This is a genomic window from Flavobacterium sp. LC2016-01, assembly GCF_009711135.1.
Classification (GTDB): Bacteria; Bacteroidota; Bacteroidia; order Flavobacteriales; family Flavobacteriaceae; genus Flavobacterium.
In genome coordinates, this window is the sequence record NZ_WMIC01000011.1 from 57,672 (window position 1) to 115,342 (window position 57,671).

61 protein-coding genes (2 of these 61 cut by a window edge) are annotated in these 57,671 nt (G+C 33.4%); 37 read left to right on the forward strand and 24 right to left on the reverse strand.

Going from position 1 to position 57,671, the window contains the following annotated elements; all coding sequences use genetic code 11:
• From GKZ88_RS19590 to dusB, 32 genes are all read left to right on the forward strand, one after another.
• Positions 1 to 670 carry the 3' portion of a beta-ketoacyl-[acyl-carrier-protein] synthase family protein gene (locus tag GKZ88_RS19590; RefSeq protein WP_155104009.1) on the forward strand. It extends 566 nt beyond the left edge of the window, so only the last 670 of its 1,236 coding nucleotides appear in the window; its start codon lies off the left edge, out of view; its stop codon occupies positions 668 to 670.
• Entirely contained in the window at positions 663 to 917 is a 255-nt protein-coding gene (locus tag GKZ88_RS19595) for a phosphopantetheine-binding protein (RefSeq protein ID WP_155104010.1), read from the forward strand. The genes GKZ88_RS19590 and GKZ88_RS19595 overlap by 8 nt, the downstream gene beginning before the upstream one ends.
• Positions 917 to 1,795, forward strand: a complete 879-nt coding sequence (locus tag GKZ88_RS19600; RefSeq protein ID WP_155104011.1) for a lipid A biosynthesis acyltransferase — start codon at positions 917 to 919, stop codon at positions 1,793 to 1,795. The genes GKZ88_RS19595 and GKZ88_RS19600 overlap by 1 nt, the downstream gene beginning before the upstream one ends.
• A 211-nt stretch (positions 1,796 to 2,006) precedes the next feature.
• The gene (locus GKZ88_RS19605) at positions 2,007 to 2,909 is read left to right on the forward strand and encodes a dialkylrecorsinol condensing enzyme DarA (protein ID WP_155104012.1); all 903 of its coding nucleotides are present in this window, start codon (positions 2,007 to 2,009) and stop codon (positions 2,907 to 2,909) included.
• 19 nt (positions 2,910 to 2,928) lie between these two features.
• Complete coding sequence (locus GKZ88_RS19610; RefSeq protein WP_155104013.1) at positions 2,929 to 4,062, forward strand: beta-ketoacyl-ACP synthase III; 1,134 nt, start codon at positions 2,929 to 2,931, stop codon at positions 4,060 to 4,062.
• A complete protein-coding gene (locus GKZ88_RS19615) occupies positions 4,063 to 4,494 on the forward strand; it encodes a hypothetical protein (protein WP_155104014.1) in 432 nt (143 codons plus the stop codon).
• Positions 4,495 to 4,501: 7 nt separating this feature from the next.
• On the forward strand, positions 4,502 to 4,966 hold the full coding sequence (locus tag GKZ88_RS19620; RefSeq protein ID WP_155104119.1) for an ABC transporter permease: 465 nt from the start codon (positions 4,502 to 4,504) through the stop codon (positions 4,964 to 4,966).
• Between the two features lie 24 nt (positions 4,967 to 4,990).
• Complete coding sequence (locus GKZ88_RS19625) at positions 4,991 to 5,395, forward strand: hypothetical protein (protein ID WP_155104015.1); 405 nt, start codon at positions 4,991 to 4,993, stop codon at positions 5,393 to 5,395.
• Positions 5,395 to 6,393 carry a BtrH N-terminal domain-containing protein gene (locus GKZ88_RS19630; protein WP_155104016.1) on the forward strand — a complete coding sequence of 333 codons (999 nt, stop codon included), beginning with the start codon at positions 5,395 to 5,397 and terminating at the stop codon, positions 6,391 to 6,393. The genes GKZ88_RS19625 and GKZ88_RS19630 overlap by 1 nt, the downstream gene beginning before the upstream one ends.
• A 7-nt stretch (positions 6,394 to 6,400) precedes the next feature.
• Positions 6,401 to 7,153 (forward strand): ABC transporter ATP-binding protein, encoded by a 753-nt coding sequence (locus GKZ88_RS19635; protein WP_155104017.1) that lies wholly within the window; start codon positions 6,401 to 6,403, stop codon positions 7,151 to 7,153.
• The gene (locus GKZ88_RS19640) at positions 7,143 to 8,426 is read left to right on the forward strand and encodes an ABC transporter permease (protein ID WP_196216502.1); all 1,284 of its coding nucleotides are present in this window, start codon (positions 7,143 to 7,145) and stop codon (positions 8,424 to 8,426) included. Before GKZ88_RS19635 ends, GKZ88_RS19640 begins: the two co-directional genes overlap by 11 nt.
• Positions 8,401 to 8,850, forward strand: a complete 450-nt coding sequence (locus tag GKZ88_RS19645; RefSeq protein ID WP_155104019.1) for an acyl-CoA thioesterase — start codon at positions 8,401 to 8,403, stop codon at positions 8,848 to 8,850. The genes GKZ88_RS19640 and GKZ88_RS19645 overlap by 26 nt, the downstream gene beginning before the upstream one ends.
• Complete coding sequence (locus GKZ88_RS19650) at positions 8,820 to 9,392, forward strand: hypothetical protein (protein ID WP_155104020.1); 573 nt, start codon at positions 8,820 to 8,822, stop codon at positions 9,390 to 9,392. Before GKZ88_RS19645 ends, GKZ88_RS19650 begins: the two co-directional genes overlap by 31 nt.
• Positions 9,393 to 9,458: 66 nt before the next feature.
• Positions 9,459 to 10,598 (forward strand): beta-ketoacyl synthase N-terminal-like domain-containing protein, encoded by a 1,140-nt coding sequence (locus GKZ88_RS19655; RefSeq protein ID WP_155104021.1) that lies wholly within the window; start codon positions 9,459 to 9,461, stop codon positions 10,596 to 10,598.
• An 89-nt stretch (positions 10,599 to 10,687) separates the two neighbouring features.
• The gene (locus GKZ88_RS19660) at positions 10,688 to 11,152 is read left to right on the forward strand and encodes a hypothetical protein (protein ID WP_155104022.1); all 465 of its coding nucleotides are present in this window, start codon (positions 10,688 to 10,690) and stop codon (positions 11,150 to 11,152) included.
• Between the two features lie 43 nt (positions 11,153 to 11,195).
• Positions 11,196 to 11,807: a 3-oxoacyl-ACP synthase gene (locus tag GKZ88_RS19665; protein ID WP_196216504.1), complete on the forward strand. Its 612-nt coding sequence runs from the start codon at positions 11,196 to 11,198 to the stop codon at positions 11,805 to 11,807.
• A 2-nt stretch (positions 11,808 to 11,809) separates the two neighbouring features.
• Entirely contained in the window at positions 11,810 to 12,067 is a 258-nt protein-coding gene (locus GKZ88_RS19670; RefSeq protein ID WP_155104024.1) for a phosphopantetheine-binding protein, read from the forward strand.
• 112 nt (positions 12,068 to 12,179) lie between these two features.
• Positions 12,180 to 13,376 (forward strand): beta-ketoacyl-[acyl-carrier-protein] synthase family protein, encoded by a 1,197-nt coding sequence (locus tag GKZ88_RS19675; protein WP_155104025.1) that lies wholly within the window; start codon positions 12,180 to 12,182, stop codon positions 13,374 to 13,376.
• The gene (locus GKZ88_RS19680) at positions 13,376 to 14,440 is read left to right on the forward strand and encodes a beta-ketoacyl synthase N-terminal-like domain-containing protein (protein ID WP_155104026.1); all 1,065 of its coding nucleotides are present in this window, start codon (positions 13,376 to 13,378) and stop codon (positions 14,438 to 14,440) included. Before GKZ88_RS19675 ends, GKZ88_RS19680 begins: the two co-directional genes overlap by 1 nt.
• 56 nt (positions 14,441 to 14,496) lie before the next feature.
• A complete protein-coding gene (locus GKZ88_RS19685; protein ID WP_230392565.1) occupies positions 14,497 to 15,222 on the forward strand; it encodes a polysaccharide deacetylase family protein in 726 nt (241 codons plus the stop codon).
• 121 nt (positions 15,223 to 15,343) lie between these two features.
• Positions 15,344 to 15,970: an outer membrane lipoprotein carrier protein LolA gene (locus GKZ88_RS19690; RefSeq protein WP_155104028.1), complete on the forward strand. Its 627-nt coding sequence runs from the start codon at positions 15,344 to 15,346 to the stop codon at positions 15,968 to 15,970.
• Positions 15,936 to 16,571 carry a hypothetical protein gene (locus tag GKZ88_RS19695; protein ID WP_155104029.1) on the forward strand — a complete coding sequence of 212 codons (636 nt, stop codon included), beginning with the start codon at positions 15,936 to 15,938 and terminating at the stop codon, positions 16,569 to 16,571. The genes GKZ88_RS19690 and GKZ88_RS19695 overlap by 35 nt, the downstream gene beginning before the upstream one ends.
• Before the next feature lie 20 nt (positions 16,572 to 16,591).
• Positions 16,592 to 17,185, forward strand: a complete 594-nt coding sequence (locus tag GKZ88_RS19700; RefSeq protein ID WP_155104030.1) for a porin family protein — start codon at positions 16,592 to 16,594, stop codon at positions 17,183 to 17,185.
• Positions 17,185 to 17,793, forward strand: a complete 609-nt coding sequence (locus tag GKZ88_RS19705; protein ID WP_155104031.1) for an outer membrane beta-barrel protein — start codon at positions 17,185 to 17,187, stop codon at positions 17,791 to 17,793. The genes GKZ88_RS19700 and GKZ88_RS19705 overlap by 1 nt, the downstream gene beginning before the upstream one ends.
• 4 nt (positions 17,794 to 17,797) lie before the next feature.
• The gene (locus GKZ88_RS19710; RefSeq protein ID WP_155104032.1) at positions 17,798 to 18,169 is read left to right on the forward strand and encodes a 3-hydroxyacyl-ACP dehydratase; all 372 of its coding nucleotides are present in this window, start codon (positions 17,798 to 17,800) and stop codon (positions 18,167 to 18,169) included.
• 2 nt (positions 18,170 to 18,171) lie between these two features.
• The gene (locus GKZ88_RS19715; protein ID WP_155104033.1) at positions 18,172 to 18,657 is read left to right on the forward strand and encodes a hypothetical protein; all 486 of its coding nucleotides are present in this window, start codon (positions 18,172 to 18,174) and stop codon (positions 18,655 to 18,657) included.
• Between the two features lie 18 nt (positions 18,658 to 18,675).
• Positions 18,676 to 19,854, forward strand: coding sequence for a DUF2062 domain-containing protein (locus GKZ88_RS19720; protein ID WP_155104034.1), 1,179 nt, complete (start codon positions 18,676 to 18,678; stop codon positions 19,852 to 19,854).
• 82 nt (positions 19,855 to 19,936) lie between these two features.
• Positions 19,937 to 23,617, forward strand: a complete 3,681-nt coding sequence (locus GKZ88_RS19725) for a 1-acyl-sn-glycerol-3-phosphate acyltransferase (protein WP_155104035.1) — start codon at positions 19,937 to 19,939, stop codon at positions 23,615 to 23,617.
• A 1-nt stretch (position 23,618) separates the two neighbouring features.
• Positions 23,619 to 25,136 (forward strand): NAD(P)/FAD-dependent oxidoreductase, encoded by a 1,518-nt coding sequence (locus tag GKZ88_RS19730; RefSeq protein WP_155104036.1) that lies wholly within the window; start codon positions 23,619 to 23,621, stop codon positions 25,134 to 25,136.
• Positions 25,137 to 25,144: 8 nt separating this feature from the next.
• Positions 25,145 to 26,812: a C45 family peptidase gene (locus GKZ88_RS19735; protein WP_155104037.1), complete on the forward strand. Its 1,668-nt coding sequence runs from the start codon at positions 25,145 to 25,147 to the stop codon at positions 26,810 to 26,812.
• A complete protein-coding gene (locus GKZ88_RS19740) occupies positions 26,809 to 28,107 on the forward strand; it encodes a phenylacetate--CoA ligase (protein WP_155104038.1) in 1,299 nt (432 codons plus the stop codon). The genes GKZ88_RS19735 and GKZ88_RS19740 overlap by 4 nt, the downstream gene beginning before the upstream one ends.
• 165 nt (positions 28,108 to 28,272) lie before the next feature.
• Positions 28,273 to 29,265, forward strand: coding sequence for a tRNA dihydrouridine synthase DusB (gene dusB, locus GKZ88_RS19745; protein WP_155104120.1), 993 nt, complete (start codon positions 28,273 to 28,275; stop codon positions 29,263 to 29,265).
• Between the two features lie 43 nt (positions 29,266 to 29,308).
• Here the strand turns inward: dusB and GKZ88_RS19750 are convergent, their stop codons facing one another.
• The 3 genes from GKZ88_RS19750 to rbfA all read right to left on the reverse strand — a co-directional run bounded on the left by GKZ88_RS19750 (position 29,309) and on the right by rbfA (position 32,499).
• Positions 29,309 to 30,736, reverse strand: coding sequence for an MATE family efflux transporter (locus tag GKZ88_RS19750; RefSeq protein WP_155104039.1), 1,428 nt, complete (start codon positions 30,734 to 30,736; stop codon positions 29,309 to 29,311).
• A gap of 169 nt (positions 30,737 to 30,905) precedes the next feature.
• Positions 30,906 to 32,105 (reverse strand): FtsX-like permease family protein, encoded by a 1,200-nt coding sequence (locus tag GKZ88_RS19755; protein WP_155104040.1) that lies wholly within the window; start codon positions 32,103 to 32,105, stop codon positions 30,906 to 30,908.
• Between the two features lies 1 nt (position 32,106).
• Positions 32,107 to 32,499 carry a 30S ribosome-binding factor RbfA gene (gene rbfA / locus GKZ88_RS19760; protein ID WP_155104041.1) on the reverse strand — a complete coding sequence of 131 codons (393 nt, stop codon included), beginning with the start codon at positions 32,497 to 32,499 and terminating at the stop codon, positions 32,107 to 32,109.
• 229 nt (positions 32,500 to 32,728) lie between these two features.
• Between rbfA and GKZ88_RS19765 the strand changes: the two genes are divergently transcribed.
• Positions 32,729 to 33,148 (forward strand): CBS domain-containing protein, encoded by a 420-nt coding sequence (locus GKZ88_RS19765; protein ID WP_155104042.1) that lies wholly within the window; start codon positions 32,729 to 32,731, stop codon positions 33,146 to 33,148.
• A gap of 48 nt (positions 33,149 to 33,196) precedes the next feature.
• On the opposite strand, the gene GKZ88_RS19770 is transcribed toward GKZ88_RS19765, so the two are convergent.
• From GKZ88_RS19770 to GKZ88_RS19855, 18 genes are all read right to left on the reverse strand, one after another.
• Positions 33,197 to 34,468 carry a peptidoglycan DD-metalloendopeptidase family protein gene (locus GKZ88_RS19770; protein WP_155104043.1) on the reverse strand — a complete coding sequence of 424 codons (1,272 nt, stop codon included), beginning with the start codon at positions 34,466 to 34,468 and terminating at the stop codon, positions 33,197 to 33,199.
• Positions 34,469 to 34,491: 23 nt separating this feature from the next.
• Complete coding sequence (locus GKZ88_RS19775; RefSeq protein WP_155104044.1) at positions 34,492 to 35,274, reverse strand: DUF4292 domain-containing protein; 783 nt, start codon at positions 35,272 to 35,274, stop codon at positions 34,492 to 34,494.
• Positions 35,275 to 35,280: 6 nt separating this feature from the next.
• Complete coding sequence (locus tag GKZ88_RS19780) at positions 35,281 to 36,630, reverse strand: tetratricopeptide repeat protein (RefSeq protein WP_155104045.1); 1,350 nt, start codon at positions 36,628 to 36,630, stop codon at positions 35,281 to 35,283.
• Between the two features lie 51 nt (positions 36,631 to 36,681).
• Positions 36,682 to 37,698, reverse strand: coding sequence for a sugar phosphate nucleotidyltransferase (locus GKZ88_RS19785; protein ID WP_155104046.1), 1,017 nt, complete (start codon positions 37,696 to 37,698; stop codon positions 36,682 to 36,684).
• 173 nt (positions 37,699 to 37,871) lie between these two features.
• Positions 37,872 to 38,306 carry a dUTP diphosphatase gene (gene dut, locus GKZ88_RS19790; protein ID WP_026982444.1) on the reverse strand — a complete coding sequence of 145 codons (435 nt, stop codon included), beginning with the start codon at positions 38,304 to 38,306 and terminating at the stop codon, positions 37,872 to 37,874.
• Between the two features lie 25 nt (positions 38,307 to 38,331).
• Positions 38,332 to 39,792, reverse strand: a complete 1,461-nt coding sequence (locus GKZ88_RS19795) for an oligosaccharide flippase family protein (RefSeq protein ID WP_155104047.1) — start codon at positions 39,790 to 39,792, stop codon at positions 38,332 to 38,334.
• 95 nt (positions 39,793 to 39,887) lie between these two features.
• The gene (locus tag GKZ88_RS19800) at positions 39,888 to 40,334 is read right to left on the reverse strand and encodes a GNAT family N-acetyltransferase (protein WP_155104048.1); all 447 of its coding nucleotides are present in this window, start codon (positions 40,332 to 40,334) and stop codon (positions 39,888 to 39,890) included.
• 536 nt (positions 40,335 to 40,870) lie between these two features.
• Positions 40,871 to 41,731: an ATP synthase F1 subunit gamma gene (atpG, locus tag GKZ88_RS19805; protein WP_155104049.1), complete on the reverse strand. Its 861-nt coding sequence runs from the start codon at positions 41,729 to 41,731 to the stop codon at positions 40,871 to 40,873.
• A gap of 83 nt (positions 41,732 to 41,814) precedes the next feature.
• Positions 41,815 to 43,392 (reverse strand): F0F1 ATP synthase subunit alpha, encoded by a 1,578-nt coding sequence (gene atpA, locus GKZ88_RS19810; RefSeq protein ID WP_155104050.1) that lies wholly within the window; start codon positions 43,390 to 43,392, stop codon positions 41,815 to 41,817.
• A 38-nt stretch (positions 43,393 to 43,430) separates the two neighbouring features.
• Positions 43,431 to 43,964: an ATP synthase F1 subunit delta gene (gene atpH, locus GKZ88_RS19815; RefSeq protein WP_155104051.1), complete on the reverse strand. Its 534-nt coding sequence runs from the start codon at positions 43,962 to 43,964 to the stop codon at positions 43,431 to 43,433.
• A gap of 3 nt (positions 43,965 to 43,967) precedes the next feature.
• A complete protein-coding gene (locus tag GKZ88_RS19820; RefSeq protein WP_155104052.1) occupies positions 43,968 to 44,468 on the reverse strand; it encodes a F0F1 ATP synthase subunit B in 501 nt (166 codons plus the stop codon).
• A 127-nt stretch (positions 44,469 to 44,595) separates the two neighbouring features.
• Positions 44,596 to 44,787, reverse strand: coding sequence for an ATP synthase F0 subunit C (gene atpE, locus GKZ88_RS19825; protein WP_053472986.1), 192 nt, complete (start codon positions 44,785 to 44,787; stop codon positions 44,596 to 44,598).
• A gap of 101 nt (positions 44,788 to 44,888) precedes the next feature.
• A complete protein-coding gene (gene atpB / locus GKZ88_RS19830; RefSeq protein WP_155104053.1) occupies positions 44,889 to 46,040 on the reverse strand; it encodes a F0F1 ATP synthase subunit A in 1,152 nt (383 codons plus the stop codon).
• Between the two features lie 568 nt (positions 46,041 to 46,608).
• Entirely contained in the window at positions 46,609 to 46,845 is a 237-nt protein-coding gene (locus GKZ88_RS19835) for an AtpZ/AtpI family protein (RefSeq protein WP_155104054.1), read from the reverse strand.
• Complete coding sequence (locus GKZ88_RS19840) at positions 46,826 to 47,221, reverse strand: polymer-forming cytoskeletal protein (RefSeq protein ID WP_155104055.1); 396 nt, start codon at positions 47,219 to 47,221, stop codon at positions 46,826 to 46,828. The genes GKZ88_RS19835 and GKZ88_RS19840 overlap by 20 nt, the downstream gene beginning before the upstream one ends.
• A 4-nt stretch (positions 47,222 to 47,225) precedes the next feature.
• Positions 47,226 to 49,835, reverse strand: a complete 2,610-nt coding sequence (locus tag GKZ88_RS19845; RefSeq protein ID WP_155104056.1) for a tetratricopeptide repeat protein — start codon at positions 49,833 to 49,835, stop codon at positions 47,226 to 47,228.
• A gap of 88 nt (positions 49,836 to 49,923) precedes the next feature.
• Positions 49,924 to 50,619, reverse strand: coding sequence for an ABC transporter ATP-binding protein (locus GKZ88_RS19850; RefSeq protein WP_155104057.1), 696 nt, complete (start codon positions 50,617 to 50,619; stop codon positions 49,924 to 49,926).
• Positions 50,620 to 50,719: 100 nt separating this feature from the next.
• Positions 50,720 to 52,180, reverse strand: coding sequence for a DUF5687 family protein (locus GKZ88_RS19855; RefSeq protein WP_155104058.1), 1,461 nt, complete (start codon positions 52,178 to 52,180; stop codon positions 50,720 to 50,722).
• A gap of 125 nt (positions 52,181 to 52,305) precedes the next feature.
• Between GKZ88_RS19855 and GKZ88_RS19860 the strand changes: the two genes are divergently transcribed.
• Both GKZ88_RS19860 and GKZ88_RS19865 read left to right on the forward strand, forming a co-directional pair.
• Complete coding sequence (locus GKZ88_RS19860; RefSeq protein ID WP_155104059.1) at positions 52,306 to 53,358, forward strand: ferredoxin--NADP reductase; 1,053 nt, start codon at positions 52,306 to 52,308, stop codon at positions 53,356 to 53,358.
• A gap of 291 nt (positions 53,359 to 53,649) precedes the next feature.
• Positions 53,650 to 54,045 (forward strand): hypothetical protein, encoded by a 396-nt coding sequence (locus GKZ88_RS19865; RefSeq protein ID WP_155104060.1) that lies wholly within the window; start codon positions 53,650 to 53,652, stop codon positions 54,043 to 54,045.
• An 83-nt stretch (positions 54,046 to 54,128) separates the two neighbouring features.
• Here GKZ88_RS19865 and GKZ88_RS19870 read toward each other — a convergent pair whose 3' ends face one another.
• Positions 54,129 to 55,136 carry a glycosyltransferase family 9 protein gene (locus GKZ88_RS19870; protein WP_155104061.1) on the reverse strand — a complete coding sequence of 336 codons (1,008 nt, stop codon included), beginning with the start codon at positions 55,134 to 55,136 and terminating at the stop codon, positions 54,129 to 54,131.
• 40 nt (positions 55,137 to 55,176) lie between these two features.
• Positions 55,177 to 55,782, reverse strand: coding sequence for a DUF4254 domain-containing protein (locus GKZ88_RS19875; RefSeq protein WP_155104062.1), 606 nt, complete (start codon positions 55,780 to 55,782; stop codon positions 55,177 to 55,179).
• Between the two features lie 110 nt (positions 55,783 to 55,892).
• Between GKZ88_RS19875 and upp the strand changes: the two genes are divergently transcribed.
• Complete coding sequence (gene upp, locus GKZ88_RS19880) at positions 55,893 to 56,546, forward strand: uracil phosphoribosyltransferase (protein ID WP_155104063.1); 654 nt, start codon at positions 55,893 to 55,895, stop codon at positions 56,544 to 56,546.
• Here the strand turns inward: upp and GKZ88_RS19885 are convergent.
• Positions 56,541 to 57,470, reverse strand: coding sequence for a DUF6427 family protein (locus GKZ88_RS19885; protein ID WP_155104064.1), 930 nt, complete (start codon positions 57,468 to 57,470; stop codon positions 56,541 to 56,543). The genes upp and GKZ88_RS19885 overlap by 6 nt on opposite strands.
• A 133-nt stretch (positions 57,471 to 57,603) precedes the next feature.
• Here GKZ88_RS19885 and GKZ88_RS19890 point away from each other — a divergent pair, with 133 nt between their 5' ends.
• Positions 57,604 to 57,671: the start of a uracil phosphoribosyltransferase gene (locus tag GKZ88_RS19890; protein WP_155104065.1), read on the forward strand. It continues 163 nt past the right edge of the window; only the first 68 of its 231 coding nucleotides appear in the window; it begins with the start codon at positions 57,604 to 57,606; the stop codon falls past the right edge of the window.

The window sequence follows — 57,671 nt, forward strand, 5'->3', positions numbered from 1 at the left end:
TGCTCAGGAAATCAACAAATATGCTATGAGCAGTTTTGACGGTTTAGGTGTTTTTTCTAACAGAGAAAGCGATCCTGAAAAAGCGTCAAGACCTTTTGACAAAGACCGCGACGGATTAATTCCGAGCGGTGGCGGCGCAACTTTAATTTTAGAAAGTTACGAATCTGCAATTGCAAGAGGCGCGAATATTATTGCTGAAGTTTCGGGTTACGGATTTTCATCAAATGGCGGACATATTTCAACTCCAAATGTCGAAGGACCAGCCACAGCCATGCAGCGCGCACTGGAAGATGCAAAATTAAAGGCATCAGATATTGAATATATAAATGCCCACGCAACCTCAACTCCTGTTGGTGATGCAAACGAAGCCAAGGCAATCTTTGAAGTTTTTGGCGAAAAAAATCCGCCGGTAAGTTCTACAAAATCAATGACAGGCCACGAATGCTGGATGGCCGGAGCAAGTGAAATCATCTATTCTATCATAATGATGCAGAATGATTTCATCGCACCAAACATCAATTTAGAAAATCCAGATGAAGATGCGGTTAAATTAAATTTGATCAAAACTACTTTAAACAAAAAATTTGACATATTTTTGTCCAATTCTTTCGGTTTCGGAGGAACCAACTCTGCGTTGGTGGTTAAAAAGTTTAAATTGAACAATGAATAAAGAAGAGATTATAACGAAAATTAATGGTTTTTTGGTTGATGAGTTTGAAGTAGATAATGATGAAATTGAACCAGATGCTAATTTAAAAGATACACTTGGGTTAGACAGTTTAGATTATGTTGATTTAGTAGTTTCTATTGAAGCTAACTTTGGTGTAAAACTGGTTGAAGCTGATTTCGTTGGTATCGCAACTTTTCAGAACTTCTATGACCTTATTGAAACCAAACTAAAAGCTAAAGCTGCTTAATGAGTCAATGGGATGGCAAATCAAAAGGTACAGTTTTAGGCTATAGAATATTCGTTTTTTTAATACAAAAAGCGGGTGTCAAGTCTGCTTATGTCTTACTTTATTTTGTTGCTTCTTATTATTTTCTGTTTCTAAAGAAAAGCAATAAGGCTATTTCTTACTATTTCAGAGAAAGACTTCGATATTCTTATTTTCAGTCAAAAAAAATGGTCTTCAAAAGTTATTATACTTTTGGACAGACTATTATTGATAAAATTTCTATTTCTGCTGGACTGCGAAATAAATTCACCTATGAATTTGACGGAATTGAAATTCTGAAAAAACTTTTGGCTGAAAAAAAAGGCGGTGTCTTAATAAGCGCGCACGTTGGAAATTTTGAAATCGCCGAACACTTTTTTGGTGACATTGATCTTGATTTTCAAATCAATCTTGTAACAACCGATTTGGAACATTCGGCAATTAAGCATTATCTGGAAAGTGTTACGCAAAAATCTGCCGTAAAATTTATCATCATCAAAGACGATTTGTCTCATATTTTCGAAATCAATGCGGCTTTGGCCAATAATGAATTGGTTTGTTTTACCGGCGACCGCTATTTTGAAGGAACCAAATCACTTTCTGAAGAAATTCTTGGCAAAGAAGCCAACTTTCCTGCGGGCCCATTTTTAATAGCTTCCCGATTAAAAGTTCCTGTTGTTTTTGTATACGTAATGAAAGAACCAAATCTTCATTATCATTTATACGCCAGAGAAGCGACCGTAAAACACCGCGACGAAAAAGGTTTATTGAAAGAATATGTGAAAAGTGTTGAAAGTATTCTGCAGAAATATCCGTTGCAGTGGTTCAATTATTTTGATTTTTGGAATCAGCTTAAATAAATGGCACACAGATTTTACAGATTAAACAGATTTACACTTAATTAAATTCTTTCTGCTTTCTTTTTTTAAACCTTCTGTTTCAAACAAAAAGAAAATCTGCGCAGACCAGTTTTATCCGTAAAATCAGCGGGCCAAAACATTCCATTAAACAAGAAAATTCTTTTAAAATAATTTACTTATTTTTGTTCGCAACCAAAGTAAGTAAACCCAAATGAAAAATGTTCTCGTTATTTATTATTCCCAATCTGGACAATTGGAATCGATTGCTCGCAACATTGCAAAACCGTTTCTAAATTCAGAAGAAATCAATGTCGTTTTTCATGAAATACAATTAGAAAAACCGTTTCCTTTTCCTTGGAATAAAACTACTTTTTTTGACGCTTTTCCCGAATCTTTTCTACAAATTCCAACTGTCTTAAAACCCGTTCCGGATGATATTCTAAACACAAAATTTGATCTTGTTTTACTGCATTATCAGGTTTGGTATTTAACGCCTTCAATTCCGATGAACTCTTTTCTAAAAAGTGCTGACGGTAAAAATATTCTAAACAATACTCCCGTTATTACTATAAATGGTTCGCGAAATATGTGGATCATGGCACAGGAAAAAGTAAAAGTTTTATTAAAAGAAGCCAATGCAAAACTGGTTGGAAATGTAGCTTTAGTAGACCGCGTTGGAAATTTAATCAGCGTAATTACGATTGTAAACTGGATGTTTTCTGGAGTAAAGAAAAGATATTTAGGATTTTTCCCGTTACCTGGCGTTTCTGAAAAAGACATTCAGGAATCTGATCAGTTTGGAGAAGTGATGCTTACACAATTCAAACAAAACAAATTAGAAGATTTACAGCCAAAATTAGCTGAAATTGGAGCCGTAAAAATCAGTCCGTATTTAGTGACCGTTGACAAAACCGCTAACAAAATCTTTGATAAATGGTCTAATTTCATTCATAAAAACCAAAAAAAGAGAAAACTGCTTCTTAAATTATTTTATGTTTATTTATTCCTTGCTATATGGTTAATCTCGCCAATAGTATATATATTGCACGTTATTAGCTACCCATTTAAGATTAAAACTATAAAAAAAGAAACTCAATATTATCAGGGAGTTTAGAAGAGGAGAAAATTATATTATGTTTGACGTATATATTACCAAAGCCGCAAAATATTTGCCAAATGAAGCTGTTTCAAATGATGAAATGGAGAATTATTTAGGGCTCATAAACGACACTGCCTCAAAAGCAAGACGTATTATTTTGCGCAATAATAAAATTACAAGCCGATATTATGCCGTAGACAAAAATGGCATAAGCACGCATACTAATGCCGAACTGACAAAAAATGCAGTTTCGCAGCTGTTTGATGGCAACTTTTCGGCTCAAGATATGGAAGTTCTTTCCTGCGGAACGTCATCGCCTGATGTTTTTGCGCCTTCGCATGCCGCAATGGTTCATGGTTTATTAAAAAATAAATCGGTTGAATTGAACTCTTCTTCTGGAATTTGTTGTTCTGGAATGAATGCTTTGAAGTATGGTTATCTTTCTGTAAAATCTGGAAATTCACAAAATGCTGTCTGTACAGGATCTGAAAAAGTTTCAACCTGGCTTTCGGCACAACAATACAATCGAGAAATTATCAACTTAAAAAATCTGGAAGAACAGCCCATTATTGCTTTCAAAAAAGATTTTTTACGTTGGATGTTATCTGACGGTGCCGGAGCTTTTTTATTAGAAAATAAACCTTCTGGTGCTATTTCTCTAAAAATCGAATGGATGGAAGCGTATTCGTATGCATTCGAATTAGAAACCTGCATGTATGCCGGTGGAGACAAACTAGAAAACGGAGAAATAAAACCATGGAGTGATTACAAGCCTGAACAATTACTAAACGAATCTATTCTAGCTGTAAAACAGGATGTAAAATTATTGGACGAATTTATTTTGCCAAAAGGTGTACAAAGTATGAGCGATGCCATGGCAAAACACAATGTTACGGCCGATGATATTGACTATTTTTTACCACACGTTTCTTCTCACTTTTTTGTTGATGGACTTAATAAAGGTTTAATAGAAAAAGGGATTGATATTGCCGATGAAAAATGGTTTATGAATCTTTTGAGAGTTGGAAATGTTGGATCGGCTTCGATTTATATTGCCGTTGAAGAATTAATAAATTCTGGAAAATTAAAAAAAGGCGATCGCATTTTATTATCTGTTCCGGAAAGTGGAAGATTTTCATTTGCTTACGCTTATTTAACTGTCTGCTAAATGAATGCTTCAATCCTTTTAGAAAAAGAAGCTGTAGAAAATCTGCTTCCGCAAAAGTTCCCTTTTGTAATGGTAGACCGTATGTTTTCTTATTCTGAAACCGAATTGACCTCGGGTTTAAACATTCAAAAAGAGAATATTTTTTTAGAAGAAAATACTTTTTTAGAAGCCGGCTTAATCGAACATATGGCACAGTCTGTTGCTTTGCATACTGGTTATCAGTTTTTTTTGAAAAATGAAATTGCACCAACCGGATATATTGGTTCAATTAAAGAAATTGAAATTAAAAAACTCCCAAAAATCAACGATACGATTCAATCGAATGTTACGATTTTACAGGAATTTGCCGGCGTAACTTTAGTCGATATTGTGACTTTTTTAAATGATGAAGAAATTGCAAGCGGACAAATGAAAACCGTTTTAGCAAAATAATAGGATGATGAAAGTTGGAATCGACATACAAAATTATTTACCGCACCGCGCTCCAATGCTAATGGTCGATTTGATTTTGGAAATTGATGCCACTTCTGTTGAAACCGAATTTTTAATTAAAGAAGACAATATTTTTGTTGATAAAGGCATTTTAATTGAAGCTGGTTTAATTGAAAATACAGCACAAACCTGTTCGTCAATTGTTGGAAAAAAATACTTTTTTGAGGAAGACGGAACGGAAAACGAAAACGTAAATGTTATTGGTTTTATCAGCGCCTTAAAGAATTTAAAAATACATGAACTGCCAAAAGTTGGCAATACTATTACAACCAAAGCAACTTTGGTTTCAAAATTTGTTGGCGACGATTATACTTTGTGTACAATGAATTGCGCAAGTTTATTCGAGGGCAAAATACTATTAGAATGCGAAATTAATTTGTTTATTCAAAAGACGATTTCGGCAACAACATAATCCTACTCGAAAATAAATCCCGTCATGGAAAAAGAAAATGTACCTCAGCACGATGGAAATTTAAGCAAAAAAAATCTCAAAGAATTGGTTTATGCTACCGATGAAAACGGCAATTATACAACCGCTTTAAGTACGGGCTGGGAACCAAAAGCGATTGCACTTTCGAACGCCATCGACGATATAAAAGAACGTGCGGAAGAAGCAAAACTAAAAGTTCAGATTGGAGAATTAAGCCCGATTTGTTATTTTATGGAACTCAATAAAATGGATTTAACGATTCTTGCCGGTTATGTCGAAATGTGGAAATGGCGCGTAAAAAGACATTTTAAACCTTCCGTTTTTGCCAAACTAAACGACAAAACTTTACAAAAATATGCCGACGCTTTTGACATTTCAATCGCCGAATTAAAAAACTTTAAAACAGATTAATGCAAGTTACTTTTACACATCATCAATCTGCTCATTGTGAAAACGGAGTAGCTTCAAACCTCTTAAAAAACAGCGGACTCAATATCAGCGAACCGATGGTTTTCGGAATTGGTTCGGGACTTTTTTTCGTGTATTTGCCATTTTTAAAAGTAAATCATGCGCCAGCAATTAGTTATAGAACTTTGCCTGGACATATTTTTAATAAAGTCGCCAATCGTTTAAATCTAAAAATAAAAAGACAAAAATTTTCTTCTGTTGCCAATGCAAATAAAGCTTTAGAAGAAAATCTAAAAAATAATATTCCGACCGGACTTCAAGTTGGCGTGTATCATTTAAGTTATTTTCCTGATGAATATCGCTTTCATTTCAACGCGCACAATTTAGTCGTTTACGGCAAAACCGAAACTGATTATTTGATCAGTGATCCGGTGATGGAAACCGTTACGACTTTGACACATGAGGAAATGGATAAAGTGCGTTTTGCCAAAGGTGCGTTTGCTCCGCGAGGCCAAATGTATTATCCAATTCAGATTCCGTCAACTGTTGATTTAAAAAGTGCCATTATAAAAGGAATCAAAAATACCTGTCGCGATATGCTAGCGCCAATGCCAATTGTAGGCGTTCGCGGAATCAAAATGGTTTCACGTCAAATTCGAAAATGGCCTAAAAAACACGGTGTCAGAAAAGCCAATCATTATCTGGCGCAAATGGTTAGAATGCAGGAAGAAATTGGAACCGGAGGAGGAGGTTTCCGATTTATTTACGCCGCATTTTTACAAGAAGCTTCGATTGTTTTAGGGAATGAAGAACTAAAAAATCTTTCAAAAGAAATGACTCAGATTGGAGATTCATGGCGCGATTTTGCCGTTGAAGCTTCCCGAATTTATAAAAACAGAAGTGCCAAAGAAGACGCTTACAACGCGATTGCAGATGAACTTTTGGACATTGCGAATCGCGAAGAAATCTTTTTCAAAAAACTAAAAAAAGCAATCAGCTAATTATATTTTGAATCCCATTATAAAAATAGAATCCCTTTCGAAAAAGTACAAAGATGCCGATCAGTTTTCTTTGAACGATGTTTCGTTGGAGATAAACGAAGGCCAAATTTTCGGATTATTAGGTCCGAATGGTGCCGGAAAAACCACCTTAATTTCAATGCTCTGCGGATTGATCAAACCAACTTCAGGACATTTTTCAATTGATGATTTAGACTATCACAATCATTCATCCAAAATCAAAAAAATCATTGGCGTTGTTCCTCAGGAATATGCTTTGTATCCAACGTTGACAGCACGAGAAAATCTGCATTATTTTGGAAGCATGTACGGTTTGAAAGGTTCGGATTTGAAAGATAAAGTAATCGAAACTTTAGATCTTTTGGGTTTATTGAAATTCGCCGATAAACAAATTCATACTTTTTCTGGCGGAATGAAACGCCGAGTCAATTTAATTGCCGGAATTCTGCACAACCCTAAAGTTTTGTTTTTGGATGAACCGACTGTTGGCGTTGACGTTCAGTCGAAAAACGCCATTTTGGATTATCTAAAAATCTTAAATCAAAACGGAACTACGATTATTTATACTTCACATCACTTGGCTGAAGCCGAAGATTTCTGCACGAATATTGCCATTTTGGACCGAGGCAAAATTTATGCAAAAGGAACGCCTTCAACCTTAATTGAAACGACAGAAAATGCCAGAAATCTCGAAGATGTTTTTATTTCATTAACCGGTAAAGACTTGCGAGATGCTATATAAAATTTGGATGTCGATAGTAAAAGAATTTCTTTTATTAAAAAGAGATTTAGGCGGTTTGATTATTTTATTTATCATGCCGTTGGTTTTGGTTATCACCGTTACCGTAATTCAGGACAGCACTTTTAAAACGGTAAGCGACACTAAAATTCCCATTTTATTGGTTGATTATGACAGAGGTTCTGTTTCGAAAACGGTCTTTGATAATTTAGAAAAAAACCAATTATTTACCGTTATAACTCAAATTGACAACAAACCGATTACCGAAGAAGTTGCCCGAGAAAATGTATACAAAGGAAAATTTCAGTTGGCCATCGTAATTCCGAAAAACCTAAGCGATGATTTGCAAGCCAAAGTCGATCAGAATGTCGAAAACATTGTGAGCAAAATGGGTTTTACAGACAGCGTTGCAAAACCGGAAAAACCAAAAGTTATCACGCAAAAAGAAGTAAAATTATATTTTGATCCGGCGGTGCAGCTGAGTTTCAAAAATTCGGTCATGAATGCGATTGACAAAATGATTTCGCAAATCGAAACCAAATCGATTTACACGACTTTTCAAAATCAGTTAGGCGAAGAAAACACCAAATTCGACCAAACGAGTTTTATTACGTTCAAAGAAATAATTCCGAAAATAAACAATAAAGAAGTTTTGCCAAATTCGGTACAGCACAATGTTCCGGCCTGGACGCTTTTTGCCATATTTTTTATTGTGATTCCGCTTTCCATCAACATTGTAAAAGAAAAATCGCAGGGGACTTTTGTGCGTTTATTGACTAATCCAACTTCTAATTTAATTGTCATTATTGGCAAAACCATTACGTATTCTGTCATTTGCATGATTCAGTTTTATATGATGGTTGCCGTTGCGATTTTCCTGTTTCCGCATATTGGTTTACCTCCGCTAAATATCGAAGGCCATTTATTTTTGATGAGTGTTGTCGCTTTATTTTCAGGTTTTGCCGCCATCGGATTCGGAATTTTATTAGGAACTGTTGCGAATACTCAGGAACAATCTGCTCCGTTTGGTGCGACAAGTGTTATTATTTTAGCCGCTATTGGAGGCGTTTGGGTCCCTGTTTTTGTGATGCCAAAAATGATGCAGATCATTGCAAAATCTTCACCTATGAATTGGGGTTTAGAAGCATTTTATGATGTTTTACTGCGCAATGTTTCTTTCGTCGAAATCATTCCAAAAATAAGTTTGTTATTTTTGTTCTTTATAATCACCACTTCCATTGCCTTATTTTATGACAAAAAGAAAAGAACAGTATAACGAAGCCTCAGACTTAACCGTTTCACACGAAATCAGAATTCGTTTTAACGAAACTGATCCGCTGGGAATTGTTTGGCACGGCCATTATATTACCTATTTTGAAGACGGTCGCGAAGCCTTTGGACGCCAACACGGACTTACGTATTTGGACATTGCAAAAACGGGTTACACGACTCCAATTGTAAAATCAAAATGCGAACATAAATTGTCTTTGCGCTACGGCGATGTTGTAACAATCGAAACCACAGTTGTCGAAACTCCGGCTGCGAAAATTATTTACCGTTTTAAAATTATCGATGCTCAGGGCGAAATTGCCTGTACGGGAGAAACTGTTCAAGTTTTTTTAGACAAAGAAGGGAATTTAATGCTGACAAATCCTCCTTTTTATGAGGAATGGAAAAGGAAAGTTGGGTTATTAAAATAATCAAAATTATACAAATTAATATCCCAAAAATTTTAGATATTTTGAATACTAAAAAAGAAATAATAGCAAAAGGATATGTATTAAATTCCGTTTTAGCAATAGTAGTTTTTACTGCTATTCCATTTTTTATTTTTTATAATTTTTCTAGTGAACTACTTCATTGGGAGAAATTTAATTCGAATGTGTTATCAACTATTATCTTTTTTATATCCATTTTTATCGCTTTTTTAACTTGGATTAACCTTTTTGACAATGGCGCATCATTAAAAATCAACAATAAAGGTATTTGGATAAGAAAATCAATCTTGCCATTTTCTCCTTTGAAATTTTTGGATTGGAATCAGATTAAATTTGTTGAATTAAGTACAATAAAGGGAAATAAAGGAGGAAAAACAACGGTTTTAGTCATTCATAGAAATGACTCAAAAACAAAAACAATAGATTTAGATAGTTTGGATTATCCAACGGAAGAAATAATAGCAATAGTTCGGGAGTTTTCTAATTTTCTAAACTATAGAGACAGAATGGAAGTTAGACAATAAGAATAATAAATCTGCCTAAATCTATAAAATCTGCGTGCCATAAACCGCACAGAAATAAATCATAAAATGTCAAAAGAAATATACATCACAGAAACGAATTGTATCACGCCTTTAGGTTTTGATGTTGAAACGAACATCGAAGCGATTTTGCGAGGTGATTCAGGAATTCAGCTTCACAATGATATTTCTTTGATGCCCAATTCATTTTATGCTGCGATTATTTCTGATGAAAAAATAAACAGCGCTTTTGCAAAAATCAGCGCTGAAACAAAATATTCCCGTTTAGAGAAAATGATGATTTTGGCTTTAGAGCCGATTGTCAAAAAATCTGGAATTGAATTCAATTCAAAAACTGCTTTTATACTTTCGACAACAAAAGGAAATGTGACGGCTTTAAAAGAGCATTCAGAAGAAAATTTTAATAATGCACATTTAGATGTTTTAGCCAAAAACGTTGCCAATTTCTTCGGATTTACAACGCAGCCAATTGTAGTTTCAAATGCCTGCGTTTCCGGAATTTTAGCTGTTTCTGTTGCCAAAAGAATGATTCAATCGGAACTTTATGACAATGTTTTTGTCGTGGCTGGCGATGAAATTTCAGAATTTGTTTTGTCTGGATTTAATGCTTTTCAGGCGATGAGCGAATTGCCTTGTAAACCCTATTCTAAAAACAGAACCGGAGTAAGTTTGGGCGAAGCAACCGCTGCAGTTTTAGTTTCGGCGGAAGCCAAAAACGCAAAAATAAAAGTAATCGGTGACAGCTCTATAAACGACGCCAATCATATTTCCGGACCTTCAAGAACAGGCGAAGGTTTGTTCAGAAGTATTCAAAATGCTTTAAAAGAAGCAAAAATTGAAGCCCATAAATTAGATTATATTTCAGCCCACGGAACCGCAACTCCATTCAACGACGAAATGGAAGCGATTGCTTTAAACCGATTGGATTTACAAAATGTTCCCATCAATAGTTTGAAAGGCTTTTATGGTCATACTTTAGGTGCTTCGGGATTATTGGAAACAGTAATTGCGATTGAATCGGCGAATCGAAATATGCTTTTTGAATCGAAAGGTTTTGATGAAATTGGAGTTAGTGAAGCTGTAAATGTTATTGAAAAAAATGAACAGAGAAATATTGAGTTTTTCTTGAAAACAGCTTCTGGATTTGGAGGTTGTAATACGGCTATTGTTTTTGAAACGATAAAATAAACTTGAACTATTAGAAATTTTCGAACAGTTCAAAATCCAACTTGTAAAGAAAATTCACAAGTTTAAAATGATCAAAATTTATAGAATTTATGAGTGATCAAATTGCAAGTTTAAAAAAATATATTGAAAGTAATCTTGATGAAAGCGGAGATTTTTGGGAATATATAATACGACATGATGTTATAGATTTCATTAGTAATTTAGATCAAAAAGACAGCGAAAATTTCTCCATCGAAATCTTAAATTGGAATGAGAATATTCTTTATCGATTAGCTGATGAAATTCTTTTTAGCAAAAATGAATATATAGATAAGGATTATCTTTATTGTTTTATATTTTTAAAAACTTATGACACGGAATATCTAGATTATTTATCACAGAATTTATTTTCTTGTTTTAATGATTTAAATTTAGAAAAAATCCCTTTAGACTTCTTCTTACAGATGAAAGAGAAAATAGAGCGTTTTTACATTATAAAAAATGGAAAAGAAAATGTCAATGATTTCACTAGATCATTAAATGATATTATTAATCAAAAAATGAAAAAGATTTAAAATCACTTATTCAGTATAGATTTTTATACTAATTAAAGTAATGATGGACAAAACCTACATACAATCCTACATCACCATCCAAAACAACGAAATTGTTTTGAACGGAACTTCTGTATTCAAAATTGAACCAACCGATTTTGCTGATTTCTCCAAACAAGCATTGCGTAATTTTGAAATCCAATATCCAAAGTTTTTCAAAATGGATGCTTTGAGCAAATTGGCTTTTTTAGGATCAGAATTGCTTTTGAGTCCGATTATTTCATCTGAAGAAGAAAATAATATCGCTTTGGTTTTGGCGAATAAATCGTCGAGTTTAGATACCGATGTAAAATATCAGGAATCGATTTCTGATAAAGAAAATTATTATCCAAGTCCGGCGGTTTTTGTTTATACGTTGCCAAATATTTGTTTGGGCGAAATAAGTATCCGTCATCAGCTGAAAAGTGAGAATTCTTTCTTTATATTTGATGCTTTCAACGCCGAATTTATGTCGAATTATTCGAATATCTTATTGAATTCAGATAAAGCAGATAAGGTTCTTTGTGGCTGGGTCGAGTATTTTAACGACAATTACAAAGCTTTTCTTTGTGTAATAAGCAAGGAAGAAAATGAGAAATATACACACGAAAATATCAATACATTATACAATAAATAATCATGGAAGCATTAAAAGAAGAATTAAAAAATAAAATTATAACGACTTTAAACTTAGAAGATATCGCAATCGAAGACATTGCAGATAACGATCCTTTGTTTGGAGACGGTTTAGGTTTAGACTCGATTGATGCACTTGAATTAATCGTGATTCTTGATAAAGATTACGGAATTAAACTGGTTGACCCGAAAGAAGGAAAATCAATTTTCCAGTCGATTGAAACTATGGCGGCGTATATTAACGCTAACAGAACTAAATAGACTTGCTTAGACTTCTTAGATTTTTAGACTTGTTTAGACAAGAATAAAATTCAAGAAATCTAAGAAGTCTAAGTCTGTCTAAAAATCTAAGAAGTCTAAAATAAAGTCTAAAATGAAAGGTGTCGCAATAACGGGAATGGGAATTATCTCTTCGATTGGAAATTCAGTCGAAGAAAATTATATTTCCCTAATCGAAAATAAAATCGGTATTTCCAGAATTGAAAATATTCCGACGGTTCATGCCGATATAATCAAAGTTGGTGAAATCAAAAAAACCAATGAAGAATTAATTTCCGAATTACAGCTTTCAGAAAATAATAATTTCTCGAGAACGGCGATGATTGGTACTTTGGCAGCCAAACAAGCAGTTGAAAATGCTGGAATTACCTCAATCAACGAATTTAGAACCGGACTTATTTCGGCGACAAGCGTTGGCGGCATGGACATGACCGAGAAACATTATTACGATTATTTCGAAAAACCGGAATTGGTAAAATATATCACTTGTCACGATGGCGGCGATGTAGCTGAAAAAATTGCTTCAGAACTTGGTTTAAAAGGAATGGTTACCACAATCAGTACGGCTTGTTCTTCGGCAGCAAATTCCATTATGCTGGGCGCACGTTTGATAAAATCTGGAAAATTAGATCGCGTAATTGTGGGCGGAACTGATGCTTTGGCAAAATTCACCATCAACGGCTTTAAAACTTTAATGATTTTATCTGACGATTATAATAAACCTTTTGATAATAACAGAAAAGGATTAAATCTTGGTGAAGCTGCTGCTTTTTTGGTTTTAGAATCGGATGAAATTGTAGAAAAACAAAATAAAAAAGTTTTAGCTAGAGTTTCAGGTTACGGAAATGCAAATGATGCTTTTCACCAAACGGCTTCTTCAGAAAATGGCGACGGTGCTTATTTGGCCATGAAAAAAGCCTTTGAAGTTTCGGGTTTAAAACCTTCTGAAATTGATTATATCAACGTTCACGGAACTGCAACGCCAAACAATGATTTATCTGAAGGAAGAGCTTTGCTGCGAATTTATGAAGATGAAAAAGTGCCGGATTTCAGTTCCACAAAACCTTTTACAGGTCATACTTTAGCGGCAGCAGCGGCGATTGAAGCTGTTTATAGTGTTTTGGCCATTCAAAATAGTGTGGTTTATCCAAATTTAAATTTTGAAGTTCCAATGGAAGAATTTGAATTGAAACCGCAGAGAACTTTAAAAATGAAAAATATCGAACACGTTTTATCCAATTCTTTTGGTTTTGGCGGAAATTGTTCCACCCTTATATTTTCTAAAAGCTAATGACAAAAAAGACATATATAAATGGAGTAGGCTGTATTTCGACTCAAAAAACATTTGATACTGTTTTTTTAGAAGAAGCTGTTATCAATAATGCTGAAAATGTTTTGTCGATCGTTTCTCCGATTTACAAAGATTATATTTCTCCTGCCGCGATTCGCCGAATGGCAAAAGGAGTAAAAAACGGAATCGTTGCTTCGGCTTTGGCGATGAAAGATGCTAATGTCGAAAATGTGGACGCCATTATTACCGGAACCGGTTTGGGCTGTATCGAGGATTCTGAAAAATTCCTGAAAAACATTCTGGACAATAATGAAGAATTTTTAACGCCAACATCCTTTATTCAGTCCACACACAATACCGTTGGCGCTCAAATTGCGCTGACATTGCAATGCAAAGGTTATAATTTTACGTATGTAAACGGAGCAGTTTCTTTTGAATCGGCCCTTTTAGATGCTAAAATGCAGATTGAAGAAAACGAAGCCAATTCAATTTTAGTGGGCGGCGTTGACGAAAATGGAGACTATACGTTATCACTTTTTAAACTCGCAGGACGAATTAAAAAAGAAACTGATCTTCCTTCTGAAATTTTAAATGCAAATTCCAGCGGTGTTATTTACGGCGAAGGCGCTAGTTTTTTTGTTTTGGAAAATGAAAAAAAAGCCAATACATATGCAGAAATTCTCGATGTTGAAATTGTAAATACATTGGAAGAAAATGAAATTGAATCTGCTTTAATTTCATTTCTAAAAGCAAATAATTTACAAATTTCAAATCTTGATGCTGTGGTTTTAGGTTTTGACGGAAACTCAGATTCTGATTTTTATTATACAAATTTAAGTGAAAATGCTTTCGCAGAAACGCCTCAATTGTATTACAAACACTTAAGCGGAGAATATGATACGGCTTCGGCTTTTGCTTTGTGGATGGCTTCAAAAATTATAAAAACTCAGGAAATTCCGGAAATCATCAAAGTAAATTCGGTTACAAAACCAGCTTACAATACCATTTTATTGTACAATCAGGTCAATGGAAAAAATCATAGTTTTACGTTGCTTTCAAAATGATAACGCATAGAAACATATCCATTTTTTTTATTTTTTTGTTGCTCGTATTGTTTCTCTTGAGTCTTTATACTGCAATTAATTTTTGGTGGTTTGTTTTCATTGTTTTAATCTGGATCGGAATAAATGCGTTTGGTTCTGCCCGAATTTCTTCCAATTATCATGTAAAAGCGTTCTGTAATAATCCTTCGGAAACAGAAAAAAAAATGGCGCTAACTTTTGATGACGGTCCGAGTGAATTTACTTTAGAAGTGTTGGAATTACTGAAAAAATACAATGCCAAAGCGACTTTCTTCTGCATTGGAAAAAACATTGAAAAGCATCCGGAAATTCTCCAAAAAATAATTTCAGAAGGGCATTTAGTCGGAAATCATTCTTATTCTCATTCTAAATTTTTCGATTTTTATCATGAAGACAAAGTAGTTGATGAACTTCGCAAAACCGATCAATTGCTGGAAAAATTCACCTCCAAAAAAATAAACTTTTTTCGCCCTCCTTACGGAGTTACGACGCCATCGATTCGAAGAGCTTTAAAAGTTACCGGACACAAAGTTATTGGCTGGAATATTCGTTCTCTTGACGGCGGAATAAAAAATCAGGATTTGATTTTAAGCCGAATTAAAAAACGCGTTTCTCCCGGCGGAATTGTACTTTTGCACGATACTGCTCCACACTCTGTTTTGGTATTGGAACAGTTTTTGCAATTTTTACAGCAAAACAATTATGAAGTGGTTTCTGTTGAAGAGTTACTGAACCTTAATGCTTATGAAATTGAACGCGGATAAAACGGATTCGCTCAAGCGAAAACGCTGAAAAAAACGGATTTTATTATAAATCTGTGTAAATCATTTATCCCGATAGCTATCGGGAGTAGCAAAAAAAATTAAGCACAATTTTTGACAAAATATGAAAACTAAAATAGCACTCCTGATTTTATTTATTTCAAGCAATATCTTTGCTCAGGAACAAAAAATGACCGATGCCGAAATTGAATCTTTCAAACAAGATGTAAATGTAGTTTCGAAAAAAATCAAAACTTTAAGTACTGATTTTGTTCAGTACAAACATTTAGATTTTTTGTCGAAAGACATTGAAACTTCGGGAAAAATGTTTTTTAAAGAACCTGCATTATTGTCCTGGCAATATAAAAAACCATACAATTACAGCATTGTTTTCAAGAACGGGAAAATCCTGATTAACGACGAAGGAAAGAAAAGTGCGGTTGATATTGGCAACAGTAAAATCTTCGCAAGAATTAATAAATTAATTGTGGGAAGTGTGAGCGGCAATATGTTTGACGACAAAGAATTTACGATTTCGTATTTTAAACTGAAAGGTCAGAATCTGGCGAAATTTGTTCCGAAAGATGCAACGCTGAAAAAATACATCAAACAAATTGAACTGACTTTCGATAAAGAAGAAGCAACTGTGGTTCAGGTAAAATTATTAGAATCATCTGAAGATTATACCCGAATTGTACTTAAAAATAAAGTGATCAATGCAAAAATCGACGATTCAGTTTTTACTAATTAATTGTATTCTTGCAATTATTTTGGTTTCCTGTGGCTCGGTCACAAAAAATTATACGCCTAAAAAATTAGACAAAACAGCGATTGAAGTTCCGTATTTCGCGGACTCCAAAACCGATTATGTTTATAAAACTAATATCACAGTTTACGGTCATGAAATGTCTGGAATTTTCATCGCCAAGAAAATAAATGACACCACGCATCGTGTCGTTTTTACAACTGAATTTGGTAACAAATTGTTAGATTTTGAAATTTCAGAAAAGACTTTTAAAGTCAATTCAATCGTATCAGAATTAGATCGAAAAATTTTGATCAATACTTTAGAAGAAGATTTTAGAATTCTTCTTAAAAAAGAGTATCTAATTCAGGAACAATTCGAAAATGAAAATTTTGACATTTATAAATCGGCAGACGGAGCTCGCGATAACTATCTTTTCTTCTCCAAAAAAGATCAAAAATTAGAAAAAGTAATCCGTTCTTCGAAGTCAAAAGAAAAAATAACAATTACTTTTACTTTAGAAAACGATAAATTTGCTGAAAAAGTCGTCATTTTACATCAGAATATAAAATTGAAAATTGAACTGAATTATTTTAAATCAGAGTAAAAATATAAACCAAACCAACTATGAGAAAATTAACCTTAATTGCATTTGTTTTATTTATTGGTCTTGCTTCATCGCAAGCACAAGTTAGAGTTAGCCCAGGACTTAGAGGCGGTTTGAATATATCAACATTAACCAATATTGATGATAATAGTTCTAAAACTGATTTCTACATTGGTGGATTGGTAAATATTAAATTCAATAAATTTTTCTCGATTCAACCAGAGATAAATTATTCAAGACAAGGTGATGAAGGAAGATATTTTGAAAATGGCCGTTATTATTCTGAAAAGTACGAATTGAATTATGTAACACTGGGAGCGGTTGCAAAATTTAACTTTGGAGGTGGAGGTTTTCATCTATTGGCAGGCCCTTCTTTAGATTTAAAAGTTAGTGATAATTATATAAATACAAACCCTGAAGATGTTGATCTTTCATTTGTTGGAGGTGTTGGTTATACTTTGCCAAATGGTTTAACTTTTGAAGCTCGACTTAAACAAGGATTAATTGATATTTATGGTTATAATGGAATTGATTATGATGACTATTATTATGATCAGGTTATTTTAAATCAGGTATTGCAGTTTGGTATCAGTTATACTTTTAAAGTAAAATAATGAATAAATATATAAGCCTTACAATTGTTGCTTTATTTAGTGTAATTAATATAAATGCTCAAGTCAGTTTTAATCCCGGTTTGAGGGGCGGTTTTTCATTTTCGACTATTTCGGAAACGAAATCCACCTATAAAACTGATTTTTACGTTGGTGCTTTTGGAGAAATAAATATTACAAAAAAATATGCTCTTCAGCCCGAAATAACGTATAGCAGACAAGGATCTGACAATGTTGGATATTATTTGGATAATACTGAGCCAAAAACTGTAAAATATCGTGATTTGCAATTGGGTTATTTGTCCTTTACGCTTCTAAATAAATTTACATTTGGGCCCGGAATTCAAATACAATTTGGACCCGCTGTTGATGTTCTTGTAAATGACAATTTAGATAAAGTAGAAACCTATAATGATTTGTCACTTATAACAGGTGTTGCTTATCGTTTGCCTTCGGGGCTTACGTTTGAAGCCCGACTAAAAAAAGGTTTACTTGACGTATTTGACAGTTCTTATTATAATGATAAAAATGATTATTATTTATTTGGAAGTTATAATACGAATGTCAATATTCAATTAGGTATTTCTTACGCTTTTCGCGAAAAAAAATAAAAAAATGGTTTTAAAAGATTTTTACAACGTTCTTTCGGAAGAAAAAACAACCGATTCTAAATATACAATTACGATTTTGGTCAATGAAAAACATGAAGTCTTCAAAGGCCATTTTCCGGGAAATCCAATTATGCCTGGTGTTTGCATGATCCAGATTATTAAAGAACTGACAGAGAAAATTACGCAGGAAACTTTAATGATTCAAACGCTTGCCAATGTAAAATTTATGGCGCTTATCAATCCAGAAGTTAATCCGGAACTGCGCTTGGAACTTGATATTACAACGACCGAAGACAATTTGGTTAAAGTAAAAAACACGACTTATTTTAATGACACTGTTGCTTTGAAATTGAGCAATGTGTACAAAAAAATGTAATTATGAAACTGCTCTTAACATTACTTTTATGGGTGAATTTTGTGGGCAATCCAGATTTGGCGTCCATCAGAAAAATGTATCCAAACGTTACAAAGTCTGAAAGCAATGCAAAAGAATTTTCAGAAAAACTAGCTGCGATTTCTGATGATGGAAATAAAACTTTAGTCGCTTATAAAGCCGCTTCAATTTTATTGGATTCTAATTTCAAGAAAAAATTAAAGGATAAAATTGAACGTTTTAAAGAAGGTGCAAAACTGCTTGAATCAACTATAAAAAGTGAACCAGACAATATCGAAATCAGAATGATCCGACTGAGCATTCAGGAAAATGTTCCTGGAGTTACGGGTTATAAAAAGAATATTAAAGAAGACAAAAAATATCTTACGGAGCATTTTGCTGATCAAAGCGGTGCTTTAAAAGAATATCTAAAAGACTTTATTTTACAATCAAAAAGTTTTTCTGAAAAAGAGAAACAATTTGTGAAGTAAGCGAAAGCATAACTCCTCATGAAACCTATTTTACTTCAGCACGATTTACTTGATTCCACTTCGTTTTGTGTTATTGTCCCAACGTACAATAACCAGAAAACTTTGAAAAAAGTGCTGGATTCCATTTTAGATTATACGGCCAATATTATTATTGTCAACGACGGTTCTACAGATGAAACTTCCGAAATTCTCAAACAATATTCGCAGCTTACGCAAATTCATCATCCAAAAAATATAGGAAAAGGAAGAGCGCTCCGAAATGGTTTCAGAAAAGCTTTGGAACAAAATTTTGAATATGCCATAACAATCGATTCTGACGGTCAGCATTTTGCTTCTGACATTCCGAATTTTATTTCAGCAATTCAAAAAGAACCAAACGCGCTTTTGATTGGAAGCCGAAATATGACGCAGGAAAATGTGCCGAAGAAAAGCAGTTTCGGAAACAAATTTTCAAACTTTTGGTTCAAATTTGAAACCGGAATTAAGTTAGAAGATACACAATCTGGTTTTAGATTATATCCGTTGCGATTGCTTCCAAAGAAATTTTACACCAACAAATTTGAGTTCGAAATTGAAGTAATTGTACGTGCAGCATGGAAAGGAATTGTAGTTAAAAACATTCCGATTCAGGTTTTGTACGATCCCGCAGAACGTGTTTCTCATTTTCGCCCGTTTCGCGATTTCACCCGAATCAGTATTTTAAATACGGTTTTGGTAACCAATGCTTTGCTGTATATCAAGCCGAGAGATTTTTTTAGAAGAGCAAAAAAAAAAGGTTTTAAAAAGTTTTTCCTCGAAGATATTTTAGAAAGTAATGATTCTAATTTTAAAAAATCTGCTGCAATTGCTTTGGGAATTTTTATTGGTTTTTCTCCTTTTTGGGGATTTCAGACTATTTTACTTTTTACCTTTGCCGCGATTTTCAGACTCAACAAAGTCATTGCTTATTTGACTTCAAATGTGAGTTTTCCTCCTTTTATTCCGTTTATTATTTACGCTTCACTTAAAGTTGGAAGTGTTTTTGTTTCGAGCGATGCACCTTTAATTTTGGATAGTTCACTAACTCTTGACGATATTCAAAAAAATGCTACACAATATATTGTAGGAAGTCTTATTTTAGCATCCGTTTCGGCGCTAACAGTTGGTTTTATAAGTTATTTGCTTTTAACTGCTTTTAGCAAGAAACAAATCGAATAAATTTTCGCCACAGATTCACGAATTTATTTTTAATCTGAATGTATTAATTCGTGAATTAGTGGCAAAAAAAAACTAAATAATCATGCATCAATACTTTTACGCCATTCATTTATTTGTTAACCGAAAGAAATCTTTGTCGGTTCTATTGGCTTTTTTGATGCTTTTAGTATTTGGATTTTTTGCTTCTCAAATTAAGTTTGAAGAAGATATTACGAAATTAATTCCCGCCAATGACAAAGCCGATGTCACAGCAAAAGTCCTAAAACAATTAAATTTTGCCGATAAAATAACCGTCATTTTCAAACTCGAAAAAAACGGTTCTGCAGAAGATTTAAAAGAAATGGCAACCGCTTTTTCAGACAGTGTTTCTAAATCCTGCAAACCATATGTGACGGGAATTCAGGGAAAAATTGACGAAGAAAACATTCAGGAAACAATTGATTTTGTTTACAATAATCTGCCTCTTTTTCTTGAAAACAAAGATTATGAAGCCATTGAAAACAAGCTGAAAAAAGACAGTATTGCAGCGACGGTTCAAGGAAATTACAAATCAATAATTTCGCCGTCGGGATTTATCACTAGAGATTTTATTCAACGTGATCCGCTTGGAATTTCGTTTATTGCTTTAAAAAAATTACAGCAATTAAATGTCGGTGATGATTTTACGCTTGAGAATGGTTTTGTTATGACCAAAGACAAAAAGAAATTACTGCTTTTTATAACCTCAAATCTTCCATCAAGCGAAACCGAAAAAAACACGCTTTTTGCCGAAAAACTAAAATCGATTCAGGAAAATTTAAATCAAAAGTTTAAGGATAAAACGTCAATCAGTTATTTTGGTTCGGCTTTAATTGCTGTTGCCAATGCCAATCAAATCAAAAGCGATATTGTCTTGACGACAACAATTGCAATGATTACGCTGATGTTGATTCTGATTTTATTCTATCGAAAAATATTAATTCCGCTGATTATTTTTCTTCCAACGGTTTTTGGAGGTTTGTTTGCCGTTGCGTTTTTATATTTTGTAAAAGAACAGATTTCGGCAATTTCTCTCGGAATCGGATCTATTTTACTCGGAATTACAATCGATTATTCCATTCACATTCTCACGCATTACAAGCACAACAGCGACATAAAAACATTGTATAAAGACATTACAATGCCTGTAATCATGAGCAGTTCGACAACGGCGGTTGCGTTTTTATGCCTGCTTTTTGTAAAATCGGATGCGCTGAATGATCTCGGAATTTTCGCTGCCGTAATTGTTATGGCAACTGGAATTTTCTCGCTTTTAATTGTACCGCATTTATACAAACCAAAAGAAAATCCGGCTGAACACAAGAAAAATGTCATTGATAAAATGGCGCATTTCTCTTTTCACAACAATAAAATCTTAATTGGTTTTTGCATCATCATCACTATTATTTGCTGTTTTACATACAATGATGTTGGCTTCAACAACGATTTGTCGCAGTTAAATTTTGTTCCAAAGGAAATTAAAGCAGCCGAAAAACAATTGGAAGAAAGTACAAGCTTAACTTCAAAAACAATATATGTTGCTTCATACGGAAAAAGTATGGAAGAAGTTTTGCAAAACAACAGCCAGCTTTTTGCTGATTTATCAAAAGAAAAACAGCAAAATAAAATATTGAATTTCAGTTCTGTTGGCGGCATTATGCTTTCGCAGGTGGCACAGCTTCAAAAAATTGAAAAATGGAATTCGTTTTGGGATGCTAATAAAAAAGCGGTTTTAAAATCACAGTTCATTTCCGAAGGTTCAAAAATCGGCTTTAAGCCAACAACTTATGACAACTTTTTTGATCATTTAGATTTTAGCTTCAAACCCATTTCGGCCAATGAATATTTAAAAATTCAGGCACTTCAGCTAAAAGAATTTGTAACCGAAAAAAATGGTTTTTACACCATTTCGACATTAGTAAAAGTTTCTCCAGAACAGCGAGATGCATTTGTAAAATCGGCTTCAGCCAAAAATAATTTAATTGCAATTGATCGCCAGCAAATGAACGAAACGTTTTTCAGCACATTGAAAACCGATTTTAATTCGCTTGTCAATTATTCCTTTATTGCTGTAATTCTGATTTTATTTTTCTTCTTCCGAAGAATCGAATTGGTAATTGTAAGCTGTATCCCAATTGCTTTAACCGGAATTGTCACAGCAGGAATTATGGGCATTTTTGGCATTCAAATGAATATTTTCAGCATGATTGTCTGCACGTTGATTTTTGGTCATGGTGTCGATTTCAGTATTTTTATGACAAGTGCTTTGCAGAAAGAATACACCAACGGAAAAAACGAAATTGCCATTTACAGAACCTCAATTATTTTGGCTGTAATCACAACGATTTTAGGAATTGGCGCCATGATTTTTGCCAAACACCCAGCGTTGACTTCGATTTCATCGGTTTCATTAATTGGGGTTTTTGCGGCGCTGATCATCACCTTTATTTTCTACCCAATTCTTTTCAAGCTGTTTATTTCAAATAGATCAAAAAATGGAAATCCACCGTTTCATTTACGCACTTTTGTTCATGGCATCGTTTCCTTTTTCTATTACGGTCTTGGCGGTATTATCATGTCGATTTTCAGTTTTACTTTAATGCCAATTTTACCTTTAAGTGCTAAAATAAAAATGAAAGGTTTTCGATACGCGGTTTCAAAATTCATGAAATCGGTATTGTATTCAAACCCATTTATACATAAAAAAGTCGTTAATGATTTTAATGAAAACTTCGAAAAACCAACCGTAATTATTGCGAATCACTCTTCGTTTCTAGACATTTTAGCAATAGGAATGCTGAGTCCAAAAATTATTTTTCTGGTAAGCGACTGGGTTTACAACTCCCCTATTTTTGGCGGTGTTGTGAGGAAAGCTGGTTTTTATCCTGTGTCCGAAGGTCTGGAAGGCGGCGTTGAACATTTACGCAAAAAAGTAAATGAAGGTTATTCTTTAATGGTTTTTCCAGAAGGAACTCGATCAGAAAGTAATGTTGTCAAACGATTCCATAAAGGTGCTTTTTTCTTGGCCGAAGAATTTAATTTAGATATACTTCCAATTGTGATTCACGGTGCTTCAGAGTTAATTCCGAAAGGCGATTTTGTCATCCATAATGGAAAACTTACCGTTACTATTTTAGAAAGAATTACACCTGAAAATGATTCCTTCGGAAATAATTATGCCGAGAGAACAAAACAAATCAGTACGTTCTTTAAAGCGGCATATCGTACTATTCGCCAACAATTAGAAGGCTCTGATTATTTTAAAGATATGCTCTTGCACAGTTTTGATTATAAAGAAATTGAAGTTGTAAACAGTGTAAAAAAGGATGTAAAAAAGAATCTTGAAACTTATTTTCTTCTTGGAAAACAATTATCGGTGAAAGCCAAAATATTGCATTTGGCAAATGATTACGGTCAATTAGACGTTTTATTGGCACTGCAGGAACCACAGCGAAAAATTCATTCGTACATTCCTGATGAAGAAAAACGTGACGTTGCCAAAATCAATTATATCGTTAATAAGAGAAAAATATCTTATCTCGAAAATTTAGAAACACTGTCTGAAAATCATTTTGATACTCTTTTAATTTCGAATGAAAATTCAGAAAATCAAATTCAGAAAGTTATACTTCTCACTTCGTGCGTAATTTTAATTGATTGCCCGCGTTTGAAAAACACTTTGATTAACTTTGGTTTTGAGTCGGTTTTAGAGGAAAACGATGTAATCTTATTAAAGAAAAACTAAGATGAAAGCACATTACGATGTTGTAATTGTTGGCAGCGGTTTGGGCGGATTGGTTTCGTCCATTATTCTGGCTAAAGAAGGCTACAGCGTTTGTGTGCTCGAAAAAAACAATCAATACGGCGGAAATCTTCAGACTTTTGTTCGTGATAAAACCATCTTTGATACCGGAATTCATTATATCGGAGGTTTGGGTGAAGGTGAAAATCTGCATCAATATTTTAAATATTTGGGAATTATCGATAAACTGAATCTGAAAAAATTAGATGAAAATGCTTTCGATATTATTTCTTTTGAAGATGATAAAACCGAATATCCGCATGCGCAAGGATATGAAAATTTTGTTCATCAGTTAAAAGAATATTTTCCTGAAGAAGAAAAAAACATTTCAGAATATTGCGAAAAACTGAAAGCGATTTGTGACTCTTTTCCACTTTATAATTTAGAATCAGAGGGAAAATATGACTCTGAAATTCTGACTTTAAATGCAAAAGAAACCATTGATTCTTTTACAGAAAATGAAAAACTGAAAGCTGTTTTGGCAGGTTCCAATTTTTTATATGCCGGCATTCCAGATAAATCGCCATTTTATGTTCATGCGTTAATCGTGAATTCATATATTCAGAGCTCGTGGCGCTGTATTAACGGCGGAAGTCAAATTACAAAACAGCTTTTGAAACAGCTCAAAAAATACGGCGGTGAATTTTATAAACACAAAGAAGTTACCAATTTTGAAGTTGAAAACCACAAAGTGAATTCGGTTAAAATGAAAGACGGAACGCAAGTTTCTGGAACGTATTTTATTTCGAATATCGAACCAAAAACGACGTTGAAAATGGCTGGCGAAACAAACTTCAGAAAACCATTTTTCAACCGTATTCAAAGTCTTGAAGGCGTACTTTCGGCTTTTAGTCTGTATTTGGTTTTTAAGCCCGAGACTTTCAAATATATCAACCACAATTATTACCATTTTAAAAATAGCGGTGAAGTTTGGTCAGCTCATGAATACGATGAAAATTCGTGGCCAAAAATGTATATGGCTTCTATGAATGCTTCTAAAGAAGAGGAAATCTGGGCAGACGGAATGACGTTTATAACGTATATGAAATTCGACGATGTTTTGCCTTGGACAGATACTTTTAACACCACGGTCGAAAAAAACGACCGTGGTGAAAGTTATGAAGAATTCAAAGCCAGAAAAACAGCTAAATTTTTAGATGAAATCGAAATAAAATTTCCAGGAATCGGAGATTGCATTAAATCTATTCATACTTCAAGTCCGCTTTCGTACCGCGATTATATTGGCGGTGATAACGGAAATATGTACGGTTATGTTAAAGATTCCAATAATCCGCTTAAAACATTGATTCCGTCAAAAACCAAGTTAGAAAATTTATATCTTACAGGTCAAAGTATTAATATGCATGGTGTTCTGGGCGTAACGATTGGCGCTGTAGTAACCTGCTCAGAAATTGTTGGAAAAGAATATTTGATTAATAAAATTAATCAGGCTGCCGAATAAATTGAATTATGAAAAACCGAATTACATATCTTTTCTTCCTCGGTTTTTTAGGAATTCTGATTTCCTGCGGTACATCAAAGTCAAAAAATCATCAGCCCGATATTTCCAGTTATAATGCGACAAAACCTATTGTTACAAAACTTTCAGACAGCATTTTTATTTCAGGAAATAATTCACTTTTAAAAAATAAACAGGGACTTTGGGAATTATATGTTGAAGGTGATCCTTTAGAAATTGGCCTCAACACCGGCGCCTTATCTGATTCGCTTCTGCAAAAACAACAGCAAATATTTTTCTCCAAAATAAAAGATTTAATTCCGTCGAAATTTGAACAAAAATTGCTGCGTCATTTTTTAAAATGGTACAACCGAAAATTATATGCCAATGTTCCCGAAGAATATCAAACAGAGATTTTTGGGGTTTCACAATACACTTCGCACGATTTTGACAATATTGCACCACAGTATCAGCGCGGTTTGTATCTGCATGCGGCGCACGACATTGGGCACGCTCTGCAGGATTTGGCTTTAGTTGGCTGTTCGTCTTTTGCGGCTTGGGGCGAAAAATCGGAAGACGGAAATTTAATTCTCGGGCGCAATTTTGATTTTTATGTTAACGATGCTTTCGCCGAAAATAAAATTATTGCTTTTGTAAAACCAGAACAAGGTTATAATTTTATGATGGTTTCCTGGCCCGGAATGATTGGCGCTGTTTCTGGAATGAATCAGCAAGGCTTGACCGTTACGATTAATGCGGCAAAATCAGAAATTCCGATGAGTGCCAAAACGCCAATTTCAATCTTGACCCGCGAAATTTTACAGCATGCTTCAACTATTGATGAAGCGGTTGCCATTGCAAAAAAACGATCTGTCTTTGTTTCTGAATCAATTATGGTGGGAAGTGCGCAAGACAATAAAGCTGTTTTAATAGAAGTTTCGCCCAAAAAAATAGACGTTTATGAAGTTCCAAACAGCAATCAATTAATTTGTTCGAACCATTTTCAGAGTGAAACATTCAAAAATGAAAAACGAAATCAGGCACAAATTGCAGACAGTCACTCTGAATATCGCTTTGAAAGAATGGAAGAACTTTTATCTGAAAACAAAAAAATAAATCCTGAAATTGCTTCGGAAATTCTTAGAGATAAAAACGGTTTAAACAATATTCCGCTTGGTTTTGGTAATGAAAAAGCGCTGAATCAATTGCTGGCGCATCACGGCATTATTTTTAAACCGAAAGAAAAACTAGTTTGGGTTTCGGCGAATCCATTTCAGCTTGGTGAATTTGTTTGTTATAATTTGGATTCTATTTTTAATGGCAGAAAAACAAATACCGCGATTTCATTTGAACAGGAAAATTTAAATATCGCCAAAGATCCTTTTATAAAAACAGAAGCTTTTCAAAACTATAAAAAGTTTAAAGCCGAAAATCACCAAATGGATTTGTATCTTAAAAAAGAAGAAACAATCTCGCCCGAATTTCTGCAGCAGTATCAATCGCTAAACCCAGATTATTGGGTTGTATATTACAAAGCAGGGTTGTACTTTTATCAAAAAAAACAATTCCGTGCGGCTCAAATAAATTTTGAAAAAGCACTGACAAAAGAAATTACTACGGCTCCTGAAAAGGCAAAAATTGAAAAATATTTAAAAAAACTCAAAAGAAAATTACAATGATTCCAGCAATAGAAAAAAATTCTTTAGACGAAATTAAAGTTTTTCAGGAACAAAAATTAACGGAGCTTTTAGCATATATCGCTGCGAATTCTCCTTTCTACAAAAGACTTTTTGCAGGACAAAATATTGATATTTCGAAAGTAAAAACTTTAGAAGATTTACAATTTCTGCCCGTAACAACCAAAGAAGATTTACAGCAATACAACGACGATTTTTTGTGCGTTCCACAACATAAAGTCATTGATTATGCTTCAACTTCAGGAACTTTAGGCGATCCGGTAACTTTTGGTTTAACCGATTCTGATTTGGACCGATTAGCATATAACGAAGCTATTTCGTTTGCCTGCGCTGGAATTGCAGAAGGCGACGTCGTTCAATTAATGACCACAATTGACAGAAAATTTATGGCTGGACTTGCCTATTTTCTGGGTTTAAGAAAACTGAAAGTCGGGGTAATTCGCGTTGGTGCCGGAATTCCGGAAATGCAGTGGGATTCGATTTTAAAATACAATCCGAGTTATTTAATTACGGTTCCTTCTTTCCTTTTAAAATTAATTGAATACGCCGAAATTCACGGAATCGATTATAATAATTCGAGCATAAAAGGTGCCATCTGTATTGGAGAATCTTTGAGAGAACAAGATTTTTCAATGAATATTTTGTCGAAAAAAATTACAGATAAATGGAAAATTAAGTTGTTTTCAACTTATGCTTCAACCGAAATGAGCACCGCTTTTACAGAATGTGAACATGGTCAAGGCGGGCATCATCACCCAGAATTGATTATTGTTGAAGTTTTAGACGAAAATAATCAGCCGGTAAAAAATGGAGAAACAGGCGAACTTACTTTTACCACTTTAGGAATTGAAGCAATGCCTTTACTGCGTTTTAAAACTGGAGATATTGTCCAGCTTCATGACGAACCTTGCGCCTGCGGCAGAAATACGTTGCGCGTTGGGCCAGTTGTTGGCCGCAAAAAACAAATGATAAAATACAAAGGAACAACACTGTATCCGCCAGCGATGAATGATGTTTTGAGCAGTTTTGATACTATCGAAAATCATTTAATCGAAATCTCGACGAACGATTTAGGCACCGATGAAATCCTGATAAAAATCGCAGTAAAAAATCAAACTCCAGAATTTCTTCAGGAAATAAAAGACCACTTTAGAGCCAAACTGAGAGTAACTCCAAAAATAGAATTTGCCTCAAAAGAAACTTTAAACCCGCTAGTTTTTAATCCAATGAGCCGAAAACCCATTCGGTTTTTTGATTACCGAAAGACTACCACATAGAAACTTATTTTTCACCATATAAGTAATATAAGTTTATTTAAAAGATTGCGTTGAAAAGCATTTTAATTAAATGAACTTATATTACTTATATGGTTTATTTACAGCCCATTAAATGTTTTGCTGTGAATTGAACTAAATGTTGTAATTTTGCAAAAAATTATGAAGATGGTCAAGATTGGCAACATAGAATTACCCGAATTTCCTTTATTACTTGCTCCAATGGAAGATGTGAGCGATCCGCCGTTTCGCAGATTATGCAAAACGCACGGTGCTGACATGATGTATTCTGAATTCATTTCGTCAGAAGGATTAATTCGTGATGCAATCAAAAGCAGAATGAAGCTGGATATTTTTGATTATGAGCGTCCGGTTGGAATCCAGATTTTTGGAGGAGATGAAGAAGCGATGGCACTTTCGTCAAAAATCGTTTCTACAGTAAAACCAGATTTGGTGGATATTAATTTTGGATGTCCAGTAAAAAAAGTGGTTTGCAAAGGTGCCGGTGCCGGAGTTTTGAAAGATGTTGATTTGATGGTGCGTTTGACCAAAGCCGTTATCAGAAGTACAGATTTGCCTGTTACGGTAAAAACGCGTTTAGGCTGGGACGAAAGCTCGATTAATATTGATGAAGTTGCTGAAAGACTTCAGGACATTGGTGTTCAGGCTTTGACAATTCACGCCAGAACTCGTGCTCAAATGTACAAAGGCCACTCTGATTGGTCGCATATTGCACGTGTAAAAAACAACCCGAGAATTACAATGCCTATTTTTGGAAACGGCGATATCGACAGTCCGGAAAAAGCATTAAAATATAAAAACGAATACGGAATTGACGGTATCATGATTGGCCGTGCCGCGATTGGTTATCCGTGGATTTTTAACGAAATAAAGCATTATTTCAAAACTGGTGAACACTTGCCTGCTCCAACCGTAATTGATCGTGTTGAAGCTGCCAGAAATCATTTGCAATGGTCGATGGACTGGAAAGGTGAACGTCTAGGAATTGTAGAAATGCGTCGTCATTATACCAATTATTTCAAAGGAATTCATTCGTTCAAAGAATTCAAGCAAAAATTAGTTACAACTGATGCACCTGAAGATTTATTCTCCATTATGAAAGAAATCGAACAGGTTTATGCTGGATATGAATTTGCTTAAAAAGCATAAAAAAAGACCTTCAAATTGAAGGTCTTTTTATTTTTTATACTTGAACTCGTTTCCACTTTCCTCTTTTATAGAAAAAAATTCCAGCTAGAGTAATAGCAGTTTCAGCAACCGGAATTGCAATAAAAACGCCTGTTGGTCCCATATTGAAATGTTTGGCTAATACAAATGCCAGCGGAATTTGGAACAGCCAAAATCCGAAGAAGTTAATTCCGGTTGGCGTCCAAGTGTCTCCTGCTCCATTGAAAGTATTGATTAAAACCATTCCAATTCCGTAGAAAATAAATCCGATACTCATGATCTGCAACGCTTCAATGGCAACGGTTTTTACCTGATTATCATTTGTGAAAAACGAAATAATATATTGTCCAAAAACCAAAGTAATTACCATAATTGTCGCCATGAAAATGACATTGTAACGCGCGGTTGTATAAACTGATTTTTCGGCACGTTCAATCTGTTTCGCTCCTAAATTTTGTCCGACCAAAGTAGCAGCTGCATTACTCAATCCCCAAGCAGGAAGAATAAAAAACATCATAATTCTAAGCGCGGTCTGATAACCTGCAGAACCATGATCACCACCAGTTGTCGCCACTAATTGCGCCAAGAAAATCCAACTGCAGGAAGCGATTACAAACTGTAAAATTCCCGGTGCTGCGATTTTTACTAAAGCTTTTATTTGTGTGAAATCAGGCGCGAAATATGGAATCTTGATTTTTAAAATTCCGTTCCCAAAAAACAAATGATAAACCTGATATAAAACCCCAATGCTTCGTCCGATAGTTGTTGCCAAAGCAGCACCAATCAGTCCGAAAGCAGGAATTGGTCCAAAACCGTTAATTAAAATTGGACATAAAATGATATTGCAGATATTGGCAATCCAAAGACTTTTCATTGCAATTGCTGCATTTCCTGCTCCACGAAAAATTCCGTTGATCAAGAACAAAAGCATAATGCATAAACTCGAACCAATCATAATTTGAGTGAATCTAAAACCATGTTCGGCAGCTTCGACAGATGCACCCATCAGCAACAATATATCTTTGGCATAAATAATTCCCAAGACACTCATTATAGCATTTACGGCAATTGCAACAATTATGGCCTGCATTCCGGCTTTAGCTGCTGCGACTGGATCTTTTTCTCCAATTCGTCTTGCTACTACAGCAGTTGCTGCCATGCTCATTCCTATTGCGAGCGAATATATAATCGTTAAAACTGATTCGGTTAATCCAACGGTTTGAATTGCAAAACTGCTATGTTTTAAATGTCCGACGAAATATAAATCGACTAAAGCAAAAACCGATTCCATCATCATTTCCAAAACCATCGGAATGGCAAGGAGAATTACAGCTTTTTTTATACTTCCCGAAGTATAATCAAACGATTCGTCGCCTTTTAAGGCTTGTTTTAAAGTGGTGAAAATTTTAGAAAAGAAGCTTTTCTGTATTGTAGTTTCTGTCATGATAAGCTAGGATAAATGAAAATATATGTTCAGATGCAATAATCTGAACGCGTAAAAAAACGTAAGTATCCTAATTATTCTAAAAGATAAACTAGGATTAGGCAGAAACAATCATATGCGCTAATTTTTTGAGACGATAAATATATGGAATATTTTTTAGCCAGAAATATTAATCCAGCAGCTTTTTACTTACTCGGCTGCAAGCAATTAAGGATGCCAGAAAGCCTAGAGAAATAATAGTTCCTAAAACAATCAATATGTTTTCAATTGTAAAAACAACCGGAAACGCTAATGTTGGCGTGATCATAATAAGTGAATATTTTTGCTGCAGCAATACCAGAATGACACCTAATACAAGTCCGATTATGCCTCCAAAAACACTCAGCAAAGTTCCTTGAAGCAAGAATATTTTTCGCAGATGGCTAATTTCTGTTCCAAGATTAAAAAGGGTTTTCAGATTTCCTTTCTTCTCTAAAATCATCATAATTAAAGCGCCAATCAAATTAAAAAGTGCCACAATAATTACTAAGGTAAAAATCAGGTAAACAGCGATATTTTCGGTGTTTAGCATTCTATACAAAGATTCATTCAGCTGTGCTCGGTTTTTAAGCGTGACTTTATTTTTGAAAATACTTTCTAGCTGTGATCTTACGGCATTTTCATTTGCATTATCTTCTAAATTAAATTCAACGCCCGAAATTTGATTTGGTTTGTACATTAATAATTCTTGTACCAAACCTAAATCGGCAAAAACATATTTTGAATCTAAATCTTCACTTATTGAATAAATTCCAACCGGAAGAACATCTGTTTTTGTAAAAGCATCATCAGGATTTTCAATTGCTCCTTTTCCTGGTTTTGGAGCAAATATCTGGAGCGGATTTTCGAAATCAAGAACGCCCAACGAAAAATCACGCGAAATGCCGTAACCAATTACAACCTGATACGTATCTGGTTTTAGCCATTGTCCTGTGAAAAGCTTTTTTCTGATATCGTTGACTACGGGATAATTACGGTCAACTCCTTTTAAATAGGTAACTTTTTGTTTGTCTTTAAACAAAAACAAAACGCGCTCTTCTATAATTTTAGTGTACGAAACAACACCATCAATTTTCTTAATCTGATTTTCCTGATCTGGTGTAATTAAAAATGATTTTCCGTACGTACTTGTCATTTTTAAATCAGGGTCGATTTCATTTGTAAACGAAAGACTAAAAACCTTTAAACCGCTAAAAACTGATAAAACCACAAACAAAGCCATTGTACCAACGATGATTCCCATGCTGGCAATTCGGTTAATGATATTAATAGCATTGTTTTTACTTTTGCTAAAAATATAACGTTTGGCTATGTAAAGGGGGAAATTCAATTTATGATTTTCTTCTTTTGTCTAAAAGATCACGGTTTTCAATTGGGTTTTCTCTGTTAGATAAAGCGTTATCGATTTTTTCGATATAATCTAATGAGTCATCGATAAAAAATACCAAGTTTGGTACACGGCGCAACTGTAAACGCACGCGCTGTGATAAATCATGCTTAATTAAAGTCGAATTTGATTTTATACCGTCTAAAGTTTCTTGGGCTTTTTCTTGAGGAAAAATGCTTAAATATACTGTAGCCACAGACAAATCTGTTGTAACACTAACTTTGGATACTGAAATTACTAAATTGGTAATTCCGTTTTTTCGCACTTCACCTTGCAAGATATCAACCAAATCTTTCTGGATGACACCGCCTATTTTTTTCTGTCTATTTGTTTCCATAATGCAAAAATACTATTTTTAAATTCAATAGGTTAATTTCAAATCAAGATATAGATTGATTTTTCAAACTTAAAATTGCTTTTATTTCCGTTTTGCATTCATTTCTTCTTTTGCTTCAGAATTAAAAAAAACTTAAATATCTAATTTTCAGATAGTAAACCTGATAAAGATCATGTTTTTACTGATTTTCTTTGTCGAACTTTGAGGTAAACATTACAACTTATTTATCATGAAAAAGAGAGAACCAATAAGTCACATTATGACAAAAACCGTAGTGACTGCAAATGAAAAAGATGATTTAAAAACAGTAGTTGAAAAATTAAAGAAAAATACAATTCGACATATTCCAATTGTTAAGGGAAAAGAAGTGGTTGGTATTATCAGCCGCACAGACGTCAACCGTCTTACTTTTGGAGCTTTGTTTGACGGACAAGAAGGCGCAGATGCAGCTATTCTTGATATGCTGTCCATTTCTCAAGTAATGACCTCAAAACCCAGAACAGTTCCTTCGGATATGATTATTAAAGATTTGGCAGAAATTTTTTCAAAAGAAGATTTTCACGCTTTACCTGTTGTTGATCATGAAGAACTTAAAGGAATTGTGACAACAACCGATGTTATAAAATATTTACTGGAACAATACGATTAATCCAAACTTAAACTTACGAAAAAAGGGAGCCGTTAAGCTCCCTTTTTTTTATCTGTTTTGCAGCCATCCTTCCGGATTGTTGTTTGATGTATTCTGAAGAATCAAAAATTTAATTACAGTTTTTCCTGTATCACCGCTGGTTCTTACTTTTCCAAGACTTTGTTTAATTTTTACCTTATCTCCTTGTTCTACAAAAACCTGACTCAGATTCTGATAAACAGTAAAATAATCTCCATGCTGAATAAAAACTGCTCTATTTACTGGAGACAATGCAATAACTTTTGAGACCACTCCTTCAAATACTGCACGTGCAGTGGCACCATCTTCTGTTGTAATCTCAACTCCTGAATTGTGTACTGTAATTGAAGGATGCAGCGGGTGAGGCTGATCTCCGTATGCAAGGGAAATAAATCCTTTTTCAACTGGCCATGGCAATTTTCCGCGGTTTGCCTTAAAGTCTGCCGCTAGAATTTTACCTTCAGGTGTCAATGCAATCTTATCTGAAGAAATGCTTCGAACAGGTGGATCATTACTTTCTGTAGTTTTACCCTCTGCAATTCTTTTTCTTCTTTCTTCTTCTGCTTTCTGGTTTGCTAACCTAATTTGTTCACGAATAAGATCTTTGATTTTTGCATCAATTCTTCTTGATTCTTGTTGTTTAGCTTTAGTATCGGCAATAATTTTGTTTTTATCCTTTTTAAGGGCGTTCACTAATTTTTGCTGTTCTTTCTTTTCAATTTCTAAACTTTGTTTTTCTTTTTGATTTTCAGCGATGATTTTTTTCTTAACTTTTCTCTGACCGTCAAGTTTTGCATTAAAATCAACTAACTGAGCTGTTTTAGACTGAATTTCTAAACCTTGATTTTTTCTGTAATTCGTATACTGTTTTAAATATTGCGCTCTTTTATAAGCCTGTAAAAAACTTTCGGAAGATAAAATAAACATGGCACGGCTCTGCTCTGAACGGCTTTTGTATGATTTAAGAATCATTTTTGCATAATCCTCTTTTAAAACCGCCAATTCTTTTTTCAGTTTATTAACCTGAACCTGATTAATATACATATCATTACTGATAAGTCTTTCTTGTTTTGCCGTTGTATTAATCAGTTTTTCTTTCAGCTTAATTTTATTCGCCTGAATCATAAATACATTTACAGCTGATTTTTCTTGTTTCTTTACAGACTGCAGCATTTTTTCGTTATCTCTAATTTCCTGCTGAATTTGCGCTTTACGCTGTTCAAGTTTTTCTTGCTGCGAATCCTGTGCCCACATAAAAGTAGTGGCACAAATAAAAATTAGGCTTAGGAGAAATTTTGGCATGTTTCTGTTTTCTTTTTGCAAATTTACTTAATTATAACTTTTTTATACCCACTTGGAACACTATAAGGAAAAGAAAGTTCTTCATTAAATGAAATATTATTATAATTTAAATTAATATTGGTTTTCCCTTTTGGCTGTACCGCATTAATTTCAATATTCGTTGGAAGCGTTCCCTGATTGTATGTTTTAATGTCAGAGTACATAATCTCAAGATTTATATTTTCTGAGGCTTGTGAAATTTCTTCTTTCTGAATTAAATATTTTTCAGAATCTAGATAAAATACCTTTTTCAGTTTATCATCTTTTTCATCTTCTAATCTAAAAAGATTTTCGACAATTGTCTGCGTATATTTTCCTTTTCTCAAATCATCAAGCGCCTCTCCTACTAACAAATTCTGCACCTTACCGTAATTAAGTTCAGTTCCAAGCCATTGGCTTAAACTGGTAAAATCACCTTCGTAATAGGTGCCTTTTATTTTTTCATAATAACTCACCGTGGTTGGGGTAATCAAAGCTTTAGCCATCGTAATTCCCAAAACACGAATGCTTATTAAAATCTGTTTGTCTTTTTCAATTTTGATATCCGCATTAACATTCTGGCTTTGCTTCTCATCTTCATATCTTGCATTGGCTTTAATGCTTAAAGTCGAAAAATCTAACTTATTATTGTAATGTTTTTCAATTACTTTTTTATCTTCTTTTGGTGCTTCTTCAGTCTTGACATTATTGTTTTGTACTGCAACGGCCTTTGATTTACATGAAACAGCTAAAACCGAAAGCAATACTATTGCTATATATCTCTTCATCTTTTCTTACTTCTTTTGTTTTAATAACTCACTAGCCTTCAAAAAGTACTCCTCTTTTTTCTTGGCGTCTCCCAGTCCATTATAAGCCTCTCCTAACTGAATATTAAAATTTGCTTCCAGCTTTTTATCATCGACAACATAATCGAGGCCCATTTCTAAAACGGTTTTTGCATTCTTAAATTGTTTTAACTGATTGTTTCCCAGTCCTGCATAATAATAAAATTGCGGTTGACTTGGGTAAACTTCAATCATAGTCATTGCTCTTTTTGTCATTGGTTCAAATTGTTTTGCCTGTGTGTAGGCTTCGAGCAAAAGCAAATTGGTTTCGCGGTCGGTATCTGAATTTGATTTTAAATCTTTTTCATAATATTTAATTGCATTTTCATACTGGCCTTTGCTGTGATAAAATTTTCCAATTTCTTTTGCAACGTCCACATTCGGATCATTGTCAAAATAGGAAATTGCTTTCTCCAAATCTGGAGCATATTGCGGATTCTTATTGGTATAAATCAAAAATTCATTCAAAGTTCTGTGCTTAATTTTTGAATCAATTTTTGAACTTGCCAAAATAATATTCATTGACTTAATCGCTTTATCAGCCTGGTTTGCATCTAAATAGGTTTTAAACAAACTTACCTGCGCCCATTCAGAATTTGGAACTTCTTTTGCCAATTTTGTCGCAACTTCTAAAGCCTTATCATTATCATCTGATTTTGAATATAAAATAATCAGATTCAGATAATTTGACTCTTCCTTTGGATTCTTTTTTATCTGATCAATCAAATTAGAAATTTCAGCATTTTGATATTTGCCTTGAGATAGAATCTGCATTTTATAACGATCACGATCTTCAGATTTTCCAAATTTATCGTTCATTTCGTTAATCGCGACAAGCGCTTTGTCAAATTGATTTGTAATCATATAAAGCGATATCAAATCATCTTTATACTCTTCGTCAAAAACAATAATTTTTTGAATCGTTTCTATTGCCAGCGGATAATTCTTGGTTTCATAACTTACGTCATAAATTCCAAGCCAATACCATTTATTTTTAGGATTTAATTCTGTCGCCTTTTCAAAAGCAGTACTTGCGTTTTGATACTCTTTTAAAGCCAGATAATTTTTTCCTAATTCAAAATAAGCAACAGCATCATTCGGTTTTAGTTTTATACACTTTTCTAATGATACTAAGGCTTTATCGTAATTTTCGATTCCTTTTTGTTTCAAAGATTCATAAAAAGCATCTTGATATTCATCAGGCGCCATAGCAATATCTTCCGGTTCTGTTTGAGCCAAAACCGAGTTTGAATTGCTAAGCAAAACGAAAAATAAAATGACCAAAACGCCTTTTTTCATTCTTTTTATAATTTCATTTTTAAACCAAAAAGAAACTGCTGAAACTCTCTTTTATTCTAAAACAGAATAATCTCCAATGCTTACGCTTGTAAACTTTCCGTCATAACTAACATGATTTCCAATCATCGCATTGTCTAAGTTAGCGTTTTTTATTTGAGAATAAGTTTGTATTAAGCTATTTTTAATAGAACTGTCTGTAACGCGGCATCCTTTTCCTAACGAAACATTTGGTCCAACGGTTGCATTTTTCAGCACAACATTTTCACCAATATAACATGGCGGAATAATTGTAGCATTTTCTAATGTTACATTATAATCTACTAAATGCTCTCCGTCGTTATGTAAAAAACCAAGCATTCTGGTATTTGTTTCAACTGTAACATCTTTGTTTCCGCAATCCATCCATTCGTCAACGCTTCCGGTTTTGAAAACTTTTCCGTTGGCCATCATCGCTTTGATTCCGTCATTGATTTGATATTCACCTCCATTTTGGATATTATTATCTAAAACACCCTGAAGTTCTTTTTTCAAATCTCCAACTTCTTTGAAATAGTAAATTCCGATAACCGCTAAATCACTTACAAACTCTTTTGGTTTTTCAACCAATTCTATAATTTCATTATTCTGATTCAATTTTACAACTCCAAAAGCTTCTGGCTGATCCACTTGTTTTACCCAAATTACAGCATCTGCCTGAGGATCTAATTCAAAATCAGCTCTAATTAAAGTATCTGCGTAAGCAATAACTGCAGGACCAGACAGCGATTCTTTGGCACACATAATTGCGTGACCTGTTCCTAAAGGCAAATCCTGACGGTAAATAGACGCTTTTGCTCCAAGACCTTTAGCCAAATCCTGCAAACTTGTTACAACATCTTCACCAAAAAAAGCTTCATCACCTAAAATAAAAGCAACTTCTTCGATTGGTTCTTTTAATATTTTTGCAATATCTTCAACTAAACGGTGAACGATCGATTTTCCTGCAACAGGAATTAATGGTTTTGGAACTGTTAGGGTATGTGGACGAAGTCTTGAGCCACGTCCGGCCATTGGAACGATTATTTTCATCTTTGTATTTATTTTTTTATGGGAAGATTTCAAAATCTTCTTGAGTTGGTTCTAATTTTAACGCAAAGTCCGCAATCCCGATAGCTATCGGGATTCGCGAAGAATGCTAAGTTTTTCATTTTATTTTTAAGATCGCAAAGCACAGAAATGATTACTGTGACTGCGACTGAAAACTATTTAACGCCTGTACTTCCAAAACCGCCTTCGCCTCTTGAAGTTTCTGAAAGTTCTTCAACTTCAATCCACTCTGCTCTTTCGTGTTTAGCAATAATTAATTGTGCAATTCTTTCTCCGTTTTCAACAACGAATTCTTCATTTGATAAATTTACCAAAATCACACCTATCTCACCTCTATAATCGGCATCTACCGTTCCTGGAGAATTTAAAACCGTTACACCTTTTTTTGCTGCAAGTCCGCTTCTTGGTCTAACCTGCGCTTCATAGCCAATTGGCAATTCAATAAAAAGTCCCGTTTTTACAATTGTTCTTTCTAAAGGTTTTAGCGTAATCGATTCTGTTAAATTAGCACGCAAATCCATTCCTGCCGAAGCAATAGTTTCGTAGTTTGGCAAGTCGTGCTGTGATTTATTGATGATTTGTATTTTCATTTGTAATTTAAATTTTAAAACGGACTTATTTTTTCTTTAGTATTCCTTTTATGGTATCTTTTTCGTAATGATAAACCATATACATAAAAATTAAAAGAAGCGGAATTCCAACATAATATTTCTCTCTGAATCCGTAAAATGAAATTATGGAGAATACTATTGAAACACCTAAATAAGCTCCAATCTTGTTCATATCATAAGGGATCGGATAATATTTATTTCCTAGAATATAAGAGATAAGCATCATGCTTCCGTAAGCTGAAATAGTGGCAATTGCAGAACCATAGTAACTGTATTTTGGGATTAAAAAATAATTTAAAACCAAAGTAACAATTGCACCGACAATAGAAATGTAAGCCCCAATTTTAGTTTTATCAGTCAGTTTATACCAAACCGATAAGTTGTTATAAATCCCTAAAAAGAAGTTTGCCAAAATAATCAGCGGTACAACCTTCATCGCCTCCCAATAGGATTTGTTATCTAACAATAAATATTTTAAAACATCTGCAAAAACGATAACGCCTAATAAAATCAACGAACCTAAAATCACAAAATATTTCGTGATTACGGCATATGTCTGAGGCGCATTTTCATTTTTAGCATGGCTGAAAAAGAAAGGCTCGATTCCTAATCTGAAAGCAGTTGCAAAAAGAACCATGAATAATCCTAATTTGTAACAAGCTGAATAGGCACCTACTTCAGATTTTGCTAAATTTTCAGGAAGCAGATAACCTAGAAGGATTTTATCAAAATGCTCGTTTACGGCAAAAGCCAATCCAGCTACCAAAATTGGAAGTCCGTATTTCATCATTCTTTTCCAAAGTTCTGGATCAAACTTTCGTCCAAGCGAAAGGTAATTTGGCGAAAGCACAATAAAAGTGGCCAAACTTGCCAAAAGATTAGCAATGAAAATATAGGCAATTTGGAAATTCTCAACATATAAATTATCCCAAACCGAATTAGGATGTGAAGCTGCTAGTTTTGGCAAATACATCAAAAAGAAAATATTCAGCAATAAATTGATTATGACATTTCCAATCTTAATTGCAGCATAAACCATTGGGCGTTGGTTGGCTCTAAGCTTAGAAAAAGGTACTAAAACCAAAGCATCTAAAACTAAAATCCAAACCGAATATGTAACATACTGTACATCGACTTCGGCCCAAGTTGCAAGTGTATTTCTAAAAATTAAAGCTGCAAATAAAAACCCAATTGATGACCAAAAAATAGAAATCGTAGAAGTTGCAATTACATTTTTCTTGTCTTCTTCAGCACTGTAGAATCTGAAAAAAGCAGTCTCCATTCCGTAAGAAAGGACAACATTGAAGAAAACCATCCAAGACAAAACAATCGAAACTTCGCCATATTCTGCAGTTGGTAAAATACCTGTATATAATCTGACCAATAAAAAACTAAGCATCCTTGGTAAAACCGTTGCTAGTCCGTAAATCGCAGTTTGTTTGAATAGATTTTTATATAATCCCAAAATAATTTTTATAATAAAGTTCGTAAAACAAAAATAACCAATTCTTTGGTTTATTAATGATTTTGCCTGTTCAATAAAAGAAGTTCAGCGTTTTTTTATTGAGTAAGTTTGTTTTCGTCAAGAACTTTCACAAAATGAAATCCTTTTGGACCATAACCTTGATTGTAGTAAAAACGATGCGCACCAAAATTTCCGGTAAAAGCATCTAAAACTATACTGCTGCATCCTAAATCTAGAGCTTTTTGATCAATGTAGTCTGTCAGTAATTTTCCAATTCCTTTTGATCTATGTTCTGGATTAACAACAAAGTTATCAATCTCAAGATATTTTCCCGTCCAAAGTTTTGTTGCCGACCAACAGCCCGTAATCCCTAAACACACATCATTATCAAAGACTCCAATCTGAATATAATTATGAGGCACCATTTCTAAAAGATAGGATTGATATTTTTCTAGTGAAATTTTGGGATAAAGAAATCGCATGGTATCGATTTGTGCCAGCATTTCGTCAATTGTAGTAAGTTCTCGTATTTGAAATTCCATTGTAATAAAAGATAAACCTCAAAATTACTCAATTTTTCTTAGGCCTTATATATAATTGTGAAACAACACATATGTGAAATCTATAAAATTGAAAAAAAATTATATAAATTTTCACAACTGCTTCTGTATTAACTTTGTATCAAAGGGAATGAGAAAAGCTAAAATACAACCCTTAAAAAAGAAAAGCATTGGGACTGATAAAGCTAGTTTGTTCCCACAAAAGACAAAGCAAAAGGGATTGATTCTGCTGAAATGTAACCCTTAAAAAAAACAGAGCATTGGGATTAATAAAGCTAGTTTGTTCCCATAAAAGACAAAGCAAAACAGAGGTGATAAATCTGTACAATAATTTTATAAAATGGTATTGATTCTCAATTTTTGGGTAAATTGAGAATCACCATTTTATAACAAACAAAAAACAATACAATTTCTATATAAAAGAGAAAAAGCCGATATTTGGGGGTGTCGGCTTCTTTTTGACCAAAAAAAAAGCCAGCAAATATTTGCTGGCTTTTTTTATATTTTTAGATTTCTTATTATCCGTTCAACGCTTCTGCTCCACCAACGATCTCTAAGATTTCGTTTGTAATAGCAGCCTGACGCGCTTTGTTATAAGTCAATTTCAATTGGTTTCTTAATTCAGTTGCGTTGTCAGTTGCTTTGTGCATAGCTGTCATACGTGCTCCGTGTTCTGAAGCAAATGAATCGCGAATACCTTTGTATAATTGTGTTTTTAACGATTTTGGAATCAAAGTCAATACAATTTCTTCTTTTGAAGGTTCGAAGATATAATCTCCTGCCGTTACCGGTACATCAGATTTAATTGGAGCTAGCGGTAAAAACTGCTCTGTCTGAACAATTTGAGTTGCGGCATTTTTAAACTGATTGTAAATCAATTCAATTCTGTCGTAATCTCCAGCTAAGAATTTTTCAGTCAGATTCTCTGCAATTCCAGCAACATTTTCAAAAGTTAAATGATCGAAGATTGCATTATGATGTCCGTGAACTTTATAAGTTTTGCTTAAAACATCATTTCCTTTTTTACCAATAGGAAAAACATCAACCTGTTTTCCAGCGTAAAATGCAGTACGGTTTTTAACCTCCTTAATAATATTTGCATTAAATGCTCCACATAACCCTCTGTTTGAAGTTATAGCAACAAGCAATACTTTTTTTACTTCACGCTGAGTTGTGTAATCTCCACCAACTTCACCATCAAGTGTAGCAGAAAGATTTTGCAGCAACTCTGTTAATTTCTCGGCATAAGGTCGCATTGCAGTGATTGCATCTTGTGCTTTCTTAAGCTTTGCAGCAGAAACCATTTTCATAGCCGATGTAATCTGCATCGTCGATGAAACGGAAGTAATTCTATTACGGATTTCCTTTAAATTTGCCATTTTTTCTAATTAGAAAATTTGATAATTAGTCAATTAGATAATTGAAAAGTTCATTTCAATTATCTAATTATCTAATTGTCTTATTAGTTATATTTTGCTGAAACTTCTTTTGCTGCTTTTTCAATAACATCTGTAATGTTATCGTCAAATTTACCAGCTTTCAACGCGTTAAGCGTATCTTTATGTTTACTGTTTAAGTAAGACAAGAAATCAACTTCAAATTCTTTTACTTTATTTACAGGAACACTTTTCAATAAGTTTTTAGAACCAGCGTAAATAATTGCAACTTGGTTTTCAACTGGATAAGGATCATTTAAACCTTGCTTCAAGATTTCAACGTTTCTTTTTCCTTTTTCAATTACGTTTAATGTAACAGAATCCAAGTCAGAACCAAATTTAGCGAAAGCTTCTAATTCACGGAATTGAGCTTGGTCTAATTTTAAAGTTCCAGAAACTTTTTTCATTGATTTAATCTGAGCATTACCTCCAACACGAGATACAGAAATACCTACGTTGATCGCAGGACGAACTCCAGAGTTGAACAAATCTCCGTCAAGGAAAATCTGACCATCTGTAATCGAAATTACGTTTGTTGGGATATATGCAGAAACGTCACCAGCTTGAGTTTCGATAATTGGCAATGCAGTTAATGAACCGCCACCTTTTACGATTGACTTGATAGAATCTGGTAAATCGTTCATATTTTTAGCGATACCATCATCAGCAATTACTTTACAAGCACGCTCTAATAAACGAGAGTGTAAGTAGAAAACGTCTCCAGGGTAAGCCTCACGTCCAGGTGGTCTTCTTAATAAAAGAGAAACCTCACGGTAAGCAACAGCTTGTTTAGATAAATCATCATACACGATAAGTGCTGGACGACCTGAATCTCTAAAGTATTCTCCAATTGCAGCACCTGCGAAAGGAGCATAAACTTGCATTGGAGCTGGGTCAGAAGCATTAGCAGCAACAATAACTGTATAAGCCATTGCTCCTTTTTCTTCTAACATTTTAGCGATTCCTGCTACAGTTGAAGCTTTTTGTCCAATTGCAACATATATACAGAATACAGGTTTTCCTGCATCATAAAATTCTTTTTGGTTCAAGATTGTATCGATACAAACAGTTGATTTACCTGTTTGACGGTCACCAATTACAAGCTCACGCTGACCACGTCCAACTGGGATCATAGCATCAACTGCTTTTACTCCTGTTTGTAATGGTTCAGTTACTGGTTGACGGAAAATAACTCCTGGCGCTTTTCTTTCTAAAGGCATTTCGTATAAGTCTCCACCAATTGGTCCTTTTCCATCAATTGGAAAACCAAGAGTGTTAACAACACGTCCTACCATTTGCTCACCTACTTTAAGAGAAGCAATACGTTGAGTTCTTTTTGCTGTTGATCCTTCTTTGATTCCTGTTGATGGTCCTAAAAGTACCACACCAACATTGTCTTCTTCAAGGTTCAATACAATAGCTTCAAGTCCGTTATCAAATTCAACTAACTCACCATATTGTACATTCGATAACCCGTAAATACGAGCAATACCGTCTCCAACTTGAAGTACTGTTCCTACTTCCTCTAGCGTAGCACCAGATTCAAAACCTTCTACTTGCTTTCTTAATATTGCTGAAATTTCAGCAGGTTTGATTTCCGCCATCTTAATTTATAATTTAGACACTTTTATGTGTAATAAAACTAATTACTTAACTCTCTTTTTAATACTTGTAATCTGTTTGCAACAGAGGCATTGTATTGATTATCGCCTATTCTCAAAATAAATCCACCAATGATTGAAGGATCTACTATATTTTCTATTGTTATTTTTTTATCTGATAATGTTGCCACTTTTGCTAAAACTTTAGCTTCTAAAGCAGCATCCATAGGAATTGCTGTCGTAACTTTTGCTACTTCAATTCCATTACTCTCATCAAATACTTTACTGTATTCTACTGCAATTGCATCTAGAATTTCGAATCTTTTGTTTTCAAATAATAAATGAAATAAACCTTTAGTTATACCATTTACATTTGCAAAAACTTCTAAAAGAGCACTTTCTTTAACTTCAACTTTTGTAGTTGGGTTTTGAATAAAAGTACTTAATTCTAAATTGCTATCAATTGTAGAAGCAATTAACTTCATATCGTTATTAACAGCTTCGGCAACACCTTTAGAGTTTGCTAAGTCTAGAATTGCTTTTGCATAACGAATTGCTGCTCTTGTACTTGCCATATCTTAGTTTAACTTTACGTCACCTAACATTTTCTCAACCAATTTAGTTTGAGATTCTTTGTTAGATAATTCTTCTTTCAACAATTTTTCAGCAATGCTTAATGATAAAGTTGAAACTTGAGATTTCAATTCAGCCATAGCAACATTTTTCTCGCTTTCGATAGCCGCTTTAGCTTGCTCGATCATTTTTTGACCTTGCGCTTGTGCTTCGTTTTTAGAATCAGCGATCATTTTCTCTTTCATTTCTCGAGCTTCTTTAAGCATCGCGTCACGCTCTGCACGAGCTTCGTTCAAAATTCTTAAATTGTCCGCTTGTAAGTTTTGCATTTCTTGTCTTGCACTTTCAGCAGAAAGCAAAGCATCTTTAATACCTTGTTCTCTATCATTAACTGCATCAAGAATTGGTTTCCAAGCGAATTTTTTTAATAAAAATATTAATCCAACAAATATTAGTACTTGCCAAAAGAACAAACCGAACTCGAACTGATTTATTAACTTTTCCATTATATATTTAAGTATAAATTTTAAATTTTGTCTTTTTAAATTGCAATTTACAAAGCAATTTTAATGTTTTAATTTTTAAACAATAGTTACAACCAACCGTTGTAACTATTGTTTTTTTGTGTTTTAATTAAGCAGCGAATAATGCAGCGAAACCAATACCTTCAATAAGTGCAGCAGCAATAAGCATAGCTGTTTGGATTTTTCCTGAAGCTTCTGGTTGACGAGCAATAGCGTCCATTGCTGAACCACCAATTCTACCAATACCTAAAGCAGCTCCGATTACGATTAATCCAGCTCCGATGAAATTTAAACCGTTCATATATGTATATATTAAAAATTAAACATTCGATTTGATTTTAGATTTTTGAGTGTAGATCTTAGATTGAATCAATCTGAAATCTAAATTCTGAAATCTAAATTTTAGTGGTGCCCCTCCTCTTCGTGGTGGTGCTCTTCTACTGCTGAACCAAAATAAAGTGCAGACAGCATTGTAAAAATATAGGCTTGTAAAAATGCTACTAAAATCTCTAGTATAGAAAGTGCAAATGATAATCCGAAAGATAAACTACTTCCGATCCAGCTTTTAAAGATAAACATTAATCCGATAATACTCATCAATACGATGTGACCAGCAAAGATATTCGCGTACAAACGAATCATTAATGAGAATGGTTTAATGAAAACTCCTAACAATTCGATTGGAGCCAAAATAATTCTCATTGGTTTTGGTACACCTGGCATCCAGAAAATGTGACCCCAGTAATTTTTATTTGCAGTAAGATTTGTAATTAAGAAAGTAATGATTGCTAAAGAGAATGTAATTGTTAAATTACCAGTAGCATTAATTCCTAGTGGAGTTAATCCGAAGATATTTAAAAACAATACAAAGAAAAAGATAGTCAATAAATAACTCATGTATCTCTTATAATGTTTTTCACCAATATTAGGAATAGCAACTTCATCACGGATGAAAACCACTAACGGCTCAAAAATTCTTCCAACTCCAGAAGCAATTCCTCCGTTTTTAGCATATGACTTTGCTAAACTTGTAAACAACCAGAACATTAGTAAGGCCGCAATAAAAATAGAAAGTACTGTTTTTGTAATTGAAAAGTCTAATGGGCGAACATTTGTTGGATGACCTGTTTTTTCATCTTCAGTAATTGTTCCAGCAGCATCGGTTTTGTAGATTTTACCATCATGATGATTAATCATGTAATAATTTCCGTTTGATTCTGCTACAGCATGACCGTGATTAAATTTTGATGAAGAAAAAATTTGTAAACCATTATCCCAAATAATAACTGGTAAAGGAAAACCATAATATTTTCCTGTTTCATCATCTTGAGTCAAAGTAAAATCATGAGAATCTAAAACGTGATGTTTCACGAAACCTTTAATTTTAGATTTTACGTCAGTTGGCTCTGCATTATGGCCTTCTGCAGTAGCTTCGTGAGCTACTTCAGTTTGAGTATGTGCAGCGTCTTTTTCCGAATTAGCAAAGCCGATTACCGGAAGACAAGCTACTAAAGCTACAAGAATTAATCTGAGTGGTTTGTTTGAAATCACCATATCTGTTGAAAATCTGATTTTTTACGTTTCTAAAATTTGGTGCAAAGGTACATTTTTTATTAATATTCAAAAGGATATGAAAAATTATTTTTGAACCTTGTTTTACAGAATCCTTATTTTAACGCTTTTCATTTAATAATCGGATAGTTAAAAGCGTTTCAAATAACAAAAATAAAATAAATGTTATAAAAAAATTGACTTTTTCAACAGCCATGTTTTGAAACTTGTCTGTCAAAATTGGTCGTAAAACAAAATAGAAAAAAAACATTTGAATAAAAGTGCCTCCCATAAAAAGCATTCCGATATTATCAAAATGAGTTGTTTTAAACTTTAACAATACTAAAAATAATACAGCTGCAAATGCAAAAAAAATAAAATACAACGATTCTAATGTATAATGGAAATTTTGATCCTGAACACCACAAACAAATAAAACTCCTTTATGTATTATATAGGAGACTACGGCAAGAATAAATAAATGTAGAATTGGTCTGTAATCTTTTAAAAGCATTTGAAATATTTTTTTTGCAAAGATGCAACATTTATTTCAAGCGGTTTAAAAGGTAAATTACTTTGTTTTATTGATTTCGTTAACTTGACGGAAAACATTATAGAGTGCTATCGCAACTCCAACCATGATAAGAATTTTGTGGTAATAAATTTTGGGGCTCGGATGATTCTCATCGAGCCACGTCCCTAAATAGGAGAATAAAAAAATAATGACTCCCATTTGAATCGGAATATTAATAAGCGCGATCCATTTATTTCTCCTATTATTATTCTTATTATTCGGTTCCTTTTCCATCTTCTAATAGTATTGTCGGATTAGAATTTAACATCGTACAGGTTGCTGTAAAATCTGCTCCTGGTTCTATGGATAGTTTTCCAACTGCAATTTCTCCATGAATGCGAGCTGTTCCTTTTATATTAAGGACTTCTAAAACTTTTAATTTTCCTTGAAATTCTCCTTCAATATCAGCATTGTGGCAAATAATTTCTCCTTTAACAATTCCTGATGCTCCTATAACGAGTTTTCCTTGCGAAGTAAAATTTCCAATCAGTTCACCATCGAGTCTAAAATCAGCTTTTGAAACAATATCTCCAATAATAGAAGTTCCTTCTACAATTCTGTTGGTTTTTCCTAAATTCTCTGTAGTGCTTTTTTTGACTTTTTCAAACATGATTTTATGGGGTTTTTGGGGCTAAATACGTGTCAAGATTTTTTTTGATTTGAACTACCTTATAATTATCACTTGAAATAATTATTGGCATATTAGAGATTTTATATTTTTTATCGTCTCTCAAAACTCCTGAAACATCTTTGGCATACGCCTCTGATTTTAAACCATGAATAACTACAAAACTTTCTGTTTTATTGTATTTATCAAATGAAGTTGTTAGTCGTTCGAAATTTTCAACCAACATATATACCCTAATTGCTTCCTCAATTTTTTTAACCGTTTTAAGGTCATTATTCGAAACCGGATATAAAATTTTCCAGTTTTTGCCATCAACAGCTGTAAAATCTAGTTTTTCTAAAGTTGGAATTTGTTTTTCCAAAATTTCACGTGCCTCTTTTCCTTCTTCACTATTTGGGTAATTATCGGCAACATTTTCCAATCCCTTTTTATATACAGCCAAACCTTCTACTTTTCCTAAAGTACTCGCTTTAAGCAATTCAAATTTAGAAACAATGTCTTCTCCCGCATATTGATTGATCAAGTTGTCAATGTTGTTTAAAACTTCATCAAAATGTTCTTCCTCATAAAGTTTATACCATTTTTTATATTCCTTGTCAGCCGAGGCTAAATCATCAGAATTGGCATTGTTTAAAATCTGTGCATATCTTGAAGTTGGATAATTACCTATTATATCCGACTTCATTCTCTCTGCTCTTGCTGGATTTGTAATTTGATAGATTTTATACAAATTATACATCGAAGGCAAAACCAGTTTTTCTTCAGGTTTATTCTGTAATAATTGTTCTAACTTATCACTGGCTAAGGTGTATTCTTTAAATTTTTCTTTATAAATAAGTCCTAATTGATAATACGCAAAGTTTCGTTCTTTGCCAATACTGTCCATAACCACAGGACTTGTAGGGATTTTATTTTCATAAAATGCCGTTGTATATTTTTCTGGTACCGTTTGCTGCAACGCATTTATAGAATCCTGATTGATGTTTAAGGAATCGCTTAATCTTGTATTCACAATTGTTTTTGATGAAGATATTCTCCAGTTTCCTGCTATAGAACGATTTCCCCACATTTTTCTGAATTGCAGTTTTCCGTAAGCAACCGTTGTTGGGTTGTAAAAATAAAAAGTACTTGCGACATCATTTGATCCTGGCGGATTAAAGGCTCCTGCTGTTAAATCATTTTTGCCGGGCGCTTGAGGATTTATAGCAGTTTGTGTATTGCCTGTATTTGTGTTTCGCTGTACATTTGCAAGTTTTTCTTTTTCTTTTTCTTCTGCTAAACGTTTTGCGTCGTCATTCTTTTTAAGTTCCGCGATATAAATTTCGAAGTACGTTTTTCGTTCTTCTGCTGGTAAATTATATACTTTAATAATACTGTCGTTGCGTTTTGCAATTCCTTCGTATTTAATTACGTTATCTAAATTTTTTCTGTTTTTTTCGATAAAAGCAAACTCTCTGGTTTTTGGATTCAGCTTTACTAATGTACTGTCGTAATATTTTGCCGCCATTGTATAATCTGTATTTCTAAAATACATATTTCCAATGTTTCGATAGGTCGAAGCAACGAGATAAGGATCTTTAGATTTTCTGCCTAATGAACGATTGTAAAATTCCAAAGCATCTTTCTGCTCATTATTTTTATCAAAAAAGACAGCCATTTCATAAAACAGAATATCATAATAAGGTCTGTTTTCACGATCATCAATCAATTTATTATAGGTATCGATGAACATGTTTTGATCGTCATTTTCATAATCAAACATCTGCGCTTTTCTCGCATAAGCATGCATCATGTATTTACGATCGGCCTTGCGGTTCATATCGATTACGCCATTATAAAAGTAAACGGCACTATCTCTTTTTCCGGCTTCCTGGTATAACTGTCCTAAAATAAAACGATATCTGGCTCTGTCTTCGTTAATTCTGGTAAATTTTTCGGCAATTTTTAATTTGGTTACAGCACTGTCTTTTTGTTCTGTATTTAAAAAAGCTTCGGCCAATAATGCATTTGCATCCGAAAAAGTCTGTTTATCTAAGTCTGTTTTCTTTAACAGAAGATTGATATTTTTAATTACAATTGCATCATTTCCTAAACGCATATTTGTTTTTTCGCGCCAGATTTTTGCTGTGTAAATATTACTGCTGTTCGGGTATTTATAAAGAATATAATTGAAAGCCTCAATTGCCGGAATAAAACGTTGATCATAATATCTGGCTTTTCCGAGCATCAAATAAGCTTCGTCAATCTGATAATTTCTTTCTCTTCCTCCAATATTCATGGAGTGTTTCTGAATGGCTTTTGTTGCTTTGGTTTCTGCGAGCTCAAAATCTGGATTTTTTGCTTTTTCTCCTTCTGAAAAATTCTCGTCAAACTGCATTTTTTCGATTGGCAGAATTTTCCAAAAATTATCCTGATTATTCGTCTGAATTGACTTCAATCCTTTTTCAAGACCAATTCCGCCGTTATACAAAATGTTATATTTTGTACTTAAAGCATGAGAATTTCTGTTCACAAAAGTATTATTCTTGGTAGAACAGCCTATCAAAAAGAATAAAAAAGCAAGAAAAAAACAGTATTTTAGAGTATTCTTTTTCAATAGAACTAATTTTTAAAGCATAAACTTATAAAAAGCACTTTTAGTATAATGACTTGTAAAAATACGCTTCTTTTTGAAATATAGAAACTTAAACAGCAAAAAACGATTCCAGTTCTTGTAAGGTTTCTTCAGAGGTTTGAATATCTTTTACAATTTCGCCTTTATTAAGTGCCACAATTCTATTGCAAACTTCAACAGTATGCTGTAAATCATGGCTTGACACTAAAATAGTAACATTCGGGTCGTCAGCTAATTCCTTAATAATTTTCTTCAAACGGCTCACAGTTGTAGGATCTAAATTAGCAAAAGGCTCGTCTAAAATAATCACTTGAGGATTGCCAATAAGTGTTGCAATAATTCCCACTTTTTTCTGATTTCCTTTTGATAAATCGCGAAGATATTTCTTGTTGTTTAAAATCTCTCCATTAAAAAATTCTTCATGTTTACTTAAAAGCGCATCAATATCGGCTTTATTTTGATGACGCAAATCACCAATAAAATAAAAATATTCTTCAGGCGTCAAATAACCAATAAGGAAACTTTCATCTAAAAATGAACCTGTAAAAGATTTCCAGTTTTCACTGATATTTACCTGAATATCATTGCTTTTTATATATCCCGTAGAAGGCTGAATAAGATCTAAAAGCAAACTGAAAAAAGTTGTTTTTCCTGCGCCGTTATTCCCTACAAGTCCAAAACTCTGTCCTTTTGGAATTTCAAGATTGTTGATATTTAAAACTGTTGTATTGTTATATTGTTTTGAAAGCTGATTTACTTGTATCATTTTTTTTATGTTTAATTGTTGATTTGGTTAATTGTTAATTTGTTTTTTTCGATTAGATAAAAATTATCTAATTATCAAATTGACACATTCTCTAATTAATTTAACTCTTTTGTTTATAAGCACTTATTGTACTGTATTTTTCGACTTTGTATCTTTTTTCAATTAAAGAAAAAACCTTTTCTTTAAAAATAAAACCCAAAACTCCAGCGCCCGCAACCAAAGCTAATGCAACGGTTTTATCGGCAAAACGAAGTCCAAGCCAATACAATAATAATGGCAAAAATATTTTAGGAAGCGAAAGCAGCATTGCGCTTACATTAAACGCTTTTTTGTCGCCAAAGGCACCGCTGGCACTACTTAAATCAATAGGAGTTTTTGTAAATGCACCGCCTAAAAGTACCAAATGTGAGTTTACACCAATGTTATAAATTGCTCCAACAACAATGGTTAAGTAAACTTCCCATCCATAAAAAAGATAAAATGATGCAATAATTGTCGACACAAAAGTCACAATTACAATAAGCCACCATTTTGAAGTAATATAACCGCGATACGGAATATTTTGTGTCATCATTAATTGATAATACGAACTGTCCCAACTTGGTACAAACTGACCAAAAACAAATAAAAATCCACCTGAAACAAATATTCCGGCAAAAATTTGCATCGCCGGCGGCTGATGGGTGTTTCCAAAAAAGATCAATCCGTAAAACAAGAAAACAACACTCATAAAAATCGTTGTTTTTGATCTTTTATTTCTCTTAATAAGTTTAATGTCATTTTTAAGAAATGTTCCCAAAGTTCCAAATTGATTCAGCCAAGAAAGATTTTCTGTTGTAGCAATATCCTCTTTTACAGAAAGTCCGGCGTCGAGATATAAATTGTTTTTAAAAAATCTAAAGGTGAAAATATATAAACCCGCCAGTACAAAAACAGGAATTAATGACAATCCGGGGATTTCATAAAGTCCTTGAAAAAATGGCGCTGTAAAAACGGTAATATCAAATAACTTATAATATTGTGCCGTTCCCAGCGCAATGGCCAGAACCAGAAAAACTGCAAATAATTTATCAATATTGTTTAAAATAATATTTAAAAAATTATTGATATAGATAAAAGAAATCATCGCAAGATTCCAGAAAAGAATGCTGACAATATCATATCCTTCAATGATTAAAACAACCGAAAAAGGAATAAAAAATAAGGCGTGAACCCAATTAAAAAATGATAAAACAGTTTTGCCCAATGAAAAATGAACAATTGTTGGTTTTTTAAAAGGCAATACCAGTAACGGCTTTATATTTAAAACCGGAATTGACTGCACCATCAAACGAACTATTAAGTCAAATATGAAATAATAAATCAAAAACCTGTTTACTGTCTGCAAAGGTTCAAGATTCATTTTCTTAAGAATGTAGAAAGCGCCCACACCCACTCCGATAAAAATTAATGAAAAATAGATCATTAAGAATCCTAGTAAGATTTTCATCGCAAGGTTTTTGCTAAACGATGCTGATCTTATAAAGGCTTTCCATTCGAGAAAAATAAACTTTTTAATCATAATTATTGGTTTTGGTTTTTCAGTAAGAGACCAAATGTAGGAAAACGTTACAAAAAAAGTTAAAAAAAATATTTTAGTAAGCGTCAATTACTTAGTGTTTGCTACTTTTGCAAAAAAAATAAATCATGCCTTCATTTTTAAAACTTATAATTAAAGAGGTAAAACGCGAAACTGCCGATGCCGTTTCTGTACTTTTTAATGTTCCTGAAGAACTAAAATCGGACTATAAATTTATAGCCGGACAATACATAAATTTAAAATTAACACTTGATAATCAAGAAATAAGACGTGCTTATTCTATTTGTTCTGCACCAGAAAGCGGTGAATTGCGAATTGCAGTTAAAGCGGTGAAAAATGGTCTTTTTTCTCAGTTTGCCAACACAAAGCTAAAAGCTGGAGATGTTCTTGAAGTAGGACATCCAGAAGGAAAATTTACTTTTGAGCCAGAAGCTGACAGACAAAAAAATTATGCGGCGTTTGTTGCAGGAAGCGGTATTACACCGGTTCTTTCGATTATTAAATCGGTTTTAAAAAGTGAGCCAAAAAGTTCATTTGTATTAGTTTACGGAAATAAAACTCCTGAAGGAACTATTTTTCACCAAGAATTACATGATTTACAATTACAGTATGTAGGACGTTTTTTCATACATTATGTGTTTAGTCAAGCAAAAGCTGAAAATGCTTTGTTTGGAAGAATTGAGAAATCAGCTGTGAATTTTGTGCTGAACAACAAACATAAAGAACTGCAGTTTGACAAGTTTTTCTTGTGCGGTCCAGAAGAAATGATCAACACGGTTTCAAATATTTTAAAAGAAAAAAATGTAAAAGATTCAGCAATTAAGTTTGAGCTTTTTACGTCTTCTTCTGAAGAGCATGCCATTCAGGGTTCTCAAGAAGGTCATACAAAGATTACGGTTTTAGTTGACGATGAAGAAGTTACTTTCGAAATGTCTAAAAAACAAACGATTCTTGATGCTGCTCTAAAACAAGGCGTTGATGCTCCTTATTCTTGCCAAGGCGGTATTTGCAGCAGCTGTTTAGGACGTGTTACAGCAGGTTCGGCTGAAATGACAAAAAATTCAATTTTAACAGATGGCGAAATTGCAGAAGGTTTAATTTTGACTTGTCAGGCGCACCCAACATCAGATACTATTTACGTAGATTACGACGACGTTTAGTCTGTTAAATCCTAAAAATATAAAATTCCAAATTCCAATTTTACTATTGGGATTTGGAATTTTTTTTATCTGAACTTCATTCTTTTCTCAGGGTTTAAAACTTTGAAAGTATAATTTTCGATTTTAAACAATGCTTAAAAAAGTGTTTAAATAATTAAATATTTTTTAAGAAATGTGCCTAAAATTTACTATATTAGTAGTGTACTTAAGCCACCAAATCATACTATATCTTACAGATCGATTTTCAAAGGCTTTATTAAATTGTCAACACGTTTTTAAAAATTCTATATTATGGCAATGCATCACTACCTCCGTTTGACTTTTATTTTACTTTTTGTAGTAACCTCTTTTATTGTGGTCTACTTTGTAATTAAAAAAAGAAGAAATAGAAAAGTTCCTAAACTTCTTTCAAAAGAAAAATATCCTTCAGTGCTTGAAGAAATGAAAGAAATATCAGTTGCTAACGATCACTTTTTTAATATTTGGCCGTATGTAAGTGAATTAAAAGCTGCCAAGATTTTATCGAATAAAATTAAAGAATCCGAATTAATTCATAAAGTTTACAGAAATTCAGCTAACAATTTTGAACACGTTTTACTTGTTACCGAACAAGAAAATCATTTTGTTGAAATTGTAGTTGATCGAAACAAAAAGAAAGCGATGGGATATCTTTTTCTTAATTTATGAGGAAAAGATTGTTCTCAAAATAAAAAAATCCAAATTCCAATTGTAAAGTTGGAATTTGGATTTTTTTGTTATTGGAATTTCTACTATAACTGAGACTGAATACTATTAATTATTTTCTTTGGAGAAATCGTTCTCATTGCATCTTCATAACCTTCAACAATTTTATTTCCATAAACAGATGTTGGCAGTTTTGGATATTTATTTCGGTCTGAAGTCAAAGCATTTTCTAAACTCTGATTAAATGGCAAAAATCCTGCGTAAGGATGTGTCGCACCCCAAAGTGTAACAACTTTTACGCCAAGCATTGCGGCAATATGTGCGTTTCCAGAATCCATAGAAAGCATGACATCCAGATTGCTTATTAATTTTAATTCCTGCTGAAATTTAATTTTTCCTGCCACATTTATAACATTTTTAAAAGGCGCTGCAAGAGAATCTAAAATCTCGATTTCTTTTTTTCCGCCTCCAAAAAGCAAAATTGTCTGGTCTTTATTTTCAGCTAATTTTACAATTACTTCCTGCATTAAATCTAAAGGATAAACCTTAGAATCGTATTGTGCAAAAGGCGCAATTCCGATTAATTTTTGATAACTCTCTCCTATTAAATCGGTAATTTCTGCGCTTAAAACTGCTTTTTTAGGGAATTCAGGGTTATTCAAATCTACAGGAAAACCAAGTGCTGAAAACACTTTTGCATGCCTCTCAAACATGGATGGCAATTGTTTGAAAATTTTATTTTCGGCTCTTGTCAATTCTTTTTTCCCTTCTCGGCCTTTATCAACTGTTGCTCTTTTTTTTCCGCTTAAAGCGAAAAGCAAACTCACAACTTTAGATCTTAAAACATTATGAAGATCTGCAAAAGCATCGATTTCAAGCTGTTTCAAATCTTTAAACAATCGCAAAAGTCCGAGAAAACCTTTATGTCTTTCTTTTTCATCAAAAGCAAAAAATTCAAGATTCGGAATTCCATCAAAAAAAGGTTTGAAAAATGGACGTGAAATAACCGTCAGTTTTACCTCTGGATATTGTTTTACAAAAGCGCGTAAAACAGGAACCGTCATGGCGACATCTCCCATTGCGGATAGTCTCATGACGGCTATGTGTTTAATTTTGGTAGACAAGTCGGCCAAATTATTTTTTATTTTGATATAAAACAGGATTCAAATCATCATCGTTGTACATTTTCATTTGTTTGTACACTTTCATGAATTTTTCACCACTTTCAATATCTGTCAATAATTCTTCAATTGCTGTAGATAAATCTGTTCTTTGCTCTAAAAGAATGTTTAATTTTTCCTGACATTTATCTCTGTGTTCTTGTGAAGCCTCTGCACGATTTGCTTCTTCGTTCATGTGATAAATTTTCAAAGCCAAAATAGACAATCTGTCAAATGCCCAAGCTGGACTTTCTGAATTGATTTTTGCTCCGTCTTTTGCTTTTACAGAACTGTATTTTTGCAAAAAGTAACTGTCAATATATTCAACCATATCAGTACGTTCCTGATTTGAAGCATCAATCTTTCTTTTTAAAGTCAACGCTGCAACAGGATCAATCTGTGGATCACGAATAATATCTTCAAAATGCCATTGAACAGTGTCAATCCAGTTTTTAAGATATAATAAGTGCTCAAATTTATCCTTTGGAAAAGGATTATTAATCGGCTGATCAACACTATCAAATTGATGATAATCTTTGATGCTTTGTTCGAAAACAGAATATGCTAATTTTGAAAACATGTCTTTAATTATTAGAGACACAAAGATACTTTTTATACTTTTATAGTGTGAAAAAAACTATTATTTTTTCATTTTACGTTACAAACAATCAATAATTTTAAAAATTACATATGAAAATTCATTATATATCTGAAAATAACAGCGTACTGAATCATTTTTTAGGCCAAATAAGAAATGTAAATATTCAGAACGACAGCATGCGTTTTAGACGAAATATTGAACGAATTGGCGAAATTATGGCGTATGAACTGAGTAAAGCTTTACCGTACAAAAATATCGATATTCAAACGCCGCTCGGTATTAAAAAAACAACTGAAATCGCATCTGACATTGTTTTATGTCCGATTTTAAGAGCCGGATTACCGCTTCATAACGGCTTTTTGAATTATTTTGATCATGCTGAAAACAGCTTCGTTTCGGCCTGCCGATTTCATCCAAATAATGATGATGAATTTGAAATTTTAGTTGAATATCAGGCGATTTCAAACCTCAACAATAAAACGGTTTTATTGCTCGACCCAATGCTGGCCACCGGACAGTCGATAGTAGCCGTTCATGAAAAATTAATACAGAATGCCACTCCAGCCGAGTTTCATATTGTAGTGGTTATTGCTGCTCCAGAAGGTGTTGCCTTTTTAGAAAAAAAACTTCCTGACAACTGTCATTTATGGGTTGCCGCTCTTGACGAGAAGCTCAATGAGAAAAACTATATTGTTCCTGGACTTGGTGATGCCGGTGATCTTGCCTACGGAAGCAAATTATAACTGAGAGAAAAAAGTAAATAAACTGCAGCAAATAAGAACGTAAAACACAATTTCATTGTTTAATTTTTGCTGCATGTATTCAACGTGACTAGACGCCATTATCGTTAAAGGCGTAATACTAAACAACAGCAAATCATTGCTTTTATTTGGTGAAATAATAAAAACAAAAGCCGCTATAAAAAAACAGGCTACTATTTTCTTATACGAAGTATGTACAATCTGTGGTCTATTTGACAAGGTCGTTAACATTGAAAACACAAAAAATAAGGCAACGGCCACATATATTGAGAGCGCTCCGTTTTCGTAATTATTTTTAAAATAATCGATCCTTAAATCGGTTACGGCTCTTTTTTCAAAAAAAGCTATGGCATCAAAATGAAATACCAGCGATACCAATAAAAAGATTAATCCTACCGCTAAAAATGCTACAAATGGCAAAACCCAGTTTCTATAATCACGTGAAACGTGAAAAATAATGGATATAAAAACTAAAATAATAAAGAGAATACACCAAAATTGAAATAAAGAAGCTACTAAAATCCAAAAAGAAGCATCAAATATTTTTTCTTTTGAAGATTTCAAAGACTGCAATGAAATTAACCTGCGAAGTGCAAGCAATAGAAAAAAGTTGGCATAAATAACATTTGGATCGTTAAATATCGTGGGGAAAAATAAGATGAACAGCAAGTAGAAAAAAATCGCATATCCGTTGTCTTTACTGAGCCCGTTCTTTTTTGCAATAAAATTAATCAAGAAAAAAGAAGCAAAAATAAAGCACAGCAAACTTATTTTTTGAAATCCCAAAAAATAATTTGTAAACCAAGACGGATCCTGAATTTGAAATAGAAAAAAGAAAACCAGTATTAAAATTACAACCAAAGAATAATTTAATGGCGTAGATTTTTTAAAAACACTTGTTATCATAAGGATATTTTATACTTTTGTGACTGTAAATATAATACTTGTTTAAAAGGAAAAACCAACAAGTTGAAAAAGATTCTTTTTGAATTTTGATTCAATGCGTTAAAAACAATAATAACATATAATTTTATAAATTATGACAGCTTTTTTCGAAGGAATTCAATACTTATTTGTTAACATTTTATTTGCTCCACTTGACTTTTT

Bases quoted from the DNA above. Each gene is read 5' to 3' on its own strand.
- GKZ88_RS19670 (WP_155104024.1), top strand. From the start codon at position 11,810: ATGGAAGCATTAAAAGAAGAATTAAAAAATAAAATTATAACGACTTTA.
- GKZ88_RS19775 (WP_155104044.1), bottom strand. From the start codon at position 35,274: ATGAAGAGATATATAGCAATAGTATTGCTTTCGGTTTTAGCTGTTTCA.
- GKZ88_RS19875 (WP_155104062.1), bottom strand. From the start codon at position 55,782: ATGTTTTCAAAATTAGCATATTCTGTTTTCGAACAAAGCATCAAAGAT.
- GKZ88_RS19725 (WP_155104035.1), top strand. From the start codon at position 19,937: ATGCATCAATACTTTTACGCCATTCATTTATTTGTTAACCGAAAGAAA.
- GKZ88_RS19820 (WP_155104052.1), bottom strand. From the start codon at position 44,468: ATGGAAAAGTTAATAAATCAGTTCGAGTTCGGTTTGTTCTTTTGGCAA.
- GKZ88_RS19770 (WP_155104043.1), bottom strand. From the start codon at position 34,468: ATGCCAAAATTTCTCCTAAGCCTAATTTTTATTTGTGCCACTACTTTT.
- GKZ88_RS19860 (WP_155104059.1), top strand. From the start codon at position 52,306: ATGCCTTCATTTTTAAAACTTATAATTAAAGAGGTAAAACGCGAAACT.
- GKZ88_RS19715 (WP_155104033.1), top strand. From the start codon at position 18,172: ATGAAACTGCTCTTAACATTACTTTTATGGGTGAATTTTGTGGGCAAT.
- GKZ88_RS19710 (WP_155104032.1), top strand. From the start codon at position 17,798: ATGGTTTTAAAAGATTTTTACAACGTTCTTTCGGAAGAAAAAACAACC.
- dut (WP_026982444.1), bottom strand. From the start codon at position 38,306: ATGAAAATACAAATCATCAATAAATCACAGCACGACTTGCCAAACTAC.
- GKZ88_RS19735 (WP_155104037.1), top strand. From the start codon at position 25,145: ATGAAAAACCGAATTACATATCTTTTCTTCCTCGGTTTTTTAGGAATT.
- GKZ88_RS19595 (WP_155104010.1), top strand. From the start codon at position 663: ATGAATAAAGAAGAGATTATAACGAAAATTAATGGTTTTTTGGTTGAT.
- GKZ88_RS19675 (WP_155104025.1), top strand. From the start codon at position 12,180: ATGAAAGGTGTCGCAATAACGGGAATGGGAATTATCTCTTCGATTGGA.
- GKZ88_RS19780 (WP_155104045.1), bottom strand. From the start codon at position 36,630: ATGAAAAAAGGCGTTTTGGTCATTTTATTTTTCGTTTTGCTTAGCAAT.
- GKZ88_RS19600 (WP_155104011.1), top strand. From the start codon at position 917: ATGAGTCAATGGGATGGCAAATCAAAAGGTACAGTTTTAGGCTATAGA.
- GKZ88_RS19665 (WP_196216504.1), top strand. From the start codon at position 11,196: ATGGACAAAACCTACATACAATCCTACATCACCATCCAAAACAACGAA.
- GKZ88_RS19630 (WP_155104016.1), top strand. From the start codon at position 5,395: ATGCAAGTTACTTTTACACATCATCAATCTGCTCATTGTGAAAACGGA.
- upp (WP_155104063.1), top strand. From the start codon at position 55,893: ATGAAAATTCATTATATATCTGAAAATAACAGCGTACTGAATCATTTT.
- GKZ88_RS19705 (WP_155104031.1), top strand. From the start codon at position 17,185: ATGAATAAATATATAAGCCTTACAATTGTTGCTTTATTTAGTGTAATT.
- dusB (WP_155104120.1), top strand. From the start codon at position 28,273: ATGGTCAAGATTGGCAACATAGAATTACCCGAATTTCCTTTATTACTT.
- GKZ88_RS19610 (WP_155104013.1), top strand. From the start codon at position 2,929: ATGTTTGACGTATATATTACCAAAGCCGCAAAATATTTGCCAAATGAA.
- atpH (WP_155104051.1), bottom strand. From the start codon at position 43,964: ATGGCAAGTACAAGAGCAGCAATTCGTTATGCAAAAGCAATTCTAGAC.
- GKZ88_RS19655 (WP_155104021.1), top strand. From the start codon at position 9,459: ATGTCAAAAGAAATATACATCACAGAAACGAATTGTATCACGCCTTTA.
- GKZ88_RS19645 (WP_155104019.1), top strand. From the start codon at position 8,401: ATGACAAAAAGAAAAGAACAGTATAACGAAGCCTCAGACTTAACCGTT.
- GKZ88_RS19660 (WP_155104022.1), top strand. From the start codon at position 10,688: ATGAGTGATCAAATTGCAAGTTTAAAAAAATATATTGAAAGTAATCTT.
- GKZ88_RS19695 (WP_155104029.1), top strand. From the start codon at position 15,936: ATGCAAAAATCGACGATTCAGTTTTTACTAATTAATTGTATTCTTGCA.
- GKZ88_RS19835 (WP_155104054.1), bottom strand. From the start codon at position 46,845: ATGGAAAAGGAACCGAATAATAAGAATAATAATAGGAGAAATAAATGG.
- GKZ88_RS19605 (WP_155104012.1), top strand. From the start codon at position 2,007: ATGAAAAATGTTCTCGTTATTTATTATTCCCAATCTGGACAATTGGAA.
- GKZ88_RS19720 (WP_155104034.1), top strand. From the start codon at position 18,676: ATGAAACCTATTTTACTTCAGCACGATTTACTTGATTCCACTTCGTTT.
- atpA (WP_155104050.1), bottom strand. From the start codon at position 43,392: ATGGCGGAAATCAAACCTGCTGAAATTTCAGCAATATTAAGAAAGCAA.
- GKZ88_RS19865 (WP_155104060.1), top strand. From the start codon at position 53,650: ATGGCAATGCATCACTACCTCCGTTTGACTTTTATTTTACTTTTTGTA.
- GKZ88_RS19850 (WP_155104057.1), bottom strand. From the start codon at position 50,619: ATGATACAAGTAAATCAGCTTTCAAAACAATATAACAATACAACAGTT.
- atpE (WP_053472986.1), bottom strand. From the start codon at position 44,787: ATGAACGGTTTAAATTTCATCGGAGCTGGATTAATCGTAATCGGAGCT.
- atpB (WP_155104053.1), bottom strand. From the start codon at position 46,040: ATGGTGATTTCAAACAAACCACTCAGATTAATTCTTGTAGCTTTAGTA.
- GKZ88_RS19615 (WP_155104014.1), top strand. From the start codon at position 4,063: ATGAATGCTTCAATCCTTTTAGAAAAAGAAGCTGTAGAAAATCTGCTT.
- GKZ88_RS19765 (WP_155104042.1), top strand. From the start codon at position 32,729: ATGAAAAAGAGAGAACCAATAAGTCACATTATGACAAAAACCGTAGTG.
- GKZ88_RS19700 (WP_155104030.1), top strand. From the start codon at position 16,592: ATGAGAAAATTAACCTTAATTGCATTTGTTTTATTTATTGGTCTTGCT.
- GKZ88_RS19800 (WP_155104048.1), bottom strand. From the start codon at position 40,334: ATGGAATTTCAAATACGAGAACTTACTACAATTGACGAAATGCTGGCA.
- GKZ88_RS19855 (WP_155104058.1), bottom strand. From the start codon at position 52,180: ATGATTAAAAAGTTTATTTTTCTCGAATGGAAAGCCTTTATAAGATCA.
- GKZ88_RS19680 (WP_155104026.1), top strand. From the start codon at position 13,376: ATGACAAAAAAGACATATATAAATGGAGTAGGCTGTATTTCGACTCAA.
- GKZ88_RS19840 (WP_155104055.1), bottom strand. From the start codon at position 47,221: ATGTTTGAAAAAGTCAAAAAAAGCACTACAGAGAATTTAGGAAAAACC.
- GKZ88_RS19740 (WP_155104038.1), top strand. From the start codon at position 26,809: ATGATTCCAGCAATAGAAAAAAATTCTTTAGACGAAATTAAAGTTTTT.
- GKZ88_RS19730 (WP_155104036.1), top strand. From the start codon at position 23,619: ATGAAAGCACATTACGATGTTGTAATTGTTGGCAGCGGTTTGGGCGGA.
- GKZ88_RS19690 (WP_155104028.1), top strand. From the start codon at position 15,344: ATGAAAACTAAAATAGCACTCCTGATTTTATTTATTTCAAGCAATATC.
- GKZ88_RS19640 (WP_196216502.1), top strand. From the start codon at position 7,143: ATGCTATATAAAATTTGGATGTCGATAGTAAAAGAATTTCTTTTATTA.
- GKZ88_RS19620 (WP_155104119.1), top strand. From the start codon at position 4,502: ATGAAAGTTGGAATCGACATACAAAATTATTTACCGCACCGCGCTCCA.
- atpG (WP_155104049.1), bottom strand. From the start codon at position 41,731: ATGGCAAATTTAAAGGAAATCCGTAATAGAATTACTTCCGTTTCATCG.
- rbfA (WP_155104041.1), bottom strand. From the start codon at position 32,499: ATGGAAACAAATAGACAGAAAAAAATAGGCGGTGTCATCCAGAAAGAT.
- GKZ88_RS19785 (WP_155104046.1), bottom strand. From the start codon at position 37,698: ATGAAAATAATCGTTCCAATGGCCGGACGTGGCTCAAGACTTCGTCCA.
- GKZ88_RS19750 (WP_155104039.1), bottom strand. From the start codon at position 30,736: ATGACAGAAACTACAATACAGAAAAGCTTCTTTTCTAAAATTTTCACC.
- GKZ88_RS19625 (WP_155104015.1), top strand. From the start codon at position 4,991: ATGGAAAAAGAAAATGTACCTCAGCACGATGGAAATTTAAGCAAAAAA.
- GKZ88_RS19650 (WP_155104020.1), top strand. From the start codon at position 8,820: ATGGAAAAGGAAAGTTGGGTTATTAAAATAATCAAAATTATACAAATT.
- GKZ88_RS19870 (WP_155104061.1), bottom strand. From the start codon at position 55,136: ATGAGACTATCCGCAATGGGAGATGTCGCCATGACGGTTCCTGTTTTA.
- GKZ88_RS19885 (WP_155104064.1), bottom strand. From the start codon at position 57,470: ATGATAACAAGTGTTTTTAAAAAATCTACGCCATTAAATTATTCTTTG.